We start from the raw sequence: 57671 nt of genomic DNA on the forward strand, positions 1-57671 counted from the left end.
GCTCTCGCGCACCTCGGCCGCCGTCAGGCGCGCGGTGTTCATTTTCTTGATGTCGGCGCCAAAGGTGTCGGCGTTGCGCGCCGACAGCACCATCCGTCGCGCCGGCCGTCGCGCCATCCGCCGCGCCATTCGCACCGCCCGTCGCGCCATTCGCCGCGTCGCCGACGCCGCCCGCCGGCTCGCCCATGTCGCCCGCGGCGGCGCCGGCGACGCTGGCGCGCAATTGCCGCGCCCATGCCAGCGTGCGCGGGTTGTAGCCGGCCGGCAGCTCCAGCCAGCGCGCCATGCGCTGCGGCTGCTCGCCCGCTTGCAGCGTGTAGCTCAGATAGGCGCTGGCGCCGAAGCGCAGGCGCTGGTCGACCGGATCGGCGGTGTACTGCTCCATCTCGTCGGTGTCGCGCAGGCGCTGGCCGGGCAGGCGCAACTCCGGCCCGGCCAATTCCAGCAGCGCCAGCCAGCGCGTGTGGCTGGCCTCCATCGTGACCTCATAGCGCACCGGCTGGCCGCGCGCCTGGACGGCGATCTCCAGCCGTTGCAGACCGCGCTTGCGCGGCACCCGGGTCCAGGTGCGGCCGTCGTAATCGCCCAGCACAATGCTGCGCCAGTACAGCTGCCGCTGGGCCGGCACGGCGTCGGCGAAGCGCACCCGGAAGGCCGGCTCGTCCGACTGCGCCAGCGACGACAGCGAGCCGGGCGCCATGCTGTCGCTCAAGCCGGTCCTGCCGCCCGACGCATCGCCGGGCAGGCCCCATAGCGGTCCCTGAATGCGCGGGAAGCCAATGAACAGCACGGCCGCCAGCGGCGCCGCCAGCGCGCACAGGGTGGCGGCGGTGCGCAGGCGCTGGCGCAGCGGCGGCACGGCGCCGGTGTACTGGAACGACAGCTGCGCCGTCAGCAGCACCACCAGCGTGAGCGCCACCCACAGCGCGGCCGGGATCGATTGCGAGTAGAGAAAATTGGTCAACAGAACAAAAAAACTGAGGAACGTCACCACGAACAGATCGCGCCGGGCGTGCATCTCCAGCAGCTTGAAGGCCAGCAGCAGCGCCAGCATGGCGACGCCGGCGTCGCGCCCCAGCAGCGTGCGATAGCTGGCGTAGACACCGGCCATGGCCGCCATCGCCACCGGCGCCAGCAGCCAGACCGGCGGCATGCGCTTGCCCAGCCACGTCAGCGCCGCGCGCCACAGCAGCGTGAGGCAGCTGAGCGCGCCGATCCACGGCGGCAGATGGGCGAAATGCGGCGCCAGCACCATCAGCGCGGCGGCCAGCAGCAACAGCGTGTCGGCCTTGTCGCGCGTCAGCCGCATGGCCTTCATGGCGCGCCCTCGCGGCCGAACAGGGCGAGCGCGCGCAGGCAACTGGCGCGGTGGGCGTCGCCCAGCGCCGGGCCGTAGTCATGCTGGGCCAGGCGGAAACGGTAGGGCAGGGCGCGCCGCTCGGCCTCCAGCACCCACGCCGCCATGCGCGACAGCTTCTGCTCCAGCCCCATCCGCACCGGCAGCGCGGCAAAGTCCAGACACAACTCGGCCACCGCGCCGCCCTCGAAATGCTTGCTCACCAGCTGCCCGCCCAGCGCCGGATCGTGGCGCGCGATCTGCCGCCACGCCAGATGCCGCAGTGGATCGCCGGCCTGATAACTGCGGATGCCGGCGAAATTATCCAGCCCCACCGTGCCATGCCCTTCCTCGCTGGCCGCGCCGCTCGACGGCAGTGGCGGCGGCGGCGACTCCGGCGCCGGATACACCAGCACCCTGGCGTCCGGCCGCCAGTAACTCCACGCCTTGAACAAGCCCAGCGGAAAGCGCGTCACCAGCCGCACGCGCGGCGCCGCCAGCCAGCCGCGCTCACCGGTGCGCACCGCCAGCGGCAGCGCGCTGGCGCCGCCCGCCGCCACATCGGTCACATAGCGCGGCGCGCCATCCTGCTGAAAGCCCAGCCACACCGCAAACCGGTCGCGCCGGCCGGGATTGAGCACATGCAGCTCGAACCGCGCCTCCTCGCCGGCAAACACCGGCGGCGCGCGGCCCGGCGCCAGTTGCAACTGCGCCAGATTGCTGGCCGTCAGATACATATCGGCCACCGCGCAGGCGCCGGCGAAAAACGTCAGCGCGAAGCCGAGCCCCAGGTTGTAATTCAGCGCGCCCACCAGCATCACCAGCAGCAGCACCGCAAACATCAGCCCCGCGCGCGTCGGCAGGATGAACACGCGGCGCATGGTCAGCACCACCGTGCCCGGCTCGCGGTCGCGCAACTGGAACAGCCACCGGTCGCGGCCCCAGCGGTACCAGGCTTGCAGCGCCGCCACCATGATGGGCTACACCGGCACCGACGCTTGCAGCTGCAAGACCAGATCGCGGCTGGCCAGCGCCACCCCGTGCGCCGACTTCAGCGGCCGCAGCCGGTGCGCGCAGACCGGCACCAGCACCGCCTGCACATCCTCCGGCAGCACATGGTCGCGCCCCTCCAGCGCCGCCCACGCGCGCGCCGCCTGCAACAGCGCGATCGCCGCGCGCGGACTGAGGCCCTCGGCAAACAGGCCGTTGCGGCGCGAGGCCGCCGCCAGCGCCTGCACATAATCGACCAGCGCCGCCGACGCGTGCACCTGGCGCAGTCCCTGCTGCGCCTGCGCCAGCTCGGCCGGCGTCATGGCCGCCTGCAAGGACTTGAGCAGCACCCGCCGGTCCTCGCCCATCAACAGCGCGCGCTCGGCGGCGGCGTCCGGATAGCCGAGCGAAAGACACATCAGAAAGCGGTCCAGCTGCGACTCCGGCAACGGGAAGGTGCCGATCTGATGCGTGGGATTCTGGGTGGCGATCACAAAGAACGGCGCGGGCAGGGCGCGCGTCACGCCGTCGGCGCTGACCTGGCGCTCCTCCATCGCCTCCAGCAAGCCCGACTGCGTCTTCGGCGTGGCGCGGTTGATCTCGTCGGCCAGCAGCACCTGGGTGAAGATTGGCCCCGGATGAAACACGAAGCCATTGCTCTCGCGCTCGTAGATCGAAATGCCGTTGACATCGGCCGGCAGCAGGTCGCTGGTGAACTGGATGCGGTTGAAGCGCAGGCCCAGCGACACCGCCAGCGCGTGCGCCAGCGTGGTCTTGCCCACCCCCGGCACATCCTCCACCAGCAAATGGCCGCCGGCCAGCAGGCAGGTGAGCGCCTGCCGTATCTGCAACTCCTTGCCGACGATGATGTCGCCCACCTGGCGTGCCACGGCATGCAATTTTGTGCTCATGATATGTATGGTAGATTAGCGCCTGAGGGGATTCTATGCGAGAAACAGCTCGCAGCAGTAAACATAACATGACCACAGCCATCTACAGCCATCCCGACTGCCAGCGTCACGACATGGGCGACTGGCATCCCGAGTCGCCGGCGCGCCTGCAAGCGATCGCCGACCAGCTGATCGGATCGCACATCAGCGACCTGCTGGAGCACCGCGAGGCGCCGCTGGTCGCGCTGGCCGACCTCGAGCGTAACCACAGCCCCAACGCCATCGCCATCGTGCGCGACAACGTGCCGGCCGACGGCGACACCTACCCGCTGGACGCCGACACCGCGCTCAACGCCTGGAGCTGGCGCGCGGCCCAGCGCGCGGCCGGCGCCGCCGTGGCCGCCACCAACGCGGTGCTGGACGGCGACATCGACAACGCCTTCTGCGCGGTGCGCCCGCCCGGCCACCACGCGCGCCCGGGCGAGCCGATGGGCTTCTGCCTGTTCAACAACGTGGCGGTGGCGGCCAAGCACGCGCTGGCGGTGCGCGGCCTGCAACGCGTGGCCATCGTCGACTTCGACGTCCACCACGGCAACGGCACCGAGGAAGCCTTCCTGCACGAGCCGCGCGCGCTGATGGTCAGCTTCTACCAGCACCCGCTGTACCCGTACTGCGCGCCGCAGCCGATCACCGCCAACGCGGTCAACGTGCCGGTGCCGGCCCACAGCAAGGGCGACGTGGTGCGCAAGATCGTGACGGAACAATGGCTGCCGGCGCTGCACGCCTTCCGGCCCGAAATGATCTTCATCTCGGCCGGCTTCGACGCCCACCGCGAGGACGACATCGGCGGCATGGGCCTGGTGGAGGCCGACTACGCGTGGATGACCGAGCAGATCATGGCGGTGGCGCGCCAGCACGCGCAAGGGCGCATCGTCAGCTGCCTGGAGGGCGGCTACAACCTGTCGGCGCTGGGCCGCAGCGTGGTGGCCCACCTCAGGGCGCTGGCGGAGATTTAAGCGCCCGATCGCGCGACCGGGCGCATGCGGCCTAGTCTTGCACCGCCTGGCCGTTCCTGGCCGACCAGCGGTACAGGCCCCAGACGATGGCGGTGCCGGCGATCAGGGCGATGGTCATGCTCTGGCCCTCGCTCATGCCGTTGGCGATGGCCAGCGGCTCGCCCTGGCCGGACAGCACGATCAGGCCGGCCAGCGCCACGTTGAACAGGCTCTCGCCGACGATGAAGCCGGACATCACCAGCACGCCGATGCGCTTGGCCGCCTCGCCGCCGGCCCGCTGCTCGACCGCGCGGTCGAACAGCCAGCCGGTGATCGCGCCGATCACCACCGGCGTGATCACCGCGCTCGGCAGGTAGATCGCCAGCCCCACGCCCAGCGGCGGCAGGCTGTACTTGCCGTGGCTGGAGTGTTTCAGCGCGAAGTTGATCAGCACCAGGCCCAGGCCGATCAGCGCGCCATACCCCAGCAAGTCCCATTGCAGGTTGCCGCCGATCACGCCCTTGGCCAGGGTGGAGATCAGCAGCGCCTGCGGCGCCGCCAGCGGCTAGTCGGAGATCGCGTCGAGGTTGGGCGCGCCGACGAAGCCGTTGGCGTGATTCAGCAGCTCCAGCACCGGCGGCACCACGCAGGAGCCGGCCGCCACGCCGATCAGCAGGCCGACCTGCTGCTTCCACGGGGTGGCGTTGACCAGCTGGCCGGTCTTCAGGTCTTGCAGGTTGTCGTTGCCGATCACGGCCACGGCCAGCACCACGGTGGTGACGAACAGCGCGTAGGCGATCAGCGCCTGCGCCACCTCCGGCCCCATCACCGTGCGGCCGACCATGCCCACGCTCAGCGCGGCGCCCAGGATGGTCAGGATGGCGATGCCGGACACCGGCGAGTTGGAGGAGCCGATCAGGCCCGCCATGTAGCCGCACACGGCGGCGGCGAAGATGCCGGCCACCAGCACATAGCCCACGCCCACCGCCACCAGCGGCGCCGACAGCGCGGCCAGCGGGCCGCCTTGCAGGAAGCTGGCCAGCAGCCAGCCAGCCGGCACCAGCGAGATCAGGGTCACCAGGCCGACGATGAAGATCGGCAGGTCCATTTCCGTGCGCTCCAGTACCGCACCCTCCAGCCTGGCCTTGCGCGCGGTGTCCATGGCCGACTTCAGGCCGCCCAGGATCGGCTTGGCCAGGCCGGCCAGCGTGATGATGGCGGCGATGCCGATCACGCCCGCGCCCATCATGCGCACCTGGGTCTTCCAGATGCCCAGCGCGTGGTCGGCCACCGCCACCCCGGCCGCCAGCGGCGTCAGATTGCTCATCAGCGGCACCAGGATGCCCCAGGCGATGATCAGGCCGGCCAGCATGGCGATGCCGACCGTGATGCCCATCAGGTGGCCGGCGCCGATCAGCGCCAGCGAGCTCGACGCCCCGATGCCGGTGGCGCCGGCGCCGGTGCGGAAGAACACCGCCACCTCGCCGGCCATCAGCTTGGCGGCGCCGCCGGCGGCAAACAGGGCCGAGGTCAGGCTGCCCCACACCACGGCGCGCAGGCCGGCCTTGCCCTCGGCCGCGCCTTCGCGCGAGGCCATGCCGACCTTCAGCACCTCGGCCGCGGCCACGCCCTCGGGGTAGGGCAGATCGGACTGCGACACCAGCGCCCGGCGCAGCGGCACCGTGTACATCACGCCCAGCACGCCGCCGACGGCGCAGGCGCCGAAGGTGGGCCAGAACGGCACGTGCGCCCACCAGCCGATCATCAACAGGCCGGGCAGGACGAAAATCACCGACGCCAGCGTGCCCGCCGCCGAGGCGATGGTCTGGACGATGTTGTTTTCCTGGATGGTGGCGTCCTTGAAGGCGCTGAGCAGCGCCATCGAGATGACGGCGGCGGGGATGGAGGTGGCGAAGGTCAGGCCGACTTTCAGGCCGAGGTAGACTTGGGCGGCGGTGAACACCAAGGTGATCAGAATGCCCAGAATAATCCCGCGAAGGGTGATTTCCTTCGGGTTGAACGGTGCAGCTATGCTCATCTTCAGCACTCCGGAGTTATTGTTTATGTAATTAATGGTTCAAAGCGCCTCATGATAAAGGTAAAATAGCGGGTTGTCAGAACGTTTTTGAAGGTCACAGCATGTCGATACAATGGTACCCGGGGCATATGAACGCCGCCAAAAAGAAGGCGGCGGAACAGATGGAGAACACCGATCTGGTGATCGAAGTGGTCGACGCGCGCCTGCCCGAGGCCAGCACCAACCCGATGGTGGAGGAGCTGCGCAAATTCCGCCAGCGCCCGTGCCTGAAAATCCTCAATAAAATCGACCTGGCCGATCCGGCCGCCACCGCCGCCTGGACCGCGTACTACAACGCCCAGGACGGCGTGACCGCCTACGCCATGACCACCAAGAAACCGGCCGACGTGGCGCGCATCCCGGAGCTGGCCAGGCAGCTGGCGCCGCACCGCGGCGTGCCGACCAAGCCGCTGCGCATCATGATCATGGGCATCCCCAACGTCGGCAAATCGACGCTGATGAACGCCCTGCTGAAAAAGCGCGTGGCCAAGGTGGGCGACGAACCGGCCGTCACCAAGCAGCAGCAAAAACTCTACCTCGACAAGAACACCATCCTGGTCGACACCCCCGGCATGCTGTGGCCGAAGATCGCCCTGCCCAGCGATGGCCTGATGCTGGCCGCCAGCCACGCCATCGGCGCCAACGCGCTGATCGAGGAGGAAGTGGCCGAGTTCCTGGCCGGCGAGCTGCTGGCGCGCTACCCGGACCTGCTGGTGGCGCGCTACGGCTTCAAGGAGATAGAAAAAATGGACGCCATCGGCGTGGTGGAGGGCGTCGGCATCAAGCGCGGCTTCCGCCAGAAGGGCGGCGACCTCGATTACGAAAAGGCCGCGCACACCTTCCTGGGCGACTACCGCAGCGGCGCCCTGGGCCGCATCTCGCTGGAGACGCCGGACACGCGCGACGTGCGCCTCGCGGCGCACCAGGCCGAGATGGCGAAGAAGGCGGCCGAGAAAGCCGCCATCGCCGAAGAAAAAGCCCGCGCCGCCGCCAACGGCAAGCGCGGTACTTGATCACGCCGCGGCCGCTTCGCCGAACCTGAAGCTGCTGACCGCGAGGCCGCCCATGAAGGCGTCTTCGTGATACGGCACGGCGGCATCCTCATTCTCCGCCGCGCCCAGCACCACCATCAAGGGCAGCAAATGCTCCTCGCGCGGATGCGCCATGCGCGCGGCCGGCGCCCGTTCCCATTCCAGCAACTGCGCGCTGCGCTCCCGCGGCGGCAAGGCCATGGTCTTGCGCAGCCAGTCATCAAACGCATGCGACGCCGCCGCACCCGCCGCGTTGAACGCGCGCAGGTTGTGGAAACTCAGCCCGCTGCCGACAATCAGCACGCCCTGTTCGCGCAGGGGCGCCAGCAAACGGCCCACCTCCAGGTGCGTCAGCGGATCAAGCCCATATTTGAGCGACAGCTGCACGATCGGCACATCCGCCTGCGGATACACCGGATACATGGCGCTGAACGTGCCATGATCGAAACCGCGTTGCGGATCGAGCAGCGCCTTGTGGCCGCCGGCTTCCAGCAGTTGCCGCACCTGCGCCGCCAGGTCCGGCGAACCGGGCGCGCGGTACTGGACCTCGTAGGTATGCGGCGGGAAGCCGCCGTAGTCGTAAATCATCGGCGGTTGCGCCGCCGACGACAGCATGAAATCGCGGCCCTCCCAGTGCGCCGTAATCACCAGCACCGCCTTGGGCGTCACGCCGATCTGGCGCGGAATATCGCGCAGCGAGGCATCCAGCTTGCCGTACAAATGGCCGACCTGGTCCATCATGAACGGCCAGGGGCCGCCGCCGTGCGACAGGAAGTAAGTAGGTAGTTTCATAGAGAATTCCTTTCAGTCTTCACTATAAGGACGCATCCCTCCGCAATCAATGCTGTAAATATAGATGGATCATATCTAAAAACTGAATCAACTTGTCACGCGTATAATGTCGGGGCCTAAATTTTGAAAGACTGACCATGACCGTATTCCGTCCCTGCCTGCTGGCCGCCGCCGTTACCCTGTGCTTTGCCGCGCAGGCCGAAGACTTTGGCAGCGTGACCGTCACCGGCGCGCGCTTCGAGGCCGACCCGGCGCTGGCCCCGATCGGCGCCACCATCATCAGCGCCGACGAGATCCGTCGCTCCGGCGCCAGCGACGTGAATGCCGCCATCCGCAAAGTGGGCGGCGTGTACGGCCGCCAGTCGCTGGACGGCAGCCCGGACTTCGGCCTCGATCTGCGCGGCTTCGGCACCAACAGCAGCCAGAATCTGGTGCTCGTGGTGGACGGCGTGCGCCTGTCGGAAAATGAACTGAGCAACGCCATCCTGTCGACCATCCCGATCGACACCGTGGACCACATCGAAATCACGCGCGGCGGCGCCAGCGTGCTGTATGGCGACGGCGCCACCGGCGGCGTGATCAACATCGTCACCAAACGCCCGAGCGCCAACAGCCGCCGTGGCAGCGTGTTCGTCGAGGGCGGCCAGTTCCACGCCGGCGAAGTGCGCGTCTCCGGCGCCCAGGCCTGGGAAAACTTCGCGGCCGACGCCACGCTGGACCACCAGCGCAGCGACAACTACCGCGACAACAACGACTTCAAGCAAACCCATTTCAGCGGCGGTGCGCAATGGTTCGCCAACCAGTTCGACCGCATCGGCTTCCGTTACGAAGGCGCGCGCCAGGACATGCGCTTCGCCGGATCGCTGAACGAAGCGCAGTTCAGCGCCAACCCGCGCCAGACCAAGACACCGGACGACAACGGCTCGCTCGACAGCGACCGCCTGACCGTGTTCGGCCAATACCGTGTGGCTGGCCACGACCTCGCCGCCGATCTGTCGTACCGCAAGAAGACCGTCGAAGCGGCTTACATCTCCAGCGCCGGCGCCTACCACACCACCTACGAAAGCAAGACCTGGCAGTTCTCGCCGCGCGTGCGCAAGCTGGGTGCCATCAACGGCATGGTGAACGAACTGGTGGCCGGCATCGACTTCATGAAGTGGGAGCGCACCGGCCTGGCCGACTTCGCGGGCTTTGCCACCTCCAACGCCGACGCCAGCCAGAAATCCAAAGCGCTGTATTTGCGCGACGAACTGCGCTTCGATGCCGCGCACGAAGGCCGCATCTCGGCCGGTGTGCGCCGTGAAATCTTCGACAAGGACTTCACCGATCCGCTGGCCGGCGCCGGTTACAACATCGTGCAGGGCCTGAATGCATGGGAACTGCAAGCCAGCTACATGCCGGTCACCGCGGTCACCGTGTTCGGTAAACTGGGGCAAAGCTACCGCGTGGCGAATTCGGACGAGAATGCCGTCACGCCAAAGCCTAACAAGCCGCTGGCGGCGCAGCAGTCGCATGACGCGGAGCTGGGCCTGAGCTACGCCAACGCCGTGCAGAAGATCACCGCGCGCGTATTCCGCCACAACCTGACCAACGAAATCTTCTACGACCCGACCATCAATGGCTTCGGCGCCAACACCAACCTGGACCCGACCCGCCGCCAGGGACTCGAGCTGGATGCGGAACAGAAGATCGACGCCGCATGGGCCGTCAGCGCGCACTACCAGCACGTGCAAGCCAAGTTCCGCGCAGGCGCCAACAACGGTAAGGAGATGGTGCTGGTGCCGAAGAATACCCTGAGCGCCCGCCTGGCCTGGACCGGCGACGGCCAGAACGCCGACGTGGGTGTGCAGTGGGTCGACCAACAGCGCTACGGCAGCGACTTCACCAACACCTGCTCGGCCGAGATGCCGTCCTTCACCACGCTGGACGCACGCTATGCGCGCCAGTTCGGCCAGTGGGAGTGGGCTGTGTCGGGCCAGAACCTGACGGACAAGCGCTACTACTCGCAAGCCTTCGGCTGCAAGGACGGCATCTATCCATCGGACGGCCGCCAGCTGAAAATCTCGGCGCGCTACGAGTTCTGATGCGCCGCGTGCTCATGATGCTGGCGCTGGCCGGCGGCGCCGCGCAAGCCATCACGGTGCGGGACGACGCCGGCAACAGCGTCACGCTGGCCAGGCCGGCGCAGCGCGTGATCTCGACCGCGCCGCACGTCACCGAACTGCTGTTCGCGGCCGGCGGCGGCGAGCGCGTGGTCGGCGCCATGAGCTACAGCGACTACCCGGAAGCGGCCAGGCGCATCCCGGTGATCGGCAGCGATGCCCAGATCGACATGGAGCGCCTGCTGGCGCTGCGCCCGGATCTGCTGGTGGTCTGGCAAACCGGGAACACCGAGCGCCAGCTGGCGCAGCTGAAAAGCTTGGGCATCCCGATCTTCTACAGCGAACCGAAAAAGCTGGAGGAGGTAGCCACCAGCCTGACCCGCCTGGGCCAACTGCTGGGCACCGAAGCCACCGCGCAAACGGCCGCGCGCGACTATCGCCAGAAGATCGCCAGATTGACCAGCACCTACGCCCAGCGCCCGCCGGTAAAAGTGTTCTACCAGATCTGGGAAAAGCCGCTGTTCACGCTCAACGGCGAACATATCGTCAGCGACGTCTTGCGCGTGTGTGGCGGCCGCAACGTGTTCGCCGGCCTGAAAGTGACGGCGCCCTCGGTCAGCACCGAGGCCGTGTTGCAGGAAAATCCGGAAGCCGTGATCGGCGGCGAGCGGCATGACGGCCAGTCCGGCATCAATATCTGGAAGCCGTACCAAGGCTTGCTGGCGGTGCAGCGCAACAATCTGTTCATGCTCGACAGTGAACTGCTGGTGCGCGCCTCGCCGCGTATTGCCGACGGCGCGGCCGTGCTGTGCGAAAAACTGGAGACAGCCCGGCAGCACCGGCCTTAAAGCCAGCTTAATACCTGGGCCGAAGCGGGGAAAAAGTGGTAATCTGCCCGCGTTTGCCACTTATCTCATTGAAGGATAGATATGCGTTTCCTGAACTTCCTGCGTCCACTGCTTGCCACCGTTGCCTTCATGGCCGCCGCCGCCGCCGCCGCCGCCGCCGCCGCCGACTTCAAGGATGGCCTGGACTACAACACCGTCAACGGCCCGCGTCCTGAAACGGGCAAGAAGGTCGAGGTACTGGAATTCTTCATGTACCACTGCCCGCACTGCAATGCGCTCGATCCGCTGCTGGCCGACTGGGTGAAAAAGAACAGCGACAAGATCGTCTTCAAGCGCATGCACATGGGCGACGACGCGCAAGCCAAGGCTTTCTACACGCTGGAAGCCATGAACATCACCAACCTGCACGAAAAGCTGTTCCACGCCATCCACGTCGAGCGCAACCGCCTGAACACCGACCAGGCCTTGCTGGACTTCGTGGTGAAGAACGGCGTGGACAAGACCAAGTACCTGGAAGCCTTCAACTCCTTCGGCGTGCAGACCAAGCTGAAACGCGGGCAGCAGGTGGCAACTCAGTATAAACTGGATAGTGTGCCGGCACTGGTGATCGACGGCCGCTACACCACTTCGCCGGCAGTGGCGGGCCACGGTCTGACGTCGGCCGACGCGGCGCACAAGGTCATGTTCCAGGTGGTGGACAGCCTGGTGGCGAAGTCCTTGCAGGAACGCGCCGGCAAGAAGTAATCAAGGAAGGACGGGTATTGACATGAAATTCCCAAGAAACGAGCAAGAGGAGGCCGAAGGCCAGGTCATGAAGATTTACAAGGAATCTTCGCCAGCGCTGGAGAACCTGTTTGAATGGGCCTACATCAATCATCTGGCGTGGAGCCTGGTGATTGTATTCCTGGGCGTGATTTTCTGGCTGTGCGTGGCGCTGGTGAATGCCGAGAACCAGCGCAATGCGCTGCTTACCAAGCAGTGCATGGACCCGGTGTTCAAGACCGAGCTGGATAAAAAATGCCTGCGCACCGTGCAGTCGCGCGAGCACTGGTGGCAGCACCTGAGCTACGCGCTGAGTCACCTCAGCCCTGACAAGTAATGAAGCAGGTGATGCTGGTCACCGGCAGCAGCCGGGGCATCGGCGCGGCGACGGCCTTGCTGGCCAGTCGCCGCGGTTACGCGGTGTGCATCAACTATCATAGCAACGCCGCTGCGGCCGAGCGCCTGCGCGCGCAGATCGTGGTCGAAGGCGGCGAAGCGATTGCAGTGCAGGCCGATGTCGGCGTCGAGGCGGACGTATTGCGGCTGTTCGCTGCCGTCGACGAAGAACTGGGGCCGCTGACGGCGCTGGTCAACAACGTCGGCGTGCTGGAACAGCAGGGCAAACTGGCCGATATGCCGGCCGAGCGTTTGCAGCGCGTCTTCAATACCAATATTCTGAGCTACTTCCTGTGCAGTCGCGAGGCGGTGCGGCGCATGTCGACCGCGCGCGGCGGGCAGGGTGGCGGCATCGTCAACGTGTCGTCCGGCGCGGCGCGCCATGGTGGCGGCAATGTGTACATCGACTATGCGGCCTCCAAGGGCGCGGTGGATGTGATGACGCTGGGGCTATCCAAAGAGGTCGGTCCGGAAGGCATCCGCGTGAACTGCGTGCGGCCTGGCATCATCTACACCGACATCCACGCCAGCGGCGGCGATGCGGACCGTGTCAACAAACTGGCGGCCACCGTGCCGCTGGGGCGTGGCGGCCAGCCGGAGGAAATCGCCGAAACGATTTTATGGCTGCTGAGCGAGCAATCCTCCTACGTCAGCGGCGCCATCATCGACGCCGCTGGCGCGCGCTGATCTTCCATCTTTCGTTGAAGGTGCTTCAAGCGCCGACCGCATTCCCCTGTCGGCGGGCGGCGCGGACAATGGCTTCCTTTCACTCCACGAAAGGAAGCCCACCATGAAAGCCCTTGTCCTTGCCAGCCTGCTCACCGCCAGCGCCGCCCACGCCGACCCCGTAGCCGACGCCGCCCGCACTTACGCCGCCTTCTGGAACACCGGCGACCCCGCGCTGGCGCAAAAAGCGCTGGCCCCCAACTTCATCGACCGCACGCTGCCAGCGGGCCGTGAGCAAGGCCCGAACGGCCCGCTGCAAGCCTCCAAAGCCTTCCGCGCCGCCGTGCCCGACCTGCGCGCCGAGGCCACCCACATCGTCCCAAACGGCGACCACGTCACCGTGCGCCTGCACTTCACCGGCCACTTCACCGGCAAGTTCGGCGAAACCCAAGGCCAGGGCCAGACCATCGACTTCCAGGCCTTCGACCTGTATCACGTAGTGGATGGCCGCATCGCCGAAAACTGGCACCTCGAAGACAACCTCACGTTGCTACAGCAAATGGGTCTCATGTCAGGTCCGCAAAGCGCTCCTGCAAAAACGCAATAAGCTGTGCGATGCGCGGCGGCTGATAGCGGTTGCGGTGATAGAGAAGATTGAGCGGCGCACTGTCCGTGAAATACTCGTCCAGCACCGTCACCAGCCGTCCGCAGCGCAGATCGTCCGAAATATCCAGAATCGACTTGTACGCGTAGCCCTGGCCCGCAATCGCCCACTTGCGGATCACCTCACCGTCATTGCTCTGCTGCGTGCGTTGCACGCGCACCGACAGGCGCTCGTCGGCTTCATCGTTGCTGCGATAGCGCCATTCCTGCATCGGCCCGAGCGCCGTCACCAGCACCAGCGTCGGCAGACAGGCCAGCGCTTCCGGCGTGGCGGGGCCGCCATCCTTCGCGATCAGCGACGGCGCCGCGCATACCACGCGCCGGCTGGGCGCCAACACGCGCGCCACCATCTCGCTGTCCGCCAGTTGGCCGTAGCGCAGCGCGAGGTCGATATCGTCCTGCACCATGTTGGCGGTGTTGTCGGTCAGGGTAAGCGCATATTGCACCTCCGGATGCTGCGCGCGGAATTCGTCCAGCATCGGCAGCAGCACATTGCGCCCAAGGTCGGACGGCGCGGAAATCTTCACCACGCCGCGCACCGCGCCGGTGCCGGCATGCAGGCTGGCCTCGGCCTCCGCCATCAAGGCCATGGCCTGCTCGCTGAAATGCCGGTACAAGCGGCCTTCCTCGGTCAGCCGCAGCTGGCGCGTGGTGCGCTCGAACAGCTTGACCTGCAAGGACGTCTCCAGCCGTTGCATGCTGGCGCTGGCCGCCGCCGGCGACAAGCCATGCTTGCGGCCAGCCGCCGAAAAACTGCCCAGCTGCGCGGCGTCGAGGAACAGGCGTATCAGCTGGCTATCCATGGATCACCACCGAGCAGGTGGTGCCGGCCACCAGATCCAGATCCTTCGGCTTGGCGTCAATGTGGATGCGCACCGGCACGCGCTGCGCCAGCCGCACCCAGTTGAAGGTCGGGTTGACGTCGGCCAGCATTTCGCGGCCCATGTTGGCGTCGCGGTCGGTGATGCCGCGCGCGATGCTTTCGATGTGGCCCTGCAGTTGCGCCGCGCCGCTCATCATGTGTACTGCCACCTTGTCGTTCACCTTCAGCAGCGGCAGCTTGGTTTCTTCAAAGTAGCCGACCACGTAGAACGACTCGCTATTGATCAACGCCAGCTTGGCCGACCCGACGGCGGCGAAATCGCCCGCATGCACATTCAGGTTGGTGACATAACCGGTGACCGGCGCCCGCACCACGGTGCGTTCCAGGTTCAGCTCCGCCAGATTGCGCGCCGACAGCGCGGCCTGATATTGCGCCGACGCTGTACCTGCCGCGGCTTCGGCGGTTTCCTTGCTCTCGGCCGAGACGATGGCGTTGTCCAGGCCCGCGCGGCGCCTGGCTTCCTGCGTGCGGCGGCCTTTTTCCACCTGCTGCGACGCCAGCATGGCCCTGGCCTGCGCCAGTGCGTTTTCGTAGCGCGCCTTGTCGACCACGAACAGCACATCGCCTTTCCGCACCAGTTGGTTGTCGTGCACCAGAACTTCGGTCACGGTGCCTGCGACATCGGCGCTGATGTTGACCACGTCGGCCTTGATGCGGCCATCGCGGGTCCATGCGGATTCTATGTAATGGTCCCACGCCGAGCGGCCCATCCACAGGGCCGCCGCCAGCAACAACAGGGTCAGGCAAAATCGGAAAATTTTAGATGCGCTCACAGAAGGCTCTCTTGGTTGAAGAATTAGTTGTACAGGGTGACCAGCAGGGCGCTGAAGATGCAGACGAACATGCAAAGCCGCACCAGCGCCGGGTGCCAGCTGCGGCGGTATGCACCGATGTGGCTCAGGCCCGCGTCCAGTACCAGTTGCAGCAGCACGGCGGCGAGGAACACCGGCAGCACGCCGGGTAGCAGCACGCCAAAGAAATCGACTTCACGCGGCATGGGAATCTCCTGAAAGCTGGTCCAGCAAGGACGTGTAGATGGAATGCAGATCGGTCAGCGCGGTATGCAGGCGCGCGCGCCGTTCGGGATGGGCGTCGGGCAGGGCGGCGCGCACCGCGGTGCCGGCATCGAGTACGGCTTGCAGTGCGCGCTCGCCGGCCTGACGCGATGGTGCGCGCACGTAGGCGGCCAGCAGCCTCAGTACCGCTTCGAGGCTGTCGCGCGCTGCGCCGGCGTGCGAGGCGGCGATCAATTGACGCAGTTCGATGATGGCGTGGCCCAGTTCCAGCAAGGTCAGGCCCTGGCGCACCACGGCGCGGGTTTCGGCATTGGGCGCCGGGCCGGCGGCGGCGTTCAGTTGGCTGAGCAGATCGCGCACGCGATTGTCGAAGCGGCGCTTCAGGCGGTGCAGGCGCGCGCCGCATGCGCTCTGCGCTTCGCGCCACAGCGCGGCGGCGACGTGGCCGCGATGGCCCATGGTGTGCTCGGGCAGCACCACCTTGAACATCAGGTAGGCCACCACCACGCCCAGGGTCAGCGAAAGTTCGCTGCTGATGAAGGATTCGACGTCGTAGCGCATCAGGTTGGTTGGCACCACCAGCGTGGCGGAGAACATGCCGAGGCCGACGCCCACGCCGCCCCAGCGCGCGCCGCTGCTCAGGTAAGCGCCGAAGGCAAACAGGGGCAGGGCGGCCAGCAGCAGCGGGTAGAAGTTGTCGGCCTTGGAGACCATCAGGAATTCGGTGATGAAGGCCAACGGCATGGCGATCAGGAAGCCGATCAGCACTTGCTGCACCAGCACTGTGGGACGTGGCGAGGAGGAGGCCAGCGCGCAGAAAATCGTCGCCATCAGGATGGCGTTAATGGTGGCGGGCCAGGCCAGCCAGTACCACATGGCGGCCGTCACCAGCAGCGTGGCACCGGCGCGAAAGCCGCTGGCGACGATGATGGCGGGCGGCGTCTTGGGCGAGTAAGCCCCGGGATCGCTGAGCTGCTGGCGCTTCTGCTGCGTCAGGCCGTGGTACAGCGCGGCGAAGTCGGCGAGGTTGCCGGCGAAGCGCTCCAGCAGCTCGACAGCCGTGTCGAAATCGATCTGTTGCGCGCGCTCCAGCGCCGGGCCGTCCGCCAACTGCGCGCGGGCGGCGGCGATATCGTTGGCCAAGGCATGGCGCATCTGCGCCAGCCGCGCCGAAGTCAGCTCGTCGCGCAGCGCAGCCGCCATATGCGCATACATCGGCTCCACCTGCGACAGCACCCGCCCCGCACCATCCGCATGACCCGCACCGCCCGCGCCCGCACCCGCACCCGCGTTGTCGTGGTCCGCATGCCGCGCATCGGCCTCACTCGCGTGGACGTGGCCTGTGCCCACCGCGTCGGCCACGCCCTCGTCGACGCGGCCCGTGCCGTTCACGCCGCCGGCTGCGCGCAGGCGGTGGGCGAGGCGGTGCAGTGTGTAGAAAGTCGTGAGCGCGGTCATGAATGCCGCATTGAAGGCGTGCAGCTGCCGCGTGTGGCTGCGCGAATGGCCGGCTTCAAAGAACGCGGCGGCGCGGCCCGATTCCAGCGCGGCGATATCTGCCGCAAAGCGCAGGTGATTCAACTCCGCCTGTTCCGGCGTGATGCGATGCTCCAGCACCTGCTGGCAAAAACCAATAAAGCCCGCATAGCGCGCCTGCACCGTGCGCATCACCGCGCGCGAATGACGGCGCGGGAAAATCACATCGTGCACCACCGCCGAACAAATAATCCCCAGCCCAACCTCCGTCACGCGCGTCACCGCCAGCGTGAACACATTGGAAGGCGCATCCACCGCCGGCACCGCGATCATCACCGCCGTATAACCGGCCAGCACAAAACTGTACGACTGCTGATTGCGATGCATGGCCGCGCCGCCGGTGCACAAGGCCACCCACAACGCCAGCCCGATAAACAGCACCGTCGGCATTTGCGGAAACAACGCCACCAGCGCCAGCGCGGCCGAGCAGCCCACCAGCGTGCCAAGAAAACGATAGAACGCCTTTTCCAGCACCATGCCGCTGCTGGGCATCGCCAGAATAATGGTGGTGGCAAGTGCGGTGTAGGGAGCATCGAGGCCCAGCCGGAAGGCCAGCCATAGAGCGGAGAAGGAGGCCAACATGGCCTTGGCGACAAAGATCCAGCGTTCGCCTTCGGTGCGCAGCCAGTCGGCTGTCTGGAACTGAAACCACTTGAAGACTCTCCGCGCCGCGCTGTGTTCCGGGGAGGGCTGGGCGGCGGGAGATGCGTTCATGTGCTGAGGTCTAGCTAAGAGATTCTAAATTATCGAGCTGCCGTTTCAGCAGCGATTCCAGTTGTTTTACTTCGTCCGGGCTAAAGCCATCGTAAGCGCGCGTGGTCTTGTTCCATACCTCCGGCAGCACCTTCTCGGCCAATGCGCGGCCATCGTCGGTCAGCGAGATCATCACGCAACGACGGTCGCCAGGGCGGTTGCCGCGCGTGATCAAACCCTGTGCTTCCAGGTCGTTACACACGCGCGTCAGATTGGCCGGCTTTTCCATGCAGGCTTCGCCCAGCGTGGATGCGGTGGATGTCTCATTGTCCGAACCGTACAGCACTGCCAGCACCATGTAGCTGGCGTCCACCAGCTCGTATTTGCGCAGCGCGGCGTTGCTCAAATCTTTCATCCGTTTCTGGATGTGGTAAGTCATGCGCACCAGGCGCATCAACTCCTCTGGGAACTCCGGTATTCGGCCATGGATGTTTTTTAGGCGTTTTTTAGTCGCTTCAAAACTACTCATTGCCACTCCTCTAATATTTTTGGAAAGGATTGATTGTACTATTGATGTATCAATATGAATCCAGATTTATGCCTCCACCCAGCGCGGACATCAACAATGCGAAGTTATCGAGTTGTTTGCCAGCCACTTGCGCCATTTGCTGCTGTTCGTTCAATAAGGTCAGCTGTGCGTTGATGACATTCAGCGAATCCGTCATGCCGGCGGCGTAAGCCTTTTCCGCCAACTGCTGCTGGCGCCGCGCCGATGCCAGCGCGCGTTGCGCCAGCCGATCCTGCTGCCTCACCGATTCTATCCTCACCACCGCGTTGGCGACGTCCGCCATGGCTTGTATCACTGCGGCGTTGTACTGCTCGACCGCGCCGTCGTAGATCGCGGTCTGGTTGCCCAACTGGCTGCGCAAGCGGCCGCCCTCAAACACCGGCAGGCTGACGGCCGGTGTGATGCCGCGCATATGCGAGCCGGCATCCAGGAAGTGACCGAAGCCCAGCGACTGCATGCCGACAAACGCCGCCAGATTCACGTTTGGGTAGAAGTCCTTCTTCGCGCCTTCGATGCGCGAACTGGCCGCTTCCACGCGCCAGCGCTGCGCCACGATGTCGGGACGGCGGCCGACTAGTTCGGCCGGCAGGTTGGCCGGCACCGCTGCGCCGGCGCCTTCCTGTAAGGCCAGCATCGGCCGGGCGATCGTATCGCCGTCGCCCGGTCCCTTGCCGATCAGTGCCGCCAGCTGGTTGCGCAGCAGGGCAATGGTCTCGCCATATTGCTCATGCTCGCGCCGTCCGGCCGGCAGCGTTGTTTCGATATTCGCCACCTCCAGATCGCTGGCCAGCCCGGCCGCCTTACGGCGGCGCGTGATGTCCAGGATGCGCTGGCGCTGCGCCAGATTCTCCGCCACGCTGTCCTGCAAGGCATAGGCCAGCGACAGCTGGACGTAGCCGCGGACGATGGAGGTCTCCAGCGTCAGGCGCGCCATCTGCGATTCGGCGGCTGCCATGTGCATGTCATCCAGCGCGGCGGCCAGCGCATCGCGATTGCGACCCCACCAATCCAGATCGTAGGAACCGGATAGCGTGGCGGTGTTCTTCCACGCGTAGTTCCCTGCGAGCGGAGCGGGGATCGTGCTGTGCGCCGAGTACAACTCGCGGTCGGCGCTGGCCGAGGCATCCACGCGCGCTTGCGTGGCGGCCTTGGCCACGCCGGCCAGGGCTTCGGCCTGGCGCATGCGGGCCAGCGCCGCGCGCAGCGACGGGTTGTCGCTCAACGCGGTGTTCACCAGCCGGTTCAGCTGCGCGTCATGCAGCGCTTCCCACCAGCGCTCATCCGGCCAGGCGATGTTGGCGCTGGCGGCGCCGAGCGCCTTGCCCGGATTCAGGGCGGCGGCTTGCAGTGGCACGGCTTGTGGCCGGACCTTGCCCATGTCCGCGCAACCGGCCAGCAGGGCAGCAGCAGCGAAGGCGGTGGCGGACGCGCGTTTCACTGCTTACTTGGCGATGACGTGCTTGCGGGTCTGGGCGACGTCGAAGTCGGCTTCGGTTTCCAGCAGGGTGCCGTTTTTACGGGCTTCCAGGAACTCGGCTTGCACTTCGGCGCGGGTCTTGCCGACAGGTTGAACTTTGACCGATGCCAGCGCGCTGTTGGCCACGGTGTTCTGGGCGGCGGTGCTGGTGGCGGCAGCGGTGGTGGCGGCCGGCGTCGCGGTGGTTTGCGCGAAGGCGCTGGTGACGGTGGTAGCGGTGGCGGCGATCGCGAAAGCGACGGTAGCGGCGGCGGTCAGCAGGTGTTTGGTGGTGGTGCTCATGATGTTCTCCTTGGTTGATGGCTTAACTATAGAGATGAATATTACATTTGTAAAGTAAAAAATTCCTATGAGAACGATAGCCTTATGTGCGCTAGCACACCGACGGGGTGTGGCGCATGGTGGTCCAATGGTTTTTTGATAAGGAGACAGTCATGGCTGACAGTACCTTGGACCCGGACAACATCCCGGCAGGCAACGACCGCACACTGGGACGCGGCCACGGCACGCGCGCGCTGGGGCCGAGCGACAACTCCGACAGCGGCAGTGATGTCGTGGGCGAACCGGATACCGAACTGGATAGCGACACCGACGCCGAAGGCACCGGTGAGCGCGCCAGCGTGGACATGTCGGAAGCGGGCAGCGATATCGGCTTCGACCACGTCGAAGCGATTCCTGTGGTGGACGGCGAATTCCGCGAAGCGGTGCCGGAGCCGGATGACGACAATGTCGAGCGTGATGTGCCGCCGCAGCTGGCGCGTGTGGAGCGGCGCGACTGGTCGCGCACCAGCGGCTAGTTTTTAGCTGGCCACGCTCATCACATCCGACAGCCAGTCGACAAACACGCGCACGCGCGGCGACAACTGGCGCTGGTGCGGATATAGCACCGACACCGGCATCGGGCGCGGGCGCCACTCCGCCAGCACCTCGCGGAAAGCGCCGCTGCGCAGTTCCTGTTCCACGTGATAGCGTGGCATCTGTACCAGTCCCAGATCGTTGGCGCAGCAGGCGGCGTAGGCTTCGGCGCTGCCGACCGACACGCTGCCCGGTAGGTGGATGCTGCGCTCCTCGCCATCGACGATAAAATCAAACGGGAACATCTTGCCGGTGGCGGACGAGAAGAAATTCACCGCCCGGTGGCCCTGCGCGTGCAGGTCTTCCAGCGTGAGCGGCACGCCATGCTGCTCGAAATAAGCGGCGCTGGCGCAAGTCACCTGCTGCAAGCTGGCGACGCGGCGGCCCACCATGCTGGAGTCGCGCAACTCGCCCACGCGCAGCACGCAATCGACCCCATCGCGCACCAGATCGACCAGGCGGTCGCCCATGCCGATCTCCAGTTCAATCCGCGGATAGCGGACGAAGAATTCCTTCAGGCGCGGTAGCACATAATGCCGGGCCAGCGTGCCCTGCAAATCCACCCGCAGCTTGCCGCGCGGCGCCACGCCGCTGTTGCCGAAGCCGGCCTCGGTTTCCTCGACGTCGGCCAGAATGCGCACGCAGCGTTCGTAATACGCTTGCCCGTCCAGCGTGGTGCTGACGTGGCGCGTGGTTCGCTGCAACAGGCGCACGCCCAGGCGCGCCTCCAGCTGCTTGATGGTGTAGGTGGCCGTGGCGGCCGGTATCTGCAAATCTTCCGCCGCCTTGCTGAAACTGCCCAGTTCCACAATGCGGGTGAAGATGCGCATGGCATTGAAGCGATCCATTATCGGTGCGACGACGATCCGGCCCAGAGATTGATCGCGCCTTCCTGCGCTTGCGCATCGATCTGCGCCAGCTCTTCCAGCGTGAAGCTCAGGTTCTTCAAGGCGGCCACGTTCTCGCGGATTTGCGCGGCGTTGCTGGCGCCGATCAATGTGGAGGTGACGCGCGGATCGCGCAGCACCCAGGCCAGCGCCATCTGCGCCAGCGTCTGGCCGCGCCGTTTGGCGATTTCATTCAGGCCGCGCACGCGCTCCAGATTGGCCTCGCTCAGGTGCGACGGCAGCAGCGAGCCGCCGCCCGGACGATTGACGCGCGCATCGGCCGGCACGCCGTTCAGATATTTGTCGCTTAGGATGCCCTGCGCCAGCGCGGTGAAGGTGATGCAGCCGATGCCTTCCTTGCCCAGCGTATCGAGCAAACCCTCGGTCTCGATCCAGCGGTTCAGCATATTGTAGGAAGGCTGGTGGATCAGGCACGGCACCTTCCATTCCTTGAGCAGGCGCGCGGCTTCGGCGGTTTTCTCGGCCGAGTAGGACGACACGCCCACGTACAGCGCCTTGCCCTGATGGACCGCGTGCGCCAAGGCGCCCATGGTTTCCTCCAGCGGCGTATCGGGATCGAAGCGGTGGGAATAGAAGATATCGACGTAATCGAGACCCATGCGTTGCAGCGACTGATCGAGGCTGGCCAGCACATACTTGCGCGAACCACCGCCCTGGCCGTAAGGGCCGGGCCACATATCCCAGCCGGCCTTGGTGGAGATGATCAGCTCATCGCGGTACGGCTTGAAATCCTGCTTGAAGTGGTGGCCGAAGTTGGACTCGGCGGAACCGTAGGGCGGGCCGTAGTTATTGGCGAGGTCGAAGTGGGTGATGCCCAGATCGAACGCGGTGCGCAGCATCTCGCGCTGCGAGGCCAGGTTGTTGGTGTCGCCAAAGTTATGCCACAAGCCGAGCGACATGGCCGGCAGCTTCAGGCCACTGCGGCCGCAGGTGCGGTACTGCATCTCATCATAGCGGTGCGGGGACGCGAGGTAGGTCATTAATCAGTCTCCATGTGAGGTTGGGCCCGACGATTATAGCTGCGCTGCCGAAGATTCACAGGAGTGGGCATCTGCCACTTGCGTTGCTATGTGCCGGTCATTTTCTTGGGAATGTCCAGGTTGAGTTTTAGCTTGCTCTGATAAATCCCGATCCGCTTCTTGGCTCGTTCGATTACATCTTTGAAATGTAATATTTCAAAATAGGTTTCACCGAGCGATACGCGGGTATGCGGGTCTGTTAACGGAGTTGAATGGAACCATCCGTCCCCGGTTGGGAACGATGTCCAGCCGCTCAAGCGCAGCGGGTTGACGGTGTCGCCGATGAGATACCCATAGAATTTCTGGATCTTCCCACCAGATTTTGCCGCGAGCAGATGGGCATATTCCGTCAGATCGCCGATGTGCTCATCCATTGATACGCCGGGAGCCTTGAATTCGATAATGATTGCTGATCCTTCTTTGCTGAACAGGGCAATGTCCGGCCGTTTTGCCGCATTATCACCAGCTCGTTTTGCAAGCAGCTTCAGGAAACTGTCATCGATATCGCTGTCGAAAGCCTTCGTTCCATCATCCCACTTAATGCTTGAAAGCGGAATATCAGAGGCGATGTAATCGTAGTAGTGGTACTCTTCGCTCAGGAGCCAGATATCATGGTCCACGCACTCCGTGCTGTCTTTACGCATTGGGAAGAAGATGCTGTGGATGATACGTTCATCTTTGCGGCGCAGAATGTCCGTGGCAGTTTGAGCCGGCAATTGTTTGCTGCATGCTAAATCCAAGACTTGAATGATCGCTGCGCGGCGTACGATCAGTTGCGACAGATTCGCCATGTCAAAATTCTTGAGAGACGCAGTGTATTTCCAGGCCAGTTCGTTGATCTTCTTGCGGAACAGTTCACTGTCGGGCTCCGCCTGCATGATCTCCTGCTTCAGGTTGTAGATCTCCGCTGTTTCGTCCAGCACGCGCTCCTGGTACTTCTTCAGTACGCGTTGAGCGATCGAATACGCCGATTCACCATAGACGATGCGTGTCGACGTATCTTGCAGCATGTCTTCGCTGATACCGAATTGATCGATAACGTCCCTGAGAACTTCTTCCTTGCTCCAGTCGGCGGGCGCGACCATTTCATCAATTGCCTGATCGATAGCGTCATATATCGCGGAATAGGATAGCTTGCCAGACACGTACATATCGTTGGCCGGAATTTCATCAGGGATATTGTCGAAATCGTCGCGCTGCTCATTGACTTGTTGGTCCAGGTAGTCGCTTTCGATGAGCACGATATGGTGGAAGCCGCTGACTGGATTGTTTTGTTCGCTGCGTGTTCGTAAATATCGGGGTGTAATATCCTTGACGGGAGACGATTTTGCGCAGAAAGCGATTGCGTTCTTGGGCAGGCTGTAGCTGCTGGCCTCAAGGCGGTAATGAGAAAGTTTAAAGTCTTGATGTGTGCCGAGATTATTCCCTGTGAGCGGGTCGCGTTCTTCAACTTGGACCATGCGCTCCGCTGTCACCTCCGGCAGGTCGGAATGTTTGAGCGAGGCACGCTGCTCAGGAAATTTCCAATGGCGGCTGATGAAAGTAATCTCGAAGTCACCCAAGCGTTCATCCAGCCCGATCAGTCTTTGAAGGAAAGCGACGAGCATTTGATGCTTGAGATTCGACGCCGAAAAAATGCTGCTTAGCGCTTCATTACGTGCAATCCGGATTCGTACTGAATCCTTGAAGTTTTGAAGTCTGACGGTAGTGCCGATAGCGTCTTCGCTTCCGCTTGCCGTTTTGAAGTCCTCGGCGGTAATTTGCTTTTTCGGTTCAGCATACTGCATCACGCAGCGAACGATGCCGCCGTCTTGACGGTAGGTGCTGTCTATCGCCAGGGATGAGAAGTGGTGGAAGTACTGTATGCGCCCGGCGCCTTTGCATTTCCCGATCCCCGATATGGAAAGATCATCCTTGTAAGAGGTATCTTTTGTCAGGAAGGCCTCCAGCTGTTGCTCGCCAAGGCCGCAACCGTTGTCCAGACAGCGAACAGCGAGATCTTCTTTGTCGTCAAGAATATCGGCCGGAGTGAAGTCGATGTCGATTTGAATCCGCATCGCCGGCGCGGAAGGATCACTGTGTTTTCGAATGAGATAAGAGTCGATGGCGTTGGAGATCAGCTCTTCGAAGACAACATAAGGGTTGTGACTGAGCTTCGTGTTCTTGATACTTCCCCTGATGTCCAGTGTCATTTTCTTCTCATTTTTGCTTTAGCTGCGCTTACACGATAAGTCGGAGATGGCCTTCGCCTTGAAAAGATATGCTAGCACGTTGATACGGCTTTGTCGTACATCAAACGGGCGAAAAAAAGCCCGCCGGAGCGGGCTTTCTGGCTTACGCTGCCGGGATCGCTCAGGCGAAGTTGGCGGCAGCGAAGTCCCAGTTGGCGAGCTTGAAGAAGGTCTCGATGAACTTGGGACGGGCGTTGCGGTAGTCGATGTAGTAAGCGTGTTCCCACAGGTCGATGGTGATCAGCGCTTTGGCATCGGTGGTCAGCGGGGTGGCGGCGTTCGAGGTGTTGACGATGTCCAGCGAACCGTCGGCTTTTTTCACCAGCCAGGTCCAGCTCGAACCGAAGTTGCCGACGGCCGACTTGGTGAACTCTTCCTTGAACTTGTCGAACGAGCCCCACTTGGCGTTGATGGCGTCGGCCAGCGCGCCGCTTGGTGCGCCTTTGCCGTTCGGGGTCAGGCTGTTCCAGAAGAAGGTGTGGTTCCAGATTTGCGCCGAGTTGTTGAAGATGCCGCCCGACGATTTCTTGATGATTTCTTCCAGCGACAGGTTTTCGAACTCGGTACCTTTGATCAGGTTGTTCAGGTTGGTGACATACGTTTGGTGGTGCTTACCGTAGTGGTATTCCAGCGTTTCTTGCGAGATGGCAGGCGCCAGGGCGTCGATGGCATATGGCAGAGGTGGCAGGGTATGTTCCATTGTTCTTCCTTTGTGTAGGTGTTAAAAATGTCGAAACGCCCACCATTGTAAAGCGGATGGGCGGCGACCGCTGAAAAGGCAGGCTTTTTGTGTGGATACTATAGACGTCAACGTACCCGGCGCGTGGTTTCGCGCACGATCAGCTCCAGCGGCGGCACCTCGCCGCGCGCCTCCTCGCCGTTGATGATGCGAAGCAACGCCTGGGTGGCGATGCGGCCGATGTCGTACAGTGGCTGGCGGATGGTGGTCAGCGGCGGCGTGGTGTAGGACGAGCCGGGCAGATCGTCGAAGCCGACCAGCGAAATATCGTCCGGCACCCGGATGCCCTTGCGGTACAAGGCCAGCCGCGCGCCGTAGGCGCTCAGGTCGTTGGCGGCAAACACGGCGGTGAAGTTCTGGTGGGTATCGAACAGGCGGTTCATGGCCAGCATGCCGCTGGCCTCGTGGTAGTTGCCCTCGACGATCAGGTTCTCGTCCAGCGGAATGTTCGCCTCGTGCAGCGCGCGCTTGTAGCCGGCCAGGCGCTCGTCGGCGTCGCTGTTGTTGGACGGGCCGGAAATAAAGGCGATCTGGCGGTGGCCCAGCTCGATCAAATGGTGCACGGCCAGGTAGGCGCCGTATTCATTGTCCATCTTGAAGCCCAGCGCGCTGCGGGTTTGCAGCGCGCGGCCGGTGGAGACGATGGGGCGCTGGGCCGAGAATTTCAGCACCGTGTCGTCCGCCATGCGGCCCGACAGCAGGATGATGCCGTCGACCTTGCGCGCCAGCAGCAGGCGGATGCGGTCGGCTTCCTCTTCGGCGTTCCAGTGGCCGCTGACGATCACCGAGGCGAAGCCGGTGCCCTTGAGGCCGTCGTCCACGCCACGCAGCGTTTCGTCAAAGAACGGGGAGGAGATATCCTGCACCACGATGCCGATGGTCATGGAGCGGCCCTTTTTCAGGCCCTGCGCCATCTGGTTGGGCGCGAAATTCATCTGCTCGATGGCCGCCAGCACGGCCTGGCGCTTGTCGTCCGAGACCTTGGCGGTGCCGTTGAGAATACGTGACACCGTGCTCGGTGACACTCCCGCCTGGCGCGCAACATCCATCAGGGTCGATGGGCCGGAGGAGTGAGGTGTGTCTGCCAAGGTACTTCCTTTATCGATGTAGTTCTGAAAACCTTTTCGCCGAAGGTTACCATAAAACTTAAGGTGCATTGACTTTCCGCTGCCGAGGGTATTTAATGAGTAGCCGCTTGAAAACGTTTTCATGACATGCAATGTCATATAATTCAAGTGCATGCGAGAACTACAAGAGACAGATCGGAAAGAGACATGAAACGCGACGCTTTTTCGCACCTCGCGCACGGCCCGCGCATTCTGGCCGACATTGGCGGCAGCAGCGCCAGCTTCGGGCTGGAAACCGCGCCCAACCGGATCGAGGCGATCTGGGTGACCGAATGCCAGGCCTATCCGACGCTGGGCGCCGCGCTGGTGGCCTATCTGTCGCAGACGGCGACGGTGGCGGCGGGCGGCTACCAGGCGCGTTTCGCCGGCATCGCGATCGCCAATCCGATCGATGGCGATTGGGTGACCATGACCAACCATCACTGGTCGTTCTCGATCGAGGCGGTGTGTTCGCAATTCAGTCTGAAATCGCTGGTGGTGGTGAACGACTTCACCGCGCTGGCCAGCGCCTTGCCGTATCTGGCGCCGGAGCACAAGCACCAAATCGGCGGCGGCATCATCCGCAGCGGCGCCACCATCGGGCTGGTGGGGGCGGATGCGGGCCTGGGCGTATCCGGGCTGGTGCCGGCCGGCGACCGCTGGATCGCCATCGACAGCGAGGGCGGCCATGCCACCTTCGCGCCGATGAACGAGCGCGAGATCGATATTTTGCGTTACGCGCGCCGTTATCACGAGCATGTGTCGAGCGAGCGGCTGGTGTCGGGCATCGGCATCTCGCTGGTGTACCGCGCCCTGTGCGAGCGCGCGCGTGTGGAGCCGCAGAATCTGAGCACCGCCGAAATCATGGACCGCGGCGTGCACCGGCTCGATCCGGTGTGCGAAGAAACCCTGCTGGCCTTCTGCGAAATGCTGGGCACCGTGGCGGGTAACGTCGCGCTGACCCTGGGCGCGAAAGGCGGCATCTACATCGGCGGCCGCATCGTGCTGAAAATGAGCGACTTCTTCGAACGTTCAGGCTTCCGCGCCCGCTTCGAGCAAAAGGGGCGTTTCTCCGACTACCTGGCCCACATTCCCACCTACGTCATCATCGAACAAAACCCCGTGCTGACCGGCATGTCGGCCATGCTGTCGGCCGCTTAGTCGACGCTGTCGATGCCGACCTGCGCGGCGCCTTCGGCGAGGCGGAGGTTGACGGAGGTCTGTGGCTTCAGTTGCGACGGTGCGCGCACGATGGCGCCTTCCTGGTTGGTGACGATGGCGTAGCCGCGCTCCAGCGTGCGCTGGGGATTCAGTAATTCCAGTTGCGAGGACAGCGCGGCCAGGGCATCGCGCTTCTGGTGCAGCTGGCGTGCGATGCCGGTCGCCGCGCGATGCTGCAAGTTGGCCAGCACCGCGCGCGAAGCCGTCACATCCGGCTTGCGCGCGCCCAGCCTGCCGCTCAGCCGATCCAGTTGATGACGTGCTTGCGTCAATGGCGCGCGGTTGGCGTGCGTCATGTTGGTCGCCAGCGCGCGCAGCTTGTGGCGTTGCTGGTCGATCTGCGCGCTCGGGTTCAACAGGCGGCGCGTGTAGCCGTCCAGCGTTTGCTCCGCGTCGTTGAGCGCGCGGCGCATGGCGCGGCGTATGTCGATCACGTCCGCCTTCAGGGAGCCGATCCAGTCGGCGCGCGGCGTGACCGCCAGTTCGGCCGCCGCCGTCGGCGTGGCGGCGCGCAGGTCGGCGGCAAAGTCGCAGATCGTGAAGTCGGTCTCGTGACCCACGCCGGAGATCACCGGCATGCGGCAATTCGCCACCGCATATGCCACTTCCTCGTCATTGAACGACCACAAATCCTCGATGCTGCCGCCGCCCCGGCACACGATCAGCACATCGCACTCGCCGCGCAGCGAGGCGGTATCGATGGCTGCCGCGATCTTTTCCGCCGCCAGCTGGCCCTGCACCGGAGTAGGGTAGAGCACCACTTGCACATGCGGCGCGCGCCGCTGCAAGGCGGTCAGCACGTCGCGCAGCGCCGCCGCCTGCGGACTGGTGACGATGCCGACCGTGCGGGCAAACATCGGCAGCGCGCGCTTGCGGTCCGGATGGAACAGGCCCGCCGCATCGAGCTTTTCCTTCAGGCGCTGGAAGGCTTCAAACAGCGATCCGACGCCGGCGCGGCGGATCGCTTCCACATTGATCTGGTAATCGCCGCGCGGTCCGTACAGCGTGACCAGCGCCCGCACCTCGACCTTGTCGCCCTCGCGGGGCACAAAGTTGGCGTACTGCGCGCGGCCGCGGAACATGACCGCCCGCACTTGAGCGCCATCATCTTTCAGCGTGAAGTACCAGTGGCCCGACGCCGCCCGCGTGAAGTTGGACACTTCGCCGGAAATCCACGTCAGGGGAAAACTGCGTTCCAGCAGGCGCGCGACGGCTTGGTTGAGCGCGCTGACGGTCAGCACCGGGGCGGAATCTTGGCGGTTGTCGAAGGTCATAGAATTTCAAAAAAGGAAACTATCCACACTATGTGCGTTTGGTCACACAGCGGTCACAGAGTAGCAAAAACGCCAGGTATTATAGGTAGGTCCATGATTTTAAAGGGTAAACATTTCTGCCGTATTTGCGTGCAGGGCGGAAAAACCCTTACAGATCAAGCACTTTGCGGTTGGCAACAGCGGTTACGCACAAAGTTATCCACAAAAGATGTGTGGAACTTAGGTGAGCGATAGCCTTTTTCTTGTTGCTGATTTTATCATGCACAAAATTTACGCAAAGAAAGTATATCGTGACAAATCAATGACTTAGGGTTGGGTGTGCACTGTTTCGCACACTTTTATCCACAGAATTTGTGCAAAACTCGGCGCTGGTCATTATGAACCCTGGTCCGGTGAATATCGCCGGACGTGAATTTGCGTGCATCCGAATGCACTGCCTGACCCGCGAAATCGCCTGCTTTATTTTTGCGCACGGCAATAAAACGATGACAAATCAATGACTTGATTTTCTAACTTGCGCCTTGCTAACAATCTTATCCACACAAAATGTGCAGAAGTGCACAGTTGCGCGCGATAGCTGAAAGCGATCAGTAGCGCGTCGCCGCCGGCCGGTGGATAAACCTGTTTTTCTTCTGAAAACCGCCTAAAAACACCCTCGTGCCAAATTTTTACTCAGGGCAAAAAATCCCTTATAAATCAAGGGTGTTTCATGTTGTGAAAGTGCTTGCTAACAATCTTATCCACACGAAGTGTGGGGAAGTGCACAGCGTAGTTTGGCTACGAAAAAGCTGCGCGTTTTTTATGCAAAGAGAAAATATCCTTTTAAATCAATGGCTTGAGATAAGTTCAACTCCTTGCTCACAATCTTGTCCACAGAAAATGGGCATAACTGGGATAAGCTCGACCGCAGCTGCGCGATTTTTAAGCTGGGTGAGTATCTCCTTACAGATCAATGGTTTAGCTATGAAGCTGTTGGCTTGCACACATTATTGTCCACAGAAAATGTTGAGAACTCCACCAGACACTTGCCGACATCGGCCCAACAAGATACATTGCGCCATTCGGTTGTTAATATCTAGGAGTTCGTCTTGCTCGCCATATTCCAAGCTGCTGGTTGGCCCATCTGGCTGTTGTTGATCGCGTCCATCGTCGCAATGGCCCTGATTGTCGAACGCCTGATGTATCTGCGCCGTGGCAAGATCATCCCGCGCAAGCTGCTGGACGAGGTGGTGCAGGTCTACCGTAACAACAACATCACGCCCGATATCATCGACAAGCTGGAAAAAAGCTCGCCGCTGGGCATCGTGCTGTCGGCCGCGCTGCGCAATGTGGACGCGCCGCGCGAAGTAATGAAGGAGTCCATCGAGGAAGCAGGCAGCGGCGTGGCGCACACGCTGGAGCGTTTCCTCACCACGCTGGGCACCATCGCCACCCTGGCGCCGCTGATGGGCTTGTTCGGCACGGTGGTCGGCATGATCGAGATTTTCGGTTCACAGAACGCGGCCGGTTCCAATCCGGCGGCGCTGGCGCACGGTATTTCGGTGGCCTTGTACAACACCGGCTTCGGCCTGGCGATCGCCATGCCGACCCTGGTGTTCTACCGCCATTTCCGCGCGCTGGTGGACAGCTTCATCATCGACATGGAGCAGCAGGCGGTGAAGTTTGTCGACATCGTCCACAGCAAGCGCAAGTAAGGACGCGCCATGAATTTCCGCAAAGGCCAGCGCCGCGAAGATCCGGAGATCAACCTGATCCCGTTCATCGACGTGCTGCTGGTGATCCTGATTTTCCTGATGGTCAGCACGACGTACAGCAAGTTCACCGAGCTGCAAATCACGCTGCCGACCGCCGATGCGCAGAAGGCCACCGAGAAGCCGTTTGAACTCAACGTCACGGTGGACGCCAAGGGCAACTACACCATCAACGGCGAGCCGGTGTCGTTCCGCGATGTGAACGGCTTCGCGCAGGCGCTGCGCGAGGCGGCCGGCAAGGGCGGCCAGGCCGGCAAGTCGCCGGTGGTGATCGTCAATGCCGACCAGTTCGCCATGCACCAGATGGTGATCAATGTGATGGAAGCCGCGCGCATTGCCGGCTACGAGAAACTGACTTTCGCGGCGCAAACCGGTGGCGGCAAATAAATCGTCGGCGCTGGAGTCCACGCTGACGCGTAACTGGCTGCGGCGCGGTCCGCTGGCCTGTGCCTTGTGGCCGGTGTCTCTGCTGTTTCGCCTGCTGAGCGGTCTGCGCGTGGCCTTGTTCCGCGCGGGCGTGCTCAAATCGTCGCGGTTGCCGGTGCCGGTGGTGGTGGTGGGGAATATCTACATCGGCGGCACCGGCAAGACGCCGCTGACCATCTGGCTGGTGCAGGCTTTGCAGGCGGCCGGCTTGCGGCCGGGGGTGATTTCGCGCGGTTTCGGCAGCTCGGAAGTGGGCGCGCGCGAGGTGACGGCGGCGTCGACCGCGGCGCAGGTGGGCGATGAGCCGCTGTTGATCAGGCAGCGCACCGGCGCGCCGGTGATGGTGGGGCGCGACCGCGCCGCCACCGGCCGCGCGCTGCTGGCCGCGCATCCCGAGGTGGACATCCTGCTGACCGACGACGGCTTGCAGCACTATCAGTTGCAGCGTGACGTGGAAATTATTCTGTTCGATGGCCGAGGCGCGGGCAACGGCTGGCTGCTGCCGGCCGGGCCGCTGCGCGAACCGGTCTCGCGCCGGCGCGATTTCACCGTCATCAACGCGCCGCAGTTGACGCCGGCGCTGGCCGCCGCGGTGGGCGCGCCGCTGGGCCGCAACGCTGCGCACGCGGACCCTGGGGCGTCGCTGGCCGCTGAGGCAGGGCATGCCGGAGCGGGTGTGCCGCTGGCCCCGGGCGCGCCGGTGCAGATGATCCTGGCCGGCGACGTCGCCGAACAATTGCGCGACCGCACGCAGCGCCGCACGCTGGCCGAGCTGGCGCGGCAGCAGGCTGCCGGCGCCGGCGCGGGTGGCCTGCGCATCGCCGCCGCCGCCGGCATCGGCAATCCAGCGCGCTTTTTCGGCATGCTGAAAGCTGCCGGCCTGCACATCACCGAGCTGCCTTTGCCCGATCATCACGACTTCCAGGACCGTCCATTTGCCGCCCTCGAGGCCGACCTTATCTTGATGACCGAGAAGGATGCAGTAAAATGTGCGCAAATTGAAGAACTCAGCGACGATCCACGCCTGTGGGTCGTCCCGGTAACAGCGCGCATCGACCGCGCGCTAGCCGACCAAATTGTGGAGAAATGTCGTGGACGCTCGATTGCTTGATATCCTGGTATGCCCGGTCTGCAAAGGCCCGCTGGAGTACGATAAAAAGGCGCAGGAGATGATTTGCAAAGGCGATCGCCTGGCCTATCCTATCCGCGACGGCATCCCCATCATGTGGGCCGACGAGGCGCGCACCCTGCAAGACAAGGCGGAATAAGCCAGTGTCTTTCATCGTCATCATCCCGGCCCGCCTGGCCTCGACCCGCCTGCCGAACAAGCCGCTTGCCGACCTCGGCGGCAAGCCGATGGTGGTGCGCGTGGCCGAACGCGCCCAGCTGTCGGGCGCCTCGCGCATCATCGTCGCCACCGACCACGCGGACATCCAGGCCGCCTGCGAGCAGCATGGCGTGGAGGTGTGCATGACGCGCGCCGACCATCCCTCCGGCACCGACCGCATCGCCGAAGTGGCGCAGCAGCTCAAGTTGCCGCTGGACGCGGTCATCGTCAACCTGCAGGGCGACGAGCCGCTGATCGATCCGGCCCTGCTGCAAGCGGCCGCCGCCCGCATCGGCGCCGACGTGCCGATGTCCACCTGCGCCCACCCGCTGCACGAGGCCGCCGATGCCTTCAATCCCAACGTGGTGAAAGTGGTGCTGGACAAGACCGGCCGCGCCCTGTATTTCTCGCGCGCGACCATACCGTGGAACCGCGACGCCTTCGCGCAGTCCAAAGATCACCTGCCTGCCGGCTACGTACCGCTCCGCCACATCGGACTGTACGCCTACCGCAACGACTTCCTGCAAGCCTATCCGGCGCTGGAAGTGTCGCCGCTGGAAAGCATCGAAGCGCTGGAGCAGCTGCGCGTGCTGTGGCACGGCTATCCGATTGCCGTGCACGTCACGGACTCGGCCCCGGCCGCCGGCGTGGACACGCCGGAAGACCTGGAGCGGGTCCGCCAGCACTATTAATCCGGGTAGAAAAACGTCAGGTACAAGTCAGTAAGTGCTGATATAACGTCTGTAACTGTGCGATATTCACACGGAATATCAAGCAGAAATTGGCGTAAAGACTAAGTTTTGTGGTAAGTTTCGTACGATCTGACACTAACTAACCCCATATCCCAAATCTGTTTTTAGGAAACTTCATGCGTCTCATTCTGTTAGGAGCACCAGGTGCCGGCAAGGGCACTCAGGCTAATTTCATCAAAGAAAAATACAACATCCCGCAAATTTCCACTGGTGATATGCTGCGCGCCGCCATCAAGGCTGGCACGGAGCTGGGTCTGGCTGCCAAAAAAGTGATGGACGCGGGGGGGCTGGTGTCGGATGACATCATCATCGGTCTGGTCAAGGACCGTCTGGCCCAGCCGGACTGCGCCAACGGCTACCTGTTCGACGGCTTCCCGCGCACCATCGCCCAGGCCGACGCCATGAAGGACGGCGGCGTGGCCGTGGACTACGTGCTGGAAATCGCCGTGCCGGACGAGCAGATCATCGAACGCATGGACGGCCGCCGCTGCCACCCGGCCTCGGGCCGCGTCTACCACGTCAAGTTCAACCCGCCGAAAGAAGAAGGCAAGGACGACGTCACCGGCGAACCGCTGGTGCAGCGCGACGACGACAAGGCCGAAGTCGTGAAGAAGCGCCTGGACGTCTACCACAACCAGACCGAGGTGCTGCTGGGCTACTACAACACCTGGGCACAGACCGGTGAACCGGGCGCGCCGAAGTACCGCCGCATCGAGGGCGTCGGCCCCGTTGAACAAATTCGCGACAGCGCGTTTGCCGCGCTATCGAAATAAGGGTTAAAGTAGAGCGGACCGATGGTCCGCTTTTTTTTCGCCGACGCCATCCCAGTTTTTCAGTTTTGCAGTTCGCAGGTTAGCGAGCCGTTGCCACAAGCAGCGGCTGGTTGAAGTGTGGTTTGTGGGATCGATCAACAACAATAAGGGGACACTATGGCAGGCAGCTTATGGTTGGCAGTTGCGTGCGGCATCATTGCCGTGGTTTATGGACTTTGGTCGCGGAGCTGGATTCTGCGACAGGACGCGGGCAATCCGCGCATGCAGGAAATCGCGCTGGCGATACAACAGGGCGCCGCCGCTTATCTGGCGCGCCAATACCGCACCATCGGGATTGTCGGGGTGGTGCTGCTCATCCTCATTGCTGTCCTGCTCGATATGCATACCGCCATCGGCTTCCTGATCGGCGCCGTGCTGTCGGGCGCGTGCGGCTTCATCGGCATGAACGTCTCGGTGCGTGCCAATGTGCGCACGGCGCAAGCGGCGGCCAAGGGCATGAACGAGGCGTTGGATGTGGCGTTCAAGGGCGGCGCCATCACCGGCATGCTGGTGGTCGGCCTGGGCCTGCTGGGCGTGACGCTGTTCTATATGTTCCTGACCGGCCTGGCCTCGTCAGCCTTTCCGAATCCGACGCAGACGCTGCACGACGTCATCAAGCCGATGATCGGCCTGGCCTTTGGCGCCTCGCTGATTTCGATCTTCGCGCGACTGGGCGGCGGCATCTTCACCAAGGGCGCGGACGTCGGCGCCGACCTGGTCGGCAAGGTGGAAGCCGGCATTCCCGAAGACGACCCGCGCAACCCGGCGGTGATTGCCGATAACGTCGGTGACAACGTCGGCGACTGCGCCGGCATGGCGGCCGACCTGTTCGAAACCTATGTGGTGACGCTGATCGCCACCATGCTGCTGGGCGCGCTGCTGATGGGCGCCGCCGGCCCGACCGCCGTGATTTATCCGCTGCTGCTGGGCGCGGTGTCCATCATCGGCTCCATCATCGGCTGCTCCATGGTCAAGGCCAAGCCGGGCAAGAAAATCATGTCGGCGCTGTACACCGGCCTGTGGTGGGCGGCCGGCCTGTCGCTGATCGGCTTCGTGGTGGTGACCTGGCAGCTGTGGCCGGACGACGCCATGCGCTACAAGATGATTGGCTGCACCGTGGTCGGCATCGTGCTGACCGGGCTAATGGTCTACATCACCGAGTACTACACCGGCACCGATTTCCATCCGGTCAAACATATCGCTGAAGCCTCGACCACCGGCCACGGCACCAACATCATTGCCGGCCTGGGCGTATCGATGAAATCCACCGCCTGGCCGGTGCTGGCGGTGTGCGCGGCCATCCTGGTGTCCTACCAGCTGGGCCAGCTGTACGGCGTGGCGATCGCCGCCACCGCCATGCTGTCCATGGCCGGCATCGTGGTGGCGCTGGACGCCTACGGTCCGATCACCGACAACGCCGGCGGCATCGCCGAAATGTCGGGCATGCCGGACTCGGTGCGCGCGATTACCGATCCGCTGGACGCGGTGGGCAACACCACCAAGGCCGTCACCAAGGGCTATGCGATCGGCTCGGCCGGCCTGGCCGCGCTGGTGCTGTTTGCCGATTACACCCACGCGCTGGAATCGGCCGGACGCAGTATTTCCTTCGACCTGTCGAATCCGATGGTGATCGTCGGCCTGATCATCGGCGGCCTGGTGCCGTACCTGTTCGGCGCCATGGCGATGGAAGCGGTGGGGCGCGCGGCCGGCGCGGTGGTGGTGGAAGTGCGCCGCCAGTTCCGCGACATCAAGGGCATCATGGAAGGCACCGGCAAGCCGGAGTACGACAAGGCGGTCGACATGCTGACCGCCTCGGCCATCAAGGAAATGATTGTGCCGTCGCTGCTGCCGGTGGTGGTGCCGATTCTGGTCGGCATGCTGCTGGGTTCGGCCGCGCTGGGCGGCATGTTGATGGGCACCATCATCACCGGCCTGTTCGTGGCGATTTCCATGACCACCGGCGGTGGCGCCTGGGATAACGCCAAAAAGTTCATCGAAGACGGCCACCACGGCGGCAAGGGGTCGGACGCCCACAAGGCGGCCGTGACCGGCGATACCGTGGGCGACCCGTACAAGGATACGGCCGGCCCGGCGGTGAATCCGCTGATCAAGATCATCAACATCGTGGCGCTGCTGCTGGTGCCGCTGCTGCCGGCCGCCGGCTGGCTGGCGGTGTCGTCCTCGGCGCCGCCGCCGCAAGCCAGGGTGGCGCCGGCCGAGGTGCCGCCACCGCCGCCGATGCCGGTTCAGCAGTAAAGGTTACCAATTGTATCCATGGCTTCCCTCCCGCGATTGTGCGGCTAATAATGGAAAGAGGGAGGGAAGGCCATGAATATTGCGAAATCAGCCGCTTTCACGGTCGTGTTCCTGTTCGGCATGGCGGTGTGTGAATACGCCTGGGCCGACCAGGCCGATCAAGCGGATCAAGCCGCCGAGGATTACGCCAGGCTGCCAGTCTGCAAGCTCAGCGCAGATGGTAAAGCGCTGGCGGTGGAGCCGTGCCGCACCGCGCCGGCCAAGGTGCCGATGCCGCGCCGTCCGGTGCCACAAATCATCCAGCGCATGCCGGCGGCCAAGCCGCCGCCCAAAGTGGCCATGCCGACCTCGCCGCCATTGCCGGCGCTGGACGGCATCGTCAAGCCGCCCGTGCCCACCACCAGCTGCGACGCCGCCGGCTGTTACGGCGCCAACGGCGTACGCTATAACAGCCTGGGCGCCGGCGCCGTGGTCACGCCCTCCGGCAAAGTGTGCAACCGCTCAGGCGCGACTATTCAATGCTAGGTTCAAAAGGAAGAGCGTGTAAACTGTCGAGTTATGAAACATCGACTCTTTCTTTTTGATCTGGACGACACCCTGCTGGACTTCAAGGCTTCCGAGCAGCTGTCTTTTGTGCGCACCCTGCACCAACTGGGCCACCGCGACGTGACCGACGCGCTGTTCGCGCAATATCAGGCGATTAACACCGAGCTGTGGCGCGCTTTCGAGACCGGCGCCGTCAGCAAGGACTTCCTCAAGGTCGAGCGCTTCCGCAAGACCTTCGCGGCCAACCGGCTGGCGCTCGATGCCGAGGCCGCCAGCCTGCTGTACCTGGAATCGCTGTCCGAAACCGTGGTGCTGATCGACGGCGCGTTGGCGCTGTGCGCCCGGCTGGCGGCGGTGGGCGAGGTCGGCATCATCACCAACGGCGTGGACGCCATCCAGCACCGTCGCGTGGCCGCGTCCGGGCTGGGCGACTATGTCTCCTTCATCTCCACCTCGGAAGCCTGCGGCTACGCCAAGCCGGACGGCCGCTTCTTCGAATACGCCACCGGCATGGCGCGCAAGGTCGGCAAGGCCGAAACCGTGATCGTCGGCGACCGCCTGGATGCCGACATCCTCGGTGCCAACCGCTACGGCATCGATTCCTGCTGGTTCAACCCCGAGCGCCTGCCCAACATCTCCGAAGCCATTCCCACCTACGAAGTCGCCCGATTGGATGCCATCCCTGCCGCCTTGTTATAATGCTGACGTTTACGTAAACGTCAAATAAGACAGGAGACAGGAATGCAGATCAAGGACAACGTATTCATCATCACCGGCGGCGCTTCGGGTCTGGGCGCGGGCACGGCGCGCATGATCGTGGAGCAGGGCGGCAAGGTGGTGCTGGCGGACGTGCAGGCCGAAGCCGGCCAGAAGCTGGCGGACGAACTGAACGCCGTCTTCGTCAAGTGCGACGTCACCGCCGAAGCCGACGGCCAGGCGGTGGTGGCCGCGGCGCTGGCGCAAGGCACGCTGCGCGGCGTGATCAACTGCGCCGGCGTGGCCCCGGCCGCCAAGACGGTGGGCAAGGACGGTCCGCATCCGCTGGAGTTGTTCCAGCGCGTGGTCAGCATCAACCTGATCGGCACCTTCAACATGGCGCGCCTGGCGGCCGACGCCATGAGCAAGAACGCGCCGCTGGACACCGGCGAACGCGGCGTCATCATCAACACCGCCTCGGTGGCGGCCTTCGACGGCCAGATCGGCCAGGCCGCCTACGCCGCCTCCAAGGCCGCCGTGGCCGGCCTGACCCTGCCGATGGCGCGCGACCTGTCGCGCAACGGCATCCGCGTGATGACCATCGCGCCGGGCATCTTCGAAACGCCGATGTTGATGGGCATGCCGCAGGAGGTGCAGGACGCGCTGGGCGCCATGGTGCCGTTCCCGCCGCGCCTCGGCAAGCCGGCCGAGTATGCGATGCTGGCGAAAGCCGTCATCGAGAACCCGATGCTGAACGGCGAGACCATCCGCCTCGACGGCGCGATCCGCATGCAGCCCAAGTAATTGGGCAGGACGGTATAATCTGCGGATGAATCCATCTATCGCAGGTTATCTCTGGTTGGTGCTGGCCTCCGTCGCCAGCGCCGCCGCCACCTTCCTGATCAAAATGTCCAGCCACGCCGGCGAGGGCATCAGCTTCGCCCGGCTGGCCTGGCTGGGCGGCGCTGGCAGCACCTATGTGCTGGGCTTTGTCTGCTATTCCTTCGCGCTGGCCAGACTGGAAATCAGCATCGCCTATCCCTTCATGACCGCCGTGACCATCGTGATGGTGACGCTGCTCGGCTCCCAACTGCTGCATGAAACGCTGACGCCGATGAAAATCCTCGGCATGCTCCTGATCGGCGCCGGCGCGTTTGTGGTGGCCCGCTAAACTCTGGAGTGTCCATGCATCGTTTGAAAATCCTCGCGCTGAGTCTTGCCCTGCTGGGCGCATTGCCGGTCCACGCACAACGCATCACGCCGGACCATGCGCCGGAAATCGCCACCGGCTATGCCGAGAAAGCCGGCAAGTCCTCGCAAAAATTCATGGTGGCCGCGGCCAACCCGCTGGCCACCCAAGCTGGCTATCAGATGCTGAAGCAGGGCGGCAGCGCCATCGACGCCGCCATCGCCGTGCAGATGGTGCTGACGCTGGTGGAGCCGCAATCGTCCGGCATCGGCGGCGGTTCCTTCCTGATGTACTCGGACGGCAAGCGCGTGCAATCCTACGACGGCCGCGAAACCGCGCCCGCCGCTGCGGACGAACATCTGTTCCAGGACAAGGACGGCAAGCCGGTGTCGCGCGAAACTGGCGTGGTCGGCGGCCGTTCCACCGGCGCGCCGGGCGTGTTGCGCATGCTGGAGCTGGTGCACAAGCAGCACGGCAAGCTGCCGTGGAAAGTCCTGTTCCAGCCGGCCATCCAGCTGGCGGAAAACGGCTTTGCCGTCAGCCCGCGTTTGAACGCGCTGATCTCCTACGATAAATTCCTGGCCCGCGACCCGGTGGCGCGCGCCTATTTCTACGATGCCGACGGCAAGCCGCGCGCGGTCGGCTATGTGCTGAAAAATCCCGAGCTGGCGCGCACCCTGCGCGAGATCGCCGACGGCGGCGCCGATGCTTTCTACAAGGGCCGCATCGCGCAGGACATCGCCGCCAAGGTGGCCTCGCATCCCACCAATCCGGGCAAGCTGACCGCCGCCGACATCGCCGGCTATCAGGCCAGGGAGCGCGATCCAATCTGTAGCGATTATAAAAAATGGACGGTGTGCGGTGCGCCGCCGCCTTCCTCGGGCGGCATCGCCATCGCGCAGATGCTGGGCATTCTGGAGAACCGGGACATCAGCCCGTACAAGCCGGTCAACGGCCAACTGACCGCCGAAGGCATCCACCTGTTCACCGAAGCCGGCCGCCTGGCCTACGCGGACCGCAACCGCTACGTCGCCGACACCGACTTCGTGCCGCTGCCCGGCAAGGGCGTGAGCGCCATGCTGGACAAGGGCTACCTGAAACAGCGCGCCTCGCTGATCGGCGAGCAATCCATGGGCCGCGCCAGATACGGCACCCCGGCCACCATGCAGGTGGCATGGGGCGCCGATACCGCCATCGACAAGCCATCCACTTCGCATCTGGTGGCGGTGGATGCCTTTGGCGGCGGCCTGTCGATGACCACCTCGGTGGAAGACGCCTTCGGCGCGCGCCAGATGGTGGACGGCTTCATGCTGAATAACCAGCTGACCGATTTCTCCTTCGATGCGCAGGACGAAAACGGCCCGATCGCCAACCGCGTCCAGCCGGGCAAGCGTCCGCGCAGCGCCATGTCGCCGACGCTGGTGTTCGACAAGGGCACGCACAAGCTGGTGCTGGCCACCGGTTCGCCGGGCGGCTCCGCCATCATCAACTACGTGGCCAAGGTGCTGGTCGGCACGCTGGACTGGGGCCTCGACGTGCAGCAGGCCATCAGCCTGCCCAATATCGGCAGCCGCAACGGCCCGACCGAGCTGGAAGCGGGGCGCGTCAGCCGCGCGGTGGTCGAGCAGCTGAAAGCGCGCGGTCACGATATCCGCGAATACGACCAGAATTCGGGCTTGCAGGGCATCCAGCGCCGCACCGTCAACGGCAGGGAAGAATGGTTCGGCGGCGCCGATCCGCGCCGGGAAGGTGTCGTTTTAGGGGATTAACTCCTCCCCAAACGGCACAGACCCTGCTAATCTTGCAAGATGGGACGAGATAAAAAAACAGGCCTGATCCTGACCGGGGGCGGCGCCCGTGCCGCCTATCAGGTCGGCGTGCTACAGGCAATTTCGGAGATTCTGTGGGAAGAGGGCTGGCCACCGGCGCGCAATCCCTTCGACATCATCTGCGGGACGTCGGCCGGGGCGATCAACGCCACCGCGCTGGCCTGCCGCGCCGATAACTTCGGCGAGGGCGTGCAAAAGCTGCTCGACGTCTGGCAGCATATCAAGGTGGAAGAGGTCTACCGCGCCGATTCGCTGGGCGTGATCCGCTCCGGCGCGCGCTGGCTGTCCTTGTTGTCCTTCGGCTGGCTGCTGCGCAAATGGCGCGCCGCGCCGCCGGCCTCCCTGCTCGACAACACGCCGCTGGTCGGCCTGCTGCACCGCATGCTGGATTTGCCGCGCCTCGACATGGCGCTGTCCGAAGGCCTGCTGCATGCGCTGGCCGTCACCGCCTCGTCCTACACCGGCGGTAATCACCTGACCTTTTACCAGACCGCCGCCGACATCGCGCCATGGATACGCATGCAGCGGGTGGCCTTGCAGGACCAGATCGGCGTCGAACACTTGCTGGCGTCGTCGGCGATTCCGTTCATCTTCCCGGCCACGCCGCTGTTCATGGGCGGCCACCGCGAGTACTGCGGCGATGGTTCGATGCGCCAGCTGGCGCCGATCTCGCCGGCGATCCACCTCGGCGCCAGCAAGGTGCTGGTGGTGGGGGCGGGGCGCCTGACCGAACCGCCGCGCAGCGCCGCCGAAAAGAACGCGGCCCGTTATCCCAGCCTGGCGCAGATCGCCGGCCACGCCATGTCGTCCATTTTCCTCGACAGCCTGGCGGTGGATATCGAGCGGCTTGAGCGCGTCAACAAGACCCTGTCCATGCTGCCGCCGGAGTACCTGGAGAAGACGCCGCTCAAGCCGATCGAATTGCTGGTGATCGCGCCGTCCGAACGGCTGGACGATATCGCCAGCCGCCACATCGCCAGCCTGCCGGCGCCGATCCGCACCATGTTGTCCGGCATCGGCGCCACCGAAACGCGCGGCGCCGCGCTGGCGTCCTACCTGCTGTTTGAATCCACCTACACTTGCGAGTTGATTCGCCTCGGCCAGCGCGACACCCATGCGCGCAAGAGCGATGTGCTGGCCTTCTTTGAATCCTGACGCATGCGCGGTCTGAGCTATCTCCTTCCCCTGCTGTTGCTATGGCACGCCATCGCATCGGCCGGTGCGCCGCCGCGCACCCTGCGCTTCGAGCAGCTCAGCGTGGAGCATGGGCTGGCGCAGGAGACCGTGCTGGCCATCGCGCAGGACAAGCTGGGCTTCATCTGGCTCGGCACCCAGGCCGGCCTGACGCGCTTCGACGGCTATCGCACCGTCACCTACAAGAGCGCCATCTCCGATCCGCGCAGCCTGGCCGACAACTGGGTGCGCGTGCTGCACCTGGACCGCTCCGGCCAGCTGTGGGTGGGCACCGACGGCGGCCTGGATCGCTACGACTCCGCCACCCGCACCTTCACCCACTTCCTGCCGCGCGAGTCCTCGCAGCGCGGCAACGGCAACCGCCATGTGCGCGCGATCGCCGACGATGGCCTGGGCGGCCTGTGGGTGGCCAGCGCCGACGGCCTGCATCACTTCGATCCGGTCAGCAAGCGCTTCACCAGCTGGCATCACGATCCGGCCGATGCCGGCAGCCTGGCCAACGACCATGTGAACGCGCTGGCGCGCGATGCCGCCGGCCGTTTGTGGGTGGGCACCGCCTCCGGCCTTGACATGCTGCCGCCGGGCGGCACGCGCTTCCAGCACTACACCATCGACCCCAGCGGCGACAGCAAGTTCAATTCCGTCATCGCGCTGCAAGTCGACAGCGCGCAGACGCTGTGGGTGGGCACGCAGGCCGGCCTGGAACAATGGCGCCTGCTGGGTGCCGAGCCGCAGCGCCGCCGCCTCGGCCTGCGCGAAGGTTTGAAGGCCGGCGTCAGCATCACCACCTTGTACGAAGACGCCGAGGCCAATTTGTGGGCAGGCTCGCTGGCCGATGGCCTGTTCCGCTGGATGCCCTCCGAGGAGCGCCTGGTGCAGTACCGCCACCAGATCGGCGACACCCACAGCGTCGCTGACAACCAGATCTCCGCCTTGTACCGCGACCGCGTCGGCACCTTCTGGGTCGGCACCTGGAACGATGGCGTCAGCCGGGTGGACATGGGTAGTGGCGGCTTCGCGCGCATCGTGCGTCAGGCCGAACAAGCCAACTCGCTGTCGGACAACAAGATACGCGGCATCGTGGCCGACGGCCGCGGCAAGCTGTGGCTGGGCAGCGGCGGCGGCTTGAATCTGTACGATCCGGTGACCGGCGAAACCCGGGTGTGGCGCCACAATCCGCAAAACGCCAACAGCATCAGCGACGACCAGGTCACCGCGCTGTGGCGCGAAAAGAACGGCAACCTGTGGCTGGGCGGCCCGGCTGGCGTGAATCATCTCAACATCGGCACCGGCGCGATCCGCTCGCTGTCCTTTGTGCGTGGCGATCCGGCCAGCGACACCATCCGCAACATCGTCGGCGACCGTAACGGCATGCTGTGGATCGCGTCGCGCGGCGGCTTGCACCGGCTCGATCCCGTCACGCTGGAATCGACCACCTTCCGCCACGATCCGGCCGATCCGGGCAGCCTGTCCGACAACGTGGTGCGGCCGATACTGGAAGACCGCAAAGGCCAGCTGTGGATCGGCACCTTCAACGGCCTCGATCTGCTGGACCGCAAGACCGGCAAGTTCCGCCACTTCCGCCGCGACCCCAACGATCCGCGCAGCCTTAGTCACGACGAAGTGCACTACCTGTACGAGGACGCGCGCGGCACCATCTGGGTCGGCACGGCGGCGGGCCTGAACAAGATGGAAGTGGGCGCCGATGGCAGTGTGAAATTCCGCCGCTATCTGCGCAAGGACGGCATCGCCGACGACGCCATCGCCTCCATCCTGCCGGACGACGCGGGCAATCTCTGGATGAGCACCAACAGCGGCTTGTCGCGCCTGAATATCGAGACGGGACTGGTGCGCAACTACAGCGGCGCCGACGGCACCATCGAAGGCGCTTACTTCGACGGCGCCGCGCTGCGCACGCCGGACGGCACGCTGTACTTCGGCGGCTTTAACGGCATCACCGCTTTCTCTCCGGCCGAGGTGCGCGAGAACAGCGTGGCGCCGACCGTGGCGATCACCGACTTCCAGATCTTTAACAAGTCGCTCAGGCCGGGGCAGGGCGAGCATCCCGACGTGCTGAAAACCGCCATCGAACACACCAGCGCCCTGACGCTGCTGGAAAACGACTCGGTGTTCTCGCTCGAGTTCGCGGCCCTGCACTATGCCGCGCCGCAGCGCAACCGCTTCGCCTATCAGTTGCAGGGCTTCGACGAGGACTGGGTGGTCACCGATTCCACCAAGCGCTTCGCCACCTACACCAATCTCGACCCCGGCAGGTACGTGTTCCGTGTGAAGGCCGCCAACAAGGACGGCATCTGGAACGATAACGCCGCCACGCTGGAGATCTTCATCCAGCCACCGTTCTGGAAGACCTGGTGGTTCCGCAGCGTGCTGGCGCTGCTGGCAGCGGGCGCCGCCTACGCTGTCTACCATGCGCGCGTGCGCGCCTTACGCCACCAGCAGTGGCGGCTGGAGCATCTGGTGGGATCGCGCACGGCGGAAGTCGAGTACAAGAACCAGCAGCTGCAACAGCAAAAGCATGAACTGGAGCGCCGCCGGCTGGAAGCGGAGGCGCAGCGCGCCGAGGCCGAGCAGCGCCGCATCGACACCGAGCGCCAGAAAGAGGAAGTGGAGCAGGCCCACCGCAACATCTCGGTGCTGAGTGAGCTGGGCCGCGAGATGAGCGCCTCGCTGGACATGGAAACCACCATGCAGACGTTGTACCGTCACGTCAACCACCTGATGAACGCGCAAATCTTCGGCATCGGCTTCGTGCGCGAGGAGGCGGGCGTGATCGACTTCCCGTTCGCCACCGAAAGCGGCGTACGCACCTTGCCTTACCAGCGCCGGCTGGACCAGCCGAATCAGCTGGCCGTGTGGTGCGTCACCCATCGCAAGCCGATTCTCATCAACGACTTCCGCAAGGAATATCGCGACTACATGGACGATTCCGGCCTCGATACGCTGGTGCCGTGCGTGCGCGAGGATGGCCAGCCGGTAGCGGCGGCGCATGCGATGATGTACGCGCCTTTGATCGTTGGCGACCGGGTGGTCGGCCTGCTGTGCGTGCAAAGCACGGAACGCAACGCCTACCAGCGCGTGCACATGGACATGCTGCAAACGCTGGCCTCGCACGCCGCCGCCGGCCTGGAAAACGCGCGCGCCTATCAGCAATTGGCGGAGACGCTGCAAACTCTGCGCCAGACGCAGGATCAATTGCTGGCGCAGGAGCGCCAGGTGCGACTGCATACCGAGGAGCTGGCGCTGGCCAACCGCGCCTTGCAGGATAACGAGGAACGCCTGCGCTACGCCAAGCAGAAGGCGGAAGACGCCACCCGCCAGAAGTCGGAGTTCCTGGCCAATATGAGCCACGAGATGCGCACCCCGCTGGCCGGCGTGATCGGCATGCTGGGCTTCGCGCTGCGCGATCCGCACATGGCGGCGGCCACCCGCGAGCAAATCCTGCGCGGCCAGGCCAATGCGCAGTCGCTGCTGTCCATCATTAACGACCTGCTGGACTTCTCCAAGATCGAGGCCGGCAAGCTGACCATCGAGAACATCGACTTCTCGCTGTCGGCGGCGGTGGAGAATGTGGTCAGCCTGTTCGAGGAGCAGGCGGCGGCGCACAGCGTCGGCTTCAGCCTGGAGTTCCAGGAAGGCTTGCCGCAGTTCGTGGTGGGCGATCCATCGCGCTTGCGGCAAGTGCTGGTCAATCTGGTCGGCAATGCCTTCAAGTTTACGCAGCAAGGCTCGGTCAAGATGCGCGTGGAGCGCGCGCCGGATCAAGACCAGGGCCAGCCTGACCGCATCCGCTTCAGTGTCTCCGATACCGGCATCGGCATCGAGGCCGAGGCCATTCCCCGCCTGTTCCAGCAGTTCGAGCAGGCCGACGCCTCCACCACGCGCCGCTACGGCGGCACCGGGCTGGGACTGGCGATCTGCCGCCAGCTGGTGGAACTGATGGGCGGCAGCATCAACGCCGTCAGCACGCCGGGCCAGGGCAGTGTGTTCATGTTTGAGTTGCCGCTGCCGATCGGCGTGGCGCCGCCGGTGGTGCCGCATGTGCCGCGCGAGCCGCTCAGCCATCAGCTCAAGGTCCTGTGCGCGGAAGACTTCCCGACCAACCAGATTATCATCCGCATGATGCTGGAAGACCTCGGCCATAAGGTGGATATTGCGGCCAATGGCGCGCTGGCCGTGAAGGCCTGCTCGCTGACGCGTTATGATCTGATCCTGATGGACGGCCGCATGCCGGAGATGGACGGCGCCAGCGCCACGCGTTTGATCCGCTCCGGCGGCCCGGATGGCGCGCCGGTGCGCGACCAGGAGTTGATGATTATCGCGCTGACCGCCAACGCCAGCGAGGAAGACCGCAGCCGCTACCTGGCTTCCGGCATGGATGATTTCCTCACCAAGCCGATCGACGAGGACAAGCTGCACTTCCAGTTGAGCCGCGCGATCGAACGCCAGTTGCAGCGCGGCTTCCAGCTGCCGCGCATGCAGCCGCGCCGCAATCCGGCGCTGGGTACGCCGGAACTGGACTCGATGTTCGGCGTGGCGCCGGCCTCGCTGGAGACCTCGCGCCTGGCGCAGCACAGCGGTGGCGCTAGCGATCTGAAAGCCCGTTTGCGCAGCGTGTTCAATCAGGATGCGCCGATCCGGCTGGCCGACCTGGAACTGGCGCTGCTGGAGCGCGACCGCGAAGTCGCCAGCCGTCTGCTGCACGGCATGAAGGGCAGCGCCGGCTATCTGGAGGAGCAGGAATTGCAGGCGCTGTGCGGCGATCTGGAGATGGAAGCGGACCACGGCAACTGGCGGCAGGTGGAGTCGGCCATGCCGCAGCTGCGCCGTTTGCTGGAGCAGGTGCGCACGGCTAGCACACTGTAAGGCGCTATCTTTGATGTCCGGGACGTTGCAAGAAATGTGGATTGATGTAAGATCAAACAAAACGACACAGGGAGCCACATGAAAGTTCTGGTAGTGGACGATGATGTCGTCTCGCGCATGGTGCTGATGCACCTGATCGATAGCTGCGGCAGTTTCGACATCGTTGAGGCGGAAGACGGCGCCGATGCCTGGCAACAGCTGGAAGCCGGCTTGCGCCCCGCCATCTGCTTTTGCGATCTGCGCATGCCGCGCCTGTCCGGCATGGAGCTGCTACAGCGTGTGAAGGCGCACGCCGAAATCAATAGCATGCCGTTCGTGCTGGTCACCTCGGCCAACGACAAGGATACCGTCCTGGAAGCCACCAAGGCCGGCGCCGCCGGCTATATCGTCAAGCCGTTCCAGGCGGAGCAGGTGCGCGTGCATCTGGTGAATTTCCTCGACCAGGCGGCCAGCGGCTATGAGCATGATGCCGAAACGCCGGCCGATACGCTGCGCCGGCTCGGCATCAACGCCGAGCGCCTGCTGGTCTACCTGAGCGGCTTCCAGAACCAGCTGAACGCCGCCAGCGGCGATCTGCAAGCCATGCTGGCCAAGGGCGAGCAGGCCGAGGCGCAGGTGCGCATCGACCGCCTGCACGCCGGCTGCGTCACGCTTGGCCTGCACGGCGCGGCTGACGCCTTGAAGAGTGTCGCTCCCGGCCAGCTCTCCAACGAAGCGGTGCAGGCCGCGCTGGCGGACGTGCTGCGTGCCGTCATCCACCAGGCGGGCCTGGTGCGTCAGGAATCCGCATAAACGCTTGATGCCGGGATAGTTTAAGTTTAAAGTATCTGCTGCACAGTGCAGCGGATATCTGATTGACTTCAACTTCAGGGCGACCATGAACACTCCTCTCGCAGCCAGCGCCTACACCGACCACTTCGCGCGCCAGCATCTGCCGCCGCAGGCGTTGTGGCCGGAACTCTGCTTCGACCTGCCGGAATTGCAGTATCCGCCGCGCCTGAATTGCGCGGCCGGGCTGCTCGACGGCGCGGCGGTGGACCCGGCGCATCTCGCCTTGCGCGGCGCTCGCGGCGACTGGACCTATGCGCAGTTACGCGAGCAGGTGGATCGCATCGCCCACGTGCTGCGCGGGCCGATGAAACTGGAGACCGGCAACCGCGTGCTGCTGCGCGGCGCCAATACGCCGATGATGGCGGCTTGCATCCTGGCGGTGATCAAGGCCGGGTTGATCGCCGTGCCCACCATGCCGCTGCTGCGTGCGCGCGAACTGGGCGCCATCGCCAACAAGGCGCAAGTCAACGCGGTACTGTGCGCCGACAATCTGCGCGCGGAAATGGAGGCGACCACGCTGCCCGATGCGGCGCGCGCCAACATGCTGTGGTTTGGCGCCGATGGCACCTCGCTGGAGCAACTGCTGCCCGCGCAACCGGCGCACTTCGACGCGGTCGATACGGCTGCCGATGATGTGTGCCTGATCAGCTTTACCTCCGGCACCACCGGCATCCCCAAAGGCACCATGCACTTCCACCGCGACGTGATGGTGATTTGCGACTGCTTCCCGCGCTCGGTGCTGCAATCGCAGCGCGATGATGTGTTCATCGGCACGCCGCCGCTGGCGTTTACCTTCGGCCTGGGCGGCCTGTTGCTGTTCCCCCTGCGCGTTGGCGCGACGGCGGTGCTGATGGAGAAGCTGACGCCGGACGCTCTGCTGAAAGCCATAGAGACCTACCGCGCTACAGTGTGCTTTACCGCGCCCACCCTGTACCGGCAGATGGCGGCGATGGTCGGGCAGTTCGATCTGTCGACCCTGAGGAAAAGCGTATCGGCCGGCGAGGCGCTGCCGCAGGCCACGCGCGAAAGCTGGCGCCAGGCCACCGGCATTGTGATGATAGACGGCATAGGCGCGACCGAGATGCTGCACATCTTCATCTCCGCCGCCGGCGACCAGGTGCGGCCCGGCGCCACCGGCAAGCCGATACCGGGCTATCAGGCCTGCATTCTGGACCGGGACGGCAAGCCGGTAGGTCCGGGCGTGATCGGCCGGCTGGCGGTGAAAGGGCCGACCGGCTGCCGCTATCTGGACGATGAGCGGCAGCGCGATTATGTGTTCAACGGCTGGAACCTGACCGGCGATGCGTACGAGATGGATGCGGATGGCTATTTCTACTACCGCTCGCGCACCGACGACATGATTATCTCGGCCGGCTACAACATCGCCGGGCCGGAAGTGGAGGATGTGCTGCTGCGCCATCCGGCGGTGGCGGAGTGCGGCGTGATCGGCAAGGCCGACGACGAGCGCGGGCAGATCGTGGAGGCGCATGTGGTGCTGCGCGCCGGCGTTGAGCCGTCGCCGGAGCTGGTGACGCAGTTGCAGGAATTCGTGAAGCAGCAGATCGCGCCGTACAAGTATCCGCGCTCGGTGAAGTTCCTTGAATCCTTGCCGCGCACCGAAACCGGCAAGCTGCAACGCTTCAAATTACGTGCTGAATGAGATGAAGATTATTTGCATAGGCGGCGGCCCGGCGGGCCTGTACTTCGCGCTGCTGATGAAGAAGCAGAATCCGGCCCATCAGATCAAGGTGGTGGAGCGCAATCGTCCCTACGATACTTTTGGCTGGGGCGTGGTGTTCTCCGACCAGACGCTGGGCAATCTGGCGGAGGCGGACGCACCGACCGCGCAGGCCATCGAGGCTTCGTTCAATCACTGGGACGATATCGACGTCTTCTTCAAGGGCGGGAAGGTGACCTCGGGCGGCCATGGTTTTTGCGGCATAGGGCGCAAGCATTTGCTCAACATCTTGCAGTACCGCTGCGAGGAACTGGGCGTCGAGCTGGTGTTCGAAACCGAGGTAACGGACGAGCAGCAGTACGATGCGGACCTGATCATCGCGTCGGATGGCCTGAACAGCCGCATACGCACGCGCTACGCGGACAGCTACCAGCCACAGATCGAAGCGCGCCGCTGCCGCTTTGTATGGCTGGGCACGCGCAAGAGGTTCGACGCCTTCACCTTCGCGTTCAAGCAGACGGCGCACGGCTGGTTCCAGGCGCATATCTACCAGTACGACGCCGATACCTCGACCTTCATCGTTGAAACCCCGGAGACGGTGTGGCGCGCTGCGGGGCTGGATCGGATGTCGCAGGAAGAATCGATCGCGTTCTGCGAGCAGCTGTTTGCCGAGCAGCTGGATGGCCACAAGCTGATGTCCAACGCGGCGCACCTGCGCGGCTCGGCCATGTGGATCACCTTCCCGCGCATCGTCTGCGGCCAATGGGTGCATTGGCATGGCGCGGTGCCGGTGGTGCTGATGGGCGATGCGGCGCATAGCGCGCATTACTCGATCGGCTCCGGCACCAAGCTGGCGCTGGAGGATGCGATTGAACTGGCGCGCTGCTTCGGCGCCCATGGCGATACCGCCGCCGCGCTGGGCGCATATCAAGAAGTGCGGGCGGTGGAAGTCCTCAAGCTGCAAAGCGCGGCGCGCAACTCGATGGAATGGTTCGAGAACGTCGAGCGCTACACGGCGATGGAGGCGCCGCAATTCGCCTACTCCATGCTGACGCGCAGCCAGCGCCTGTCGCACGAAAACCTGCGCCTGCGCGACGCCGCCTACGTGAACGGCTACGAACGCTGGTTCGCGCAGCGCGCCGCCGCGCAGGCCGGGCTGCCGCCCGCCACTATCGCCGCCGCGCCGCCGCCCATGTTCACGCCGTTCAAAGTGCGCGGCCTCACGCTGAAAAACCGCATTCTGGTTTCGCCGATGGCGCAGTACAGCGCAGTCGACGGCGTGGCGGGCGACTATCATCTGGCCCATCTCGGCGCGCGCGCACTGGGCGGCGCGGCGCTGGTGTTCGCCGAAATGACCTGCGTCTCCGCCGATGCCCGCATCACGCCTTACTGCCCCGGCATGTATGCGCCCGAACACACGCAAGCCTGGAAGCGCATCACCGACTTCGTCCACCAGCACAGCGACGCCGCCATTGCCCTGCAACTGGGCCACGCCGGCGCCAAAGGCTCCACCCGCGCCATGTGGGACGGCATCGACCAGCCGCTGGACAAGGACAACTGGCCGCTTTATTCCGCCTCGCCGCAGCAATACCTGCAAGGCATCTCGCAAACCGCGCGCGCAATGACGGCGGCCGACATGGACCGCGTCCAGGCCGACTTCGTGCGCGCCACGCTGGCCGCAAATGAGGCAAACTTCGACTGGCTGGAACTGCACTGCGCCCACGGCTACCTGCTGTCATCCTTCATCTCGCCGCTGACCAACCAGCGCGGCGACGAATACGGCGGCAGTCTTGAAAACCGCTGCCGCTACCCGCTGCGCATCTTCAGCGCCATGCGCGCCGCGTGGCCGTCGCACAAGCCGATGAGCGTGCGCATTTCGGCGCATGACTGGGTGGAGGGCGGCATCACGCCGGACGACGCGGTGCGGATCGCGCGCCTGTTCAAGGCCGCCGGCGCCGACATGATCGACTGCTCGTCCGGACAGGTGAGCAAGCTTGAGAAACCGGTATATGGCCGCATGTTCCAGACGCCGTTCGCGGACCGCATCCGCAACGAGGCCGGCATCGGCGCCATCGCGGTGGGTTCGATTTATGAGGCGGACCATGTGAACAGCATTATCGCCGCCGGCCGCGCCGACCTGTGCGCGGTGGGACGACCGCACTTGGCCAATCCGGCGTGGACGCTGGCGGAGGCGGCGCGCATTGGCTACACGGCGGTGGCATGGCCCAGGCAATACCTGGCTGGCAAACAGCAAATGGAAAGAAATCTGGCACGAGGAAACGATGGAAGATGAAGAAGAACAGCTGGATCTCGCCAGCCGCCTGACCCAAGACCACCACCAGTCTCTGAAACTGTGGCTGCGCATGTTGTCCTGCACCGTCAAGATCGAAAACGAAATCCGTAGCCGGTTGCGCGCCACCTTCGGCATCACGCTGCCGCGTTTCGACCTGATGGCGCAGCTGGAACGGCATCCGCAGGGATTGCGCATGGGCGAACTGTCCAGGCGCATGATGGTCACGGGCGGTAACATCACCGGCATCACCGACCAGCTGGAGCAGGAAAAGCTGGTGGTGCGCGTGCCCGATCCGAAGGACGGCCGCGCCTACAGCGTCAAGCTGACGGCGGCCGGCCGCAAGGCTTTTGCCACCATGGCGGCGGAACACGAAAGCTGGATCGAGGAACTGTTGCAGGACATTCCCAGCAGCGAGAAGGCGCAATTGATCGAGATCCTGTCTTCCATGAAGCAGCGACTGAAATAAGGAATCACCATGCAGTACACACCCCAGCATTTTCTGTTCGAGGCCAGCGGCGGCGTCGCCACGCTGACCTTGAACCGCCCGGAGCGCAAAAACCCGCTCACCTTTGCGTCCTACGCCGAACTGCGCGACCTGTTCCGCGCGCTGGCTTACGACAACGACATCAAGGCGATGGTGCTGACCGGCGCCGGCGATAACTTCTGCTCCGGCGGCGACGTGCATGACATCATCGGTCCGCTGACCAAGCTCGATATGCCCGGCCTGCTGGCCTTCACCCGCATGACGGGCGATCTGGTGAAAGCCATGCGCGCCTGCCCGCAGCCCTTGATCGCGGCGGTGGACGGCGTGTGCGCCGGTGCCGGCGCCATCCTCGCGCTGGCGTCGGACATCCGCATCGGCACGGCGCGCAGCAAGACCGCCTTCCTGTTCACGCGCGTGGGCCTGGCCGGCGCCGACATGGGCGCCTGCTCGCTGCTGCCGCGCGTGATCGGGCAGGGACGGGCGGCGGAGCTGCTGTACACCGGCCGCTCCATGTCCGGCACGGAGGCAGAGCGCTGGGGATTCTTCAATAGTGTGCAGGAGCCGGAAGCGCTGCTGGACGCCGCGCGCGATTACGCGCAGGCCCTGGCCGACGGTCCCACCTTCGCGCACGGCATGACCAAGAAAATGCTGCAACAGGAATGGAATATGGGCGTGGACGAGGCGATCGAAGCGGAAGCGCAGGCGCAGGCCATCTGCATGGCGACGCAGGATTTCCATCGCGCCTATCACGCCTTCGTGGCCAAACAAAAGCCTGAGTTCGAGGGTAACTGATGAGCGATAAAAACTACCTCGCGTGGCCGTTCTTTGAACCGCGCCACGCGGCGCTGGAGCAGACACTGGATGCATGGGCCGCGCAGCATGTGGCGCATGCTCATGGCGATGACGTGGACGCGGCATGCCGCCAACTGGTGCGCCAGCTGGGCGAGGGCGGCTGGCTGCGTCACGCCATCGGCGGCAAGCAGCATGGCGGCATTGACGACAGCATCGACACACGCGCGATTTGCCTGATCCGCGAAACGCTGGCGCGCCACAATGGCCTGGCCGACTTCGCGTTCGCCATGCAGGGATTGGGCTCGGGGGCCATCAGCCTGTTTGGCAGCGAAGCCAATCGCGCCGAGTACCTGCCGCGCGTGGCGCGCGGCGAGGCGATAGCGGCGTTCGCGCTGTCCGAACCGCAGGCCGGTTCCGATGTCGCCGCCATGCAGTGCGCGGCGCTGCGGGATGGCGATCACTACGTGCTGAATGGCGAGAAGACCTGGATCTCCAACGGCGGCATCGCCGACTTCTACGTGGTGTTTGCCCGCACCGGCGAACAGCCGGGCGCGCGCGGCATCAGCGCCTTTATCGTCGATGCCGGCACGCCGGGCTTTGAGATTGCGGAGCGCATCGACGTCATCGCGCCGCATCCGCTGGCGCGCTTGCGGTTCAACGATTGCCGTGTGCCGGCCTCCAGACGTCTGGGCGAGGCGGGGCAGGGCTTCAAGGTGGCGATGGCCACGCTGGACGTGTTCCGCACCTCGGTGGCGGCGGCGGCGCTGGGCTTCGCGCGGCGCGCGCTGGACGAGGCCCTGCAACGCGCCACCACGCGCCAGATGTTCGGACAAGTGCTATCCGATTTTCAGCTGACGCAAGCCAAGCTGGCCGAAATGGCGACCGGCATCGACACCTCGGCCCTGTTGACCTACCGCGCCGCATGGCAGCGCGACCGGGGCGGCAAGGTGACGAAGGAAGCGGCCATGGCCAAGCTGCACGCCACCGAAACCGCGCAGCAGGTGATCGACGCCGCGCTGCAAATGTTTGGCGGGCTCGGTGTGGTCAGCGGACAGGTGGTGGAAAGCCTGTACCGCGAAATCCGCGCGTTGCGCATCTACGAGGGCGCGACCGAGGTGCAGCAACTGATCATCGCGCGCGAGCTGCTGAAGGAGGCATGATGGAGATACTGCAACCGCCAGGCTGGGCGCGTCCGCGCGGCTACGCCAACGGCGTGGCCGCCAGCGGCCGCATGGTGTTCGTCAGCGGCATGATAGGCTGGGACGGCGACGGCGTGTTCCACACTGACGATTTCGCCGGCCAGGTGCGCCAGGCGCTGCTCAACATCGTCGCCGTGCTGGCCGAAGCCGACGCCCGGCCGGAACACATCGTGCGCATGACATGGTACGTGGTGGACAAGAACGAATACGTGGGCGCCTACAAGGAAACCGGCCGCGCCTACCGTGAAATCATCGGTGCACACTATCCGGCCATGACGGCGGTGCAGGTGGCGGCGTTGGTGGAAGACCGCGCCCGCGTGGAGATCGAGGTGACGGCAGTGGTCCCCCCGACTGGAATCGAACCAGTATCCCACGCTTAGGAGGCATGTGCACTATCCATTGTGCTACGGGGAGGACGCGGCGCAATTATAGCCGAGCGATGCCTTCCTGGTGAATCATTTCAGCACTTGGGCGCGCCGCATGCGGGCGTACAGCAATTGGGTGGGCACGAACGTCACCAGGTCGTCGAACTCGCCGCCGGGCAGGGCGGGGTCGGTATTGCGTGCGCGGCTCATGAATTTGTTGGTGGCGGTGTCGTTCTGGCGCTCGTCGAGATTGGTGCTGGATGGGTTGAGCAGCGCCGTGCCGTAGACGCTGACGCCTGGATTGCTTTTCCCGCTGGAGAAGATGACCGCCGGCGGGCACTGGACAAACAGGGCGCATCCCTCGCGCCCCACCCGGTAGAATGGCTGCCCCTTGTTGTCGCGTGTGACGATGATTTTGTCGCCGCCGACGAACATGGCCTGGATGGGAATGACGGTGAATGCCGGCGTCACGCTGTAACGCAGCATTTTTCCCCAGCTGTCGGCGCCCTCGATCCCCAAGGTGACCCACGGAATGAAACCGGTACAACTTGCGCCGCTGTCGCATTGCTGCGGACGCTCCCTGCCGTCAAGGGCGGAGGTGGCCGGCCGCGGCAGTCTGCCGTGCTGGGCGGCGTAGCCGATCAGGGCTTCGCGCGCCTCGGCCAGCCGCTTGTAGGTCTGCTGTTCGTTGGCGCGCTCGCCGGAGCCCGGCTGGAAGGCGCTCATCAGCAACAAGGCCGCCCCTAGCCCGCCCAAAGCCATGAGCAGCAACAGCGCGGCGCCTCGCTGACGTGAGAACAGGGAAGGGCGGCAACGCATGGTGCTGTTTCTTTGAGGATAAAAAAAGTGAATATAAATAATAAAAAAAGCAATTATGCGCGTTAGATTATGCTATATTTTATAAGCACTAAAGGCAATATTTGCGTAAATATCTGGTGAGGGAATTATGGAGAGAAACATTCATCGCGGCGTTGTCACCCTGCTGTTGCTGGCATCGGTGGGGTTTGGTGCGTGCGCCAACGCCGCAACCCCGTTGCTGACCGCAGCTGACGAGGCGCAACTTACCAGCTGGTTGGGCGAAGGTTCAATCAAGCTGACCAATATCTATACGAAGACCGCAGGCGATACCTCGGCGAGTTTCCATGCGGCAGCCGATGGCAAGGGCCGTACGTTTGCAGTGATGCAGGCAAGCAACGCCGCAGGCGAAACCTGGCTGGTGGGCGGCTACAACCCGCAGAGCTGGTCGACCACCGGCAGCTTCAATATCACCGATCCACAGTCGGCGCGCACCGGTTTCCTGTTCAACCTGACCAATGGCACCAAGCATGCTCAGGTGTCGACATCGTATGTGATCCCTTCGATGGGGTCGTACCAGACCCTGAATGACATTAATTACGGTCCGGCCTTTGGCGCCGGCAATGACCTGGCTGTCACGGGCGACATGACCCACGGCCTGTCGCTGATGTACTCGTACATGGATGAGAGTGGCAATAATTTCTACCGTAGCCTGCTCGACAATTCGATTTACGAAACGCCGAATGTTACCTTTGGCGCGATCGAAATCTACACCATTTCGTCGGTGCCCGAGCCGACCGGCGCCGCCATGTTGCTGGCCGGCATGGCCGGGTTGGCGCTGCTGCGCCGTCGCCTCAGCTAAGGGGTTGCGGCAGTTCCGCCCGCCGCCGGCGGTGGGCGGGGCCGCGTGAAGTTGTTCGATCGCCGGCAACAGCCGGTACAATATCGGCTTCATTCATTTATCGGTGGCCTCGCGCACGGCGCCGGCACCAGCAGACCCCACTATGGCAGTCATCTCCCTTTCCTCCGCGCAACTGGCGTTCGGCCACGTTGCGCTCCTCGATCACGCTGAATTTTCCCTCGAAACCGGCGAACGCGTCGGTCTGATCGGCCGCAACGGCACTGGCAAGTCCTCGCTGCTGAAGATCATCTCCGGCAAGTTCAAGCTGGACGACGGCCTGCTGGTCATGCAGCAGAACCTGAACATCGTGTACGTCGAGCAGGAGCCGGTGTTCGCGCCGGAGATGACGGTGCATGAGGCGGTGGCGGCCGGCCTGGGCGAACTGCCCGCGCTGCTCAAGGAATACGAGGCGCTCACCGGCCAGTTCGGCCAGGGCGACGACGACGCCCTGATGGCGCGCATGCACGACATCCAGGTGGTGCTGGACGCCAAGGATGGCTGGAACCTGGCCAACAAGGTGGACACCGTGCTGGGCAAGCTGAACCTGCCCGACAGCCTGCTGATGAAGGAACTCTCGGGCGGCATGCAAAAGCGCGTGGCGCTGGCGCGCGCGCTGGTGTCGGCGCCGGACGTGCTGCTGCTGGACGAGCCGACCAACCACCTGGACTTCACCTCCATCATGTGGCTGGAGGGCTTGCTGCGCGACTTCAAGGGCAGTGTGCTGTTCATTACCCACGATCGCTCCTTCCTCGACAACGTGGCGACCCGCATCATCGAGCTCGATCGCGGCCGCCTGCTGTCCTTCCCCGGCAACTTCAGCACCTACCAGACCCGCAAGGCCGAACTGCTGGAAAACGAGGAGGTGGAAAACGCCAAGTTCGACAAGGTGCTGGCGCAGGAGGAAATCTGGATCCGCAAGGGCGTCAAGGCGCGCCGCGTGCGCGACGAGGGCCGCGTGCGCCGGCTGGAGGCGCTGCGCCTGCAACGGGCCGCGCGCCGCGAGCAGCAGGGCCAGGTCAGGCTGGAAGTGTCGGTGGGCGAGCGCTCCGGCAAGATCGTGGCCGAACTGGACGGCATCAGCAAGTTCTACGGCGAGCGCGCCATCGTCAAGAACTTCAGCGGCACCATCCTGCGCGGCGACAAGGTCGGCCTGATCGGCGCCAACGGCGCCGGCAAGACCACCATGCTGAAAATGATCCTGGGCGAACTGGCGCCGGACAGCGGCGTGGCCAAGCTGGGCACCAAGCTGGAGGTGGCTTACTTCGACCAGATGCGCACCCAGCTCAACGAGGAGGCCAGCCTGGTCGACACCATCTCGCCGGGCAGCGACTGGGTCGAGATCAACGGCCAGCGCAAACATTCGATGAGCTACCTGAACGATTTCCTGTTCTCGCCGGAGCGCGCGCGCTCGCCGGTCAAGTCGCTGTCCGGCGGCGAGCGCAACCGCCTGCTGCTGGCGCGCCTGTTCGCCAAGCCGGCCAACTGCCTGGTGCTGGACGAGCCGACCAACGACCTCGACATCGAGACCCTGGAACTGCTGGAGGAACTGCTGGAGGACTACTCCGGCACCGTGTTCCTGGTCAGCCACGACCGCACC

General features: G+C 64.3%; 51 protein-coding genes, 1 tRNA gene and 1 pseudogene (1 of these 53 running past the window's edge). 33 read left to right on the forward strand and 20 right to left on the reverse strand.

Annotated elements, in window-relative coordinates; all coding sequences use genetic code 11:
* The 3 genes from GM676_RS23240 to GM676_RS23250 all read right to left on the reverse strand — a co-directional run.
* On the reverse strand, positions 1-1318 hold a 1318-nt coding region (locus GM676_RS23240; protein ID WP_155466414.1), incomplete at its 3' end, for a TgpA N-terminal domain-containing protein.
* Positions 1315-2310 (reverse strand): DUF58 domain-containing protein, encoded by a 996-nt coding sequence (locus tag GM676_RS23245; RefSeq protein ID WP_155466415.1) that lies wholly within the window; start codon positions 2308-2310, stop codon positions 1315-1317. The genes GM676_RS23240 and GM676_RS23245, both read right to left, overlap by 4 nt.
* A gap of 6 nt (positions 2311-2316) precedes the next feature.
* A complete protein-coding gene (locus GM676_RS23250; RefSeq protein WP_155466416.1) occupies positions 2317-3237 on the reverse strand; it encodes an AAA family ATPase in 921 nt (306 codons plus the stop codon).
* A gap of 68 nt (positions 3238-3305) precedes the next feature.
* Between GM676_RS23250 and GM676_RS23255 the strand changes: the two genes are divergently transcribed.
* Positions 3306-4232, forward strand: a complete 927-nt coding sequence (locus GM676_RS23255) for a histone deacetylase family protein (protein ID WP_155466417.1) — start codon at positions 3306-3308, stop codon at positions 4230-4232.
* 31 nt (positions 4233-4263) lie between these two features.
* Here the strand turns inward: GM676_RS23255 and GM676_RS23260 are convergent.
* Positions 4264-6249 (reverse strand): annotated as a pseudogene (locus GM676_RS23260) (OPT family oligopeptide transporter).
* A 128-nt stretch (positions 6250-6377) separates the two neighbouring features.
* On the opposite strand from GM676_RS23260, the gene ylqF reads away from it, so the two are divergent.
* Positions 6378-7301: a ribosome biogenesis GTPase YlqF gene (gene ylqF / locus GM676_RS23265; RefSeq protein WP_229262833.1), complete on the forward strand. Its 924-nt coding sequence runs from the start codon at positions 6378-6380 to the stop codon at positions 7299-7301.
* Here the strand turns inward: ylqF and GM676_RS23270 are convergent, their stop codons facing one another.
* Positions 7302-8111 (reverse strand): DODA-type extradiol aromatic ring-opening family dioxygenase, encoded by an 810-nt coding sequence (locus GM676_RS23270; RefSeq protein ID WP_155466419.1) that lies wholly within the window; start codon positions 8109-8111, stop codon positions 7302-7304.
* 137 nt (positions 8112-8248) lie between these two features.
* Between GM676_RS23270 and GM676_RS23275 the strand changes: the two genes are divergently transcribed.
* From GM676_RS23275 to GM676_RS23300, 6 genes are all read left to right on the forward strand, one after another.
* Positions 8249-10195, forward strand: a complete 1947-nt coding sequence (locus GM676_RS23275) for a TonB-dependent receptor (RefSeq protein ID WP_170304349.1) — start codon at positions 8249-8251, stop codon at positions 10193-10195.
* Positions 10195-11061, forward strand: coding sequence for a cobalamin-binding protein (locus GM676_RS23280; protein WP_155466421.1), 867 nt, complete (start codon positions 10195-10197; stop codon positions 11059-11061). Before GM676_RS23275 ends, GM676_RS23280 begins: the two co-directional genes overlap by 1 nt.
* 81 nt (positions 11062-11142) lie before the next feature.
* Positions 11143-11805 carry a thiol:disulfide interchange protein DsbA/DsbL gene (locus GM676_RS23285; protein WP_155466422.1) on the forward strand — a complete coding sequence of 221 codons (663 nt, stop codon included), beginning with the start codon at positions 11143-11145 and terminating at the stop codon, positions 11803-11805.
* Between the two features lie 22 nt (positions 11806-11827).
* On the forward strand, positions 11828-12160 hold the full coding sequence (locus GM676_RS23290; RefSeq protein WP_155466423.1) for a hypothetical protein: 333 nt from the start codon (positions 11828-11830) through the stop codon (positions 12158-12160).
* Positions 12160-12906: an SDR family oxidoreductase gene (locus tag GM676_RS23295; RefSeq protein ID WP_155466424.1), complete on the forward strand. Its 747-nt coding sequence runs from the start codon at positions 12160-12162 to the stop codon at positions 12904-12906. Before GM676_RS23290 ends, GM676_RS23295 begins: the two co-directional genes overlap by 1 nt.
* A gap of 103 nt (positions 12907-13009) precedes the next feature.
* A complete protein-coding gene (locus GM676_RS23300; protein WP_155466425.1) occupies positions 13010-13492 on the forward strand; it encodes an ester cyclase in 483 nt (160 codons plus the stop codon).
* Here the strand turns inward: GM676_RS23300 and GM676_RS23305 are convergent.
* The 7 genes from GM676_RS23305 to GM676_RS23335 form a co-directional block, all read right to left on the reverse strand.
* Entirely contained in the window at positions 13452-14351 is a 900-nt protein-coding gene (locus GM676_RS23305) for a LysR family transcriptional regulator (RefSeq protein ID WP_155466427.1), read from the reverse strand. The two genes, GM676_RS23300 and GM676_RS23305, sit on opposite strands and share 41 nt — an antisense overlap.
* The gene (locus GM676_RS23310) at positions 14344-15204 is read right to left on the reverse strand and encodes an efflux RND transporter periplasmic adaptor subunit (protein WP_371866347.1); all 861 of its coding nucleotides are present in this window, start codon (positions 15202-15204) and stop codon (positions 14344-14346) included. The genes GM676_RS23305 and GM676_RS23310 overlap by 8 nt, the downstream gene beginning before the upstream one ends.
* Positions 15205-15227: 23 nt before the next feature.
* Positions 15228-15428, reverse strand: a complete 201-nt coding sequence (locus GM676_RS23315; protein ID WP_155466429.1) for a DUF1656 domain-containing protein — start codon at positions 15426-15428, stop codon at positions 15228-15230.
* On the reverse strand, positions 15418-17697 hold the full coding sequence (locus tag GM676_RS23320) for an FUSC family protein (protein ID WP_155466431.1): 2280 nt from the start codon (positions 17695-17697) through the stop codon (positions 15418-15420). The genes GM676_RS23315 and GM676_RS23320 overlap by 11 nt, the downstream gene beginning before the upstream one ends.
* Positions 17698-17707: 10 nt before the next feature.
* Entirely contained in the window at positions 17708-18091 is a 384-nt protein-coding gene (locus GM676_RS23325) for a MarR family winged helix-turn-helix transcriptional regulator (RefSeq protein WP_308936698.1), read from the reverse strand.
* Positions 18092-18254: 163 nt separating this feature from the next.
* Positions 18255-19682, reverse strand: a complete 1428-nt coding sequence (locus GM676_RS23330) for an efflux transporter outer membrane subunit (RefSeq protein WP_371866348.1) — start codon at positions 19680-19682, stop codon at positions 18255-18257.
* Between the two features lie 3 nt (positions 19683-19685).
* Positions 19686-20003, reverse strand: coding sequence for a DUF4148 domain-containing protein (locus tag GM676_RS23335; RefSeq protein ID WP_155466435.1), 318 nt, complete (start codon positions 20001-20003; stop codon positions 19686-19688).
* A 152-nt stretch (positions 20004-20155) separates the two neighbouring features.
* Here GM676_RS23335 and GM676_RS32375 point away from each other — a divergent pair, with 152 nt between their 5' ends.
* On the forward strand, positions 20156-20518 hold the full coding sequence (locus GM676_RS32375) for a hypothetical protein (RefSeq protein ID WP_229262832.1): 363 nt from the start codon (positions 20156-20158) through the stop codon (positions 20516-20518).
* Between the two features lie 3 nt (positions 20519-20521).
* On the opposite strand, the gene GM676_RS23345 is transcribed toward GM676_RS32375, so the two are convergent.
* The 5 genes from GM676_RS23345 to GM676_RS23365 all read right to left on the reverse strand — a co-directional run bounded on the left by GM676_RS23345 (position 20522) and on the right by GM676_RS23365 (position 26522).
* Positions 20522-21424 (reverse strand): LysR family transcriptional regulator, encoded by a 903-nt coding sequence (locus tag GM676_RS23345; protein ID WP_155466437.1) that lies wholly within the window; start codon positions 21422-21424, stop codon positions 20522-20524.
* Positions 21424-22464 (reverse strand): L-glyceraldehyde 3-phosphate reductase, encoded by a 1041-nt coding sequence (mgrA, locus tag GM676_RS23350; RefSeq protein WP_155466439.1) that lies wholly within the window; start codon positions 22462-22464, stop codon positions 21424-21426. The genes GM676_RS23345 and mgrA overlap by 1 nt, the downstream gene beginning before the upstream one ends.
* Before the next feature lie 86 nt (positions 22465-22550).
* Positions 22551-24695 (reverse strand): hypothetical protein, encoded by a 2145-nt coding sequence (locus GM676_RS23355; RefSeq protein WP_155466441.1) that lies wholly within the window; start codon positions 24693-24695, stop codon positions 22551-22553.
* A gap of 160 nt (positions 24696-24855) precedes the next feature.
* On the reverse strand, positions 24856-25434 hold the full coding sequence (sodB, locus tag GM676_RS23360) for a superoxide dismutase [Fe] (protein ID WP_155466443.1): 579 nt from the start codon (positions 25432-25434) through the stop codon (positions 24856-24858).
* Between the two features lie 107 nt (positions 25435-25541).
* Positions 25542-26522: a LacI family DNA-binding transcriptional regulator gene (locus GM676_RS23365; RefSeq protein WP_155466484.1), complete on the reverse strand. Its 981-nt coding sequence runs from the start codon at positions 26520-26522 to the stop codon at positions 25542-25544.
* Positions 26523-26747: 225 nt separating this feature from the next.
* On the opposite strand from GM676_RS23365, the gene glk reads away from it, so the two are divergent.
* The gene (glk, locus tag GM676_RS23370; protein ID WP_155466445.1) at positions 26748-27740 is read left to right on the forward strand and encodes a glucokinase; all 993 of its coding nucleotides are present in this window, start codon (positions 26748-26750) and stop codon (positions 27738-27740) included.
* Here the strand turns inward: glk and xseA are convergent.
* A complete protein-coding gene (gene xseA, locus GM676_RS23375) occupies positions 27737-29074 on the reverse strand; it encodes an exodeoxyribonuclease VII large subunit (protein WP_155466447.1) in 1338 nt (445 codons plus the stop codon). The genes glk and xseA overlap by 4 nt on opposite strands.
* Before the next feature lie 1088 nt (positions 29075-30162).
* Between xseA and GM676_RS23380 the strand changes: the two genes are divergently transcribed.
* The 21 genes from GM676_RS23380 (at position 30163) to GM676_RS23480 (ending at position 54393) form a co-directional block, all read left to right on the forward strand.
* Positions 30163-30768 (forward strand): MotA/TolQ/ExbB proton channel family protein, encoded by a 606-nt coding sequence (locus GM676_RS23380; protein WP_155466448.1) that lies wholly within the window; start codon positions 30163-30165, stop codon positions 30766-30768.
* A 9-nt stretch (positions 30769-30777) separates the two neighbouring features.
* On the forward strand, positions 30778-31212 hold the full coding sequence (locus tag GM676_RS23385; RefSeq protein ID WP_155466449.1) for an ExbD/TolR family protein: 435 nt from the start codon (positions 30778-30780) through the stop codon (positions 31210-31212).
* The gene (gene lpxK, locus GM676_RS23390; protein ID WP_371866349.1) at positions 31199-32362 is read left to right on the forward strand and encodes a tetraacyldisaccharide 4'-kinase; all 1164 of its coding nucleotides are present in this window, start codon (positions 31199-31201) and stop codon (positions 32360-32362) included. The genes GM676_RS23385 and lpxK overlap by 14 nt, the downstream gene beginning before the upstream one ends.
* Positions 32343-32519 (forward strand): Trm112 family protein, encoded by a 177-nt coding sequence (locus GM676_RS23395; protein ID WP_008446346.1) that lies wholly within the window; start codon positions 32343-32345, stop codon positions 32517-32519. Before lpxK ends, GM676_RS23395 begins: the two co-directional genes overlap by 20 nt.
* A 4-nt stretch (positions 32520-32523) precedes the next feature.
* Positions 32524-33270, forward strand: a complete 747-nt coding sequence (gene kdsB, locus GM676_RS23400) for a 3-deoxy-manno-octulosonate cytidylyltransferase (protein WP_371866350.1) — start codon at positions 32524-32526, stop codon at positions 33268-33270.
* 176 nt (positions 33271-33446) lie between these two features.
* Complete coding sequence (gene adk / locus GM676_RS23405; protein ID WP_155466450.1) at positions 33447-34103, forward strand: adenylate kinase; 657 nt, start codon at positions 33447-33449, stop codon at positions 34101-34103.
* A gap of 156 nt (positions 34104-34259) precedes the next feature.
* Positions 34260-36398 (forward strand): sodium-translocating pyrophosphatase, encoded by a 2139-nt coding sequence (locus GM676_RS23410; RefSeq protein ID WP_155466451.1) that lies wholly within the window; start codon positions 34260-34262, stop codon positions 36396-36398.
* A gap of 72 nt (positions 36399-36470) precedes the next feature.
* On the forward strand, positions 36471-36923 hold the full coding sequence (locus GM676_RS23415) for a hypothetical protein (RefSeq protein WP_155466452.1): 453 nt from the start codon (positions 36471-36473) through the stop codon (positions 36921-36923).
* Between the two features lie 33 nt (positions 36924-36956).
* Positions 36957-37643 carry a YjjG family noncanonical pyrimidine nucleotidase gene (locus tag GM676_RS23420; RefSeq protein WP_155466453.1) on the forward strand — a complete coding sequence of 229 codons (687 nt, stop codon included), beginning with the start codon at positions 36957-36959 and terminating at the stop codon, positions 37641-37643.
* A gap of 42 nt (positions 37644-37685) precedes the next feature.
* Positions 37686-38444 carry an SDR family NAD(P)-dependent oxidoreductase gene (locus GM676_RS23425; RefSeq protein WP_155466454.1) on the forward strand — a complete coding sequence of 253 codons (759 nt, stop codon included), beginning with the start codon at positions 37686-37688 and terminating at the stop codon, positions 38442-38444.
* Between the two features lie 25 nt (positions 38445-38469).
* Positions 38470-38811, forward strand: coding sequence for an SMR family transporter (locus tag GM676_RS23430; RefSeq protein WP_155466455.1), 342 nt, complete (start codon positions 38470-38472; stop codon positions 38809-38811).
* 14 nt (positions 38812-38825) lie between these two features.
* Positions 38826-40598 (forward strand): gamma-glutamyltransferase, encoded by a 1773-nt coding sequence (gene ggt / locus GM676_RS23435; protein ID WP_155466456.1) that lies wholly within the window; start codon positions 38826-38828, stop codon positions 40596-40598.
* A gap of 39 nt (positions 40599-40637) precedes the next feature.
* A complete protein-coding gene (locus GM676_RS23440) occupies positions 40638-41813 on the forward strand; it encodes a patatin-like phospholipase family protein (protein ID WP_155466457.1) in 1176 nt (391 codons plus the stop codon).
* A gap of 3 nt (positions 41814-41816) precedes the next feature.
* Positions 41817-46736, forward strand: a complete 4920-nt coding sequence (locus GM676_RS23445; RefSeq protein WP_155466458.1) for a two-component regulator propeller domain-containing protein — start codon at positions 41817-41819, stop codon at positions 46734-46736.
* 78 nt (positions 46737-46814) lie between these two features.
* Entirely contained in the window at positions 46815-47528 is a 714-nt protein-coding gene (locus GM676_RS23450; protein ID WP_155466459.1) for a response regulator, read from the forward strand.
* A gap of 85 nt (positions 47529-47613) precedes the next feature.
* A complete protein-coding gene (locus GM676_RS23455) occupies positions 47614-49227 on the forward strand; it encodes an AMP-binding protein (RefSeq protein ID WP_155466460.1) in 1614 nt (537 codons plus the stop codon).
* Position 49228: 1 nt separating this feature from the next.
* A complete protein-coding gene (locus GM676_RS23460) occupies positions 49229-51538 on the forward strand; it encodes a bifunctional salicylyl-CoA 5-hydroxylase/oxidoreductase (RefSeq protein ID WP_155466461.1) in 2310 nt (769 codons plus the stop codon).
* Positions 51528-52004 carry a MarR family winged helix-turn-helix transcriptional regulator gene (locus GM676_RS23465; protein WP_155466462.1) on the forward strand — a complete coding sequence of 159 codons (477 nt, stop codon included), beginning with the start codon at positions 51528-51530 and terminating at the stop codon, positions 52002-52004. Before GM676_RS23460 ends, GM676_RS23465 begins: the two co-directional genes overlap by 11 nt.
* A 9-nt stretch (positions 52005-52013) precedes the next feature.
* The gene (locus tag GM676_RS23470; RefSeq protein WP_155466464.1) at positions 52014-52814 is read left to right on the forward strand and encodes an enoyl-CoA hydratase family protein; all 801 of its coding nucleotides are present in this window, start codon (positions 52014-52016) and stop codon (positions 52812-52814) included.
* Positions 52814-53974 (forward strand): acyl-CoA dehydrogenase family protein, encoded by a 1161-nt coding sequence (locus GM676_RS23475; protein WP_155466466.1) that lies wholly within the window; start codon positions 52814-52816, stop codon positions 53972-53974. Before GM676_RS23470 ends, GM676_RS23475 begins: the two co-directional genes overlap by 1 nt.
* On the forward strand, positions 53974-54393 hold the full coding sequence (locus tag GM676_RS23480; RefSeq protein ID WP_155466490.1) for a RidA family protein: 420 nt from the start codon (positions 53974-53976) through the stop codon (positions 54391-54393). The genes GM676_RS23475 and GM676_RS23480 overlap by 1 nt, the downstream gene beginning before the upstream one ends.
* Here GM676_RS23480 and GM676_RS23485 read toward each other — a convergent pair.
* Positions 54353-54427 (reverse strand) — tRNA-Arg (locus GM676_RS23485). The two genes, GM676_RS23480 and GM676_RS23485, sit on opposite strands and share 41 nt — an antisense overlap.
* 41 nt (positions 54428-54468) lie before the next feature.
* A complete protein-coding gene (locus tag GM676_RS23490) occupies positions 54469-55197 on the reverse strand; it encodes a hypothetical protein (protein ID WP_155466468.1) in 729 nt (242 codons plus the stop codon).
* Between the two features lie 127 nt (positions 55198-55324).
* Here GM676_RS23490 and GM676_RS23495 point away from each other — a divergent pair, with 127 nt between their 5' ends.
* Together GM676_RS23495 and GM676_RS23500 are read left to right on the forward strand one after the other, a co-directional pair.
* Positions 55325-56035: a PEP_CTERM-anchored TLD domain-containing protein gene (locus GM676_RS23495; protein WP_155466470.1), complete on the forward strand. Its 711-nt coding sequence runs from the start codon at positions 55325-55327 to the stop codon at positions 56033-56035.
* A gap of 142 nt (positions 56036-56177) precedes the next feature.
* Positions 56178-57671: the 5' portion of an ATP-binding cassette domain-containing protein gene (locus GM676_RS23500; protein ID WP_155466472.1), read on the forward strand. 411 nt of this gene lie beyond the right edge of the window; only the first 1494 of its 1905 coding nucleotides appear in the window; it begins with the start codon at positions 56178-56180; its stop codon lies beyond the right edge, outside the window.

It is taken from the genome of Duganella radicis (genome assembly GCF_009720825.1).
GTDB classification, from domain to species: Bacteria; Pseudomonadota; Gammaproteobacteria; order Burkholderiales; family Burkholderiaceae_D; genus Rugamonas; species Rugamonas radicis.

Coding starts and splice junctions, on each gene's coding strand:
- GM676_RS23245 (WP_155466415.1), bottom strand. CDS start 2,310: ATGGTGGCGGCGCTGCAAGCCTGGTACCGCTGGGGCCGCGACCGGTGG.
- GM676_RS23250 (WP_155466416.1), bottom strand. CDS start 3,237: ATGAGCACAAAATTGCATGCCGTGGCACGCCAGGTGGGCGACATCATC.
- GM676_RS23255 (WP_155466417.1), top strand. CDS start 3,306: ATGACCACAGCCATCTACAGCCATCCCGACTGCCAGCGTCACGACATG.
- ylqF (WP_229262833.1), top strand. CDS start 6,378: ATGAACGCCGCCAAAAAGAAGGCGGCGGAACAGATGGAGAACACCGAT.
- GM676_RS23270 (WP_155466419.1), bottom strand. CDS start 8,111: ATGAAACTACCTACTTACTTCCTGTCGCACGGCGGCGGCCCCTGGCCG.
- GM676_RS23275 (WP_170304349.1), top strand. CDS start 8,249: ATGACCGTATTCCGTCCCTGCCTGCTGGCCGCCGCCGTTACCCTGTGC.
- GM676_RS23280 (WP_155466421.1), top strand. CDS start 10,195: ATGCGCCGCGTGCTCATGATGCTGGCGCTGGCCGGCGGCGCCGCGCAA.
- GM676_RS23285 (WP_155466422.1), top strand. CDS start 11,143: ATGCGTTTCCTGAACTTCCTGCGTCCACTGCTTGCCACCGTTGCCTTC.
- GM676_RS23290 (WP_155466423.1), top strand. CDS start 11,828: ATGAAATTCCCAAGAAACGAGCAAGAGGAGGCCGAAGGCCAGGTCATG.
- GM676_RS23295 (WP_155466424.1), top strand. CDS start 12,160: ATGAAGCAGGTGATGCTGGTCACCGGCAGCAGCCGGGGCATCGGCGCG.
- GM676_RS23300 (WP_155466425.1), top strand. CDS start 13,010: ATGAAAGCCCTTGTCCTTGCCAGCCTGCTCACCGCCAGCGCCGCCCAC.
- GM676_RS23305 (WP_155466427.1), bottom strand. CDS start 14,351: ATGGATAGCCAGCTGATACGCCTGTTCCTCGACGCCGCGCAGCTGGGC.
- GM676_RS23315 (WP_155466429.1), bottom strand. CDS start 15,428: ATGCCGCGTGAAGTCGATTTCTTTGGCGTGCTGCTACCCGGCGTGCTG.
- GM676_RS23320 (WP_155466431.1), bottom strand. CDS start 17,697: ATGAACGCATCTCCCGCCGCCCAGCCCTCCCCGGAACACAGCGCGGCG.
- GM676_RS23325 (WP_308936698.1), bottom strand. CDS start 18,091: ATGAAAGATTTGAGCAACGCCGCGCTGCGCAAATACGAGCTGGTGGAC.
- GM676_RS23335 (WP_155466435.1), bottom strand. CDS start 20,003: ATGAGCACCACCACCAAACACCTGCTGACCGCCGCCGCTACCGTCGCT.
- GM676_RS32375 (WP_229262832.1), top strand. CDS start 20,156: ATGGCTGACAGTACCTTGGACCCGGACAACATCCCGGCAGGCAACGAC.
- GM676_RS23345 (WP_155466437.1), bottom strand. CDS start 21,424: ATGGATCGCTTCAATGCCATGCGCATCTTCACCCGCATTGTGGAACTG.
- mgrA (WP_155466439.1), bottom strand. CDS start 22,464: ATGACCTACCTCGCGTCCCCGCACCGCTATGATGAGATGCAGTACCGC.
- GM676_RS23355 (WP_155466441.1), bottom strand. CDS start 24,695: ATGACACTGGACATCAGGGGAAGTATCAAGAACACGAAGCTCAGTCAC.
- sodB (WP_155466443.1), bottom strand. CDS start 25,434: ATGGAACATACCCTGCCACCTCTGCCATATGCCATCGACGCCCTGGCG.
- GM676_RS23365 (WP_155466484.1), bottom strand. CDS start 26,522: ATGGATGTTGCGCGCCAGGCGGGAGTGTCACCGAGCACGGTGTCACGT.
- glk (WP_155466445.1), top strand. CDS start 26,748: ATGAAACGCGACGCTTTTTCGCACCTCGCGCACGGCCCGCGCATTCTG.
- xseA (WP_155466447.1), bottom strand. CDS start 29,074: ATGACCTTCGACAACCGCCAAGATTCCGCCCCGGTGCTGACCGTCAGC.
- GM676_RS23385 (WP_155466449.1), top strand. CDS start 30,778: ATGAATTTCCGCAAAGGCCAGCGCCGCGAAGATCCGGAGATCAACCTG.
- adk (WP_155466450.1), top strand. CDS start 33,447: ATGCGTCTCATTCTGTTAGGAGCACCAGGTGCCGGCAAGGGCACTCAG.
- GM676_RS23410 (WP_155466451.1), top strand. CDS start 34,260: ATGGCAGGCAGCTTATGGTTGGCAGTTGCGTGCGGCATCATTGCCGTG.
- GM676_RS23415 (WP_155466452.1), top strand. CDS start 36,471: ATGAATATTGCGAAATCAGCCGCTTTCACGGTCGTGTTCCTGTTCGGC.
- GM676_RS23420 (WP_155466453.1), top strand. CDS start 36,957: ATGAAACATCGACTCTTTCTTTTTGATCTGGACGACACCCTGCTGGAC.
- GM676_RS23425 (WP_155466454.1), top strand. CDS start 37,686: ATGCAGATCAAGGACAACGTATTCATCATCACCGGCGGCGCTTCGGGT.
- GM676_RS23430 (WP_155466455.1), top strand. CDS start 38,470: ATGAATCCATCTATCGCAGGTTATCTCTGGTTGGTGCTGGCCTCCGTC.
- ggt (WP_155466456.1), top strand. CDS start 38,826: ATGCATCGTTTGAAAATCCTCGCGCTGAGTCTTGCCCTGCTGGGCGCA.
- GM676_RS23440 (WP_155466457.1), top strand. CDS start 40,638: ATGGGACGAGATAAAAAAACAGGCCTGATCCTGACCGGGGGCGGCGCC.
- GM676_RS23445 (WP_155466458.1), top strand. CDS start 41,817: ATGCGCGGTCTGAGCTATCTCCTTCCCCTGCTGTTGCTATGGCACGCC.
- GM676_RS23450 (WP_155466459.1), top strand. CDS start 46,815: ATGAAAGTTCTGGTAGTGGACGATGATGTCGTCTCGCGCATGGTGCTG.
- GM676_RS23455 (WP_155466460.1), top strand. CDS start 47,614: ATGAACACTCCTCTCGCAGCCAGCGCCTACACCGACCACTTCGCGCGC.
- GM676_RS23460 (WP_155466461.1), top strand. CDS start 49,229: ATGAAGATTATTTGCATAGGCGGCGGCCCGGCGGGCCTGTACTTCGCG.
- GM676_RS23465 (WP_155466462.1), top strand. CDS start 51,528: ATGGAAGATGAAGAAGAACAGCTGGATCTCGCCAGCCGCCTGACCCAA.
- GM676_RS23470 (WP_155466464.1), top strand. CDS start 52,014: ATGCAGTACACACCCCAGCATTTTCTGTTCGAGGCCAGCGGCGGCGTC.
- GM676_RS23475 (WP_155466466.1), top strand. CDS start 52,814: ATGAGCGATAAAAACTACCTCGCGTGGCCGTTCTTTGAACCGCGCCAC.
- GM676_RS23480 (WP_155466490.1), top strand. CDS start 53,974: ATGGAGATACTGCAACCGCCAGGCTGGGCGCGTCCGCGCGGCTACGCC.
- GM676_RS23490 (WP_155466468.1), bottom strand. CDS start 55,197: ATGCGTTGCCGCCCTTCCCTGTTCTCACGTCAGCGAGGCGCCGCGCTG.
- GM676_RS23495 (WP_155466470.1), top strand. CDS start 55,325: ATGGAGAGAAACATTCATCGCGGCGTTGTCACCCTGCTGTTGCTGGCA.